Below are 55,388 nucleotides of genomic sequence, written 5' to 3'. Positions count from 1 at the left end.
TCCAGTCGGGCACAGGCGTGCCCGCCTCGCTGCCGGCCTGGCTCGATTCGATGGCCTCGCGCGTGTACCAGGCATGGGTGGTGACGGCGTCGTGCGGCCGCCAGGCGACGTCCACTGTCCAGGTCGGCCGGGTCGCCGCGGTCAGGCCGATCACCGAATTGTCGTAGTCCTCGCGGATATAGTCGGCGCTGGCAGTGAGGTCCAGCCGGTCGGTGGGCATCACCGTGAGCGCTGCGCCGGTCCGGATGCGGTCGCGGTCGGCCAGGTGGTACTTGCGCAGGGCGGGGTTGTCGCCGATCGGGGGCTGGTAGTTGCTGCCGTCGCGCCTGCCGGTCTCGGCATGCAGGTCGAGGTCGACCTTCTCGTGCGGTTCCACCTTCCACTTCGCGAACAGGGTATGTTCCTTGGTGTCGGCGCGCTCGGCGTTCGCATAGTCGCGCGACATATCGTCGTACTGGTAGCCGCCGCGCAGGCTCATCGCGGTATTGATGCGGTAGTTGGCGGACAGGTCAAGCTGGTTGCGCGCGTAGCCAAGCGGACGGTTGGCCAGCGGCGTGCCGGGGTCGGAATCGGCCACGATGTAGTCGTAGGTGTCGATCGGCGAGTTGTTGTCACGCGCATCGTGACGGTAACGGGCATTCAGGCGCAGCCGGCTCGCCGGCCGGCTGCTCAGCGCCAGCTGGGCTGTCGTCACCCAGACCTCGCCGTCGAACGACGTGCGCGGCAGCGGTGCGGTGACGACGGCGGGATTGACGGTGTAAGGCAGGAAGGCGTCGTTCTGGGACATGCGGCCGCGGGAGAGGAAAGCCGTGACCTGGCTCTTGTAGGGCAGGGCGTAACTGCCCGTGAGCGTCAGCTGATGAAACTCGTTGTCAGGTTCCAGCGCCTGACTGCCGAAGCTGCCGGGTGCGAAGGGGTCCTCCCAGGTCAGCGCGCGGTTGCCGTTGTCGAACAGTGACAGGTGATAGCCGAGCTCGAGGCTGCCCTTGCCCCGGGCATAGTTCAGGGTCACATCCACCAGCCGGGTGGTGTAATCGATGGGTTCGGGCAGCAGTGCCGCCGTGGCGTTGCCGAGCAGGCCATTCCCGCCGCCGCCGCCACCGCCGTTGCCACCGCCGCCGTTGCCACCGCCGCCGTTGCCACCACCGCCGTTACCACCACCGGCACCGTTGCTGATGACGCTGCCGATCCGGTCGACGCCGCCCCGGGTTTCGTGGCGATAGGCGACGTCCAGGCTCCAGTGGCGGCGCGGGATGAAGGTGGCGCCGAGCCCGATGCGTTCGCGCGTGGTCTCGATGTCGAAGGGCAGCAGGAGACCGTTCACACCGGCCATGCTGAAGCCGGCGGGCAGCGTCAGGGTGCCGGTGCCGACCCCCAGGAACGGGGTGCGCGCGGTATCGGTCTCGTTGTTGGGCAGCCTGTCATACTCGAGGAAGTAATGCTGCCGGCCGCGCTGGCCGGCTTCCAGCCGCAAGTAGCGCGAATCCAGGCCCAGGTTCGTGCCGCGTGCACGCCAGAAGCCGCCGTCTTCCGTGTAGTGGCGCGCATCGATGTCGCCGAGCAGGAACGGGCCGGCGTCGGTCAGGCCGCTGTAGCGGCCGAAGCGGAAGGCGTCGGCGCTGCTGTAGCCGAGGCCGAATTCCACCGCGCTGTACAGCGGCGGTGCGGATTCCTCCGCGGCGGCCACGTCCTGGGCGTGGCCGGTCAACGGGTGCAGGGTCGTGCACAACAGGCTGATGGTCGCTATGTACGGTTTCATGGCCGGTTACCTGTAATGGGTTTCGTGGTCGGCTCAGCGCAACAGGAACGCCCCGGACGGGTGATTCGAGCCGTGGACCTGAGAGTGGCAGTTGCTGCAGCTCTCGCCGACTATGAAGCGGCCGCGTGCGGGGTCGGGATCGACATAATCCAGCAACCTGCGGTAATGCTGCCGGCCCCCGGCGCCGGTATCGCTCTGGTGGCATTGCTGGCAGAGCTGCGGGCGCTGCCGGTTCAGCAGATTCTCGTGGACGGAACCGTGCGCCTCGTGACACAGGGTGCAGTCCTCGGTGACCGGGAAGTGCTCCCACAGGAAGGGCCCGCGCTTCTCGGCGTGACAGGTGTAGCAGGTCTCGTTGATGCCCGGCTGCTTCAGATCGGCCGCCGCCACGGTGCCGTGCGGGTCGTGGCAGTCGCTGCAGATCACCTTGGCGTCGCGGATCGGATGGGTGGACGGCCGGTAGGTCTGGGCCTGCACATCCTTGTGGCACTTGAAGCACACCTCGGCCTGGGTCGCACGGTCCAGCACGCCACTCGGTGTGTGGATGCCGTGGCAGCTGGTGCAGGCCAGGTCCTCGCTCTCGTGGGTGCTGCCGGGCCAGTGCAGCTTTTGTGCGGCATGGCAGTCCAGGCAGATGTCGTTGCGCATCTCCACGGACTCGCCGAACTTGCCGCGCAGACTGATGATGCAGTTGCCTTCCACGTCGAAATGGATGGTGCCCGGGCCGTGGCAGGTCTCGCAGCCGTGGCTGCCGAACGGGGTGCGCGCATCGGCCGGCTGGCCGTGCGGGTTCGCGCGCATACCCTCGACCTTGTCTTCATGGCATTCGCTGCAGACGTCCACGCCCATGATTTCCCCATCCGCCATGCCTGCGCAGGGGTTCTCGTCGGCGGTTTCCGCCGCGGCGCCAAGTGCGATCGCACACCACGCGAGCAGGCAGATCGGCAACAGTCGTTTCGGGTTCATGGTGTGCGGCTCTCCGGTAGGGGCGTCTAGTCGCAGCCGCCGGCCTTTTTCACCTGCTTCAGCAGGCGGACCTTCGCGGTGTATTCGCGCTGCGGCGCGCTGTGTTCGTCCGGGCGCGCGGCCGCGTGTCGCGCGCCCAGTGCCAGCTTGAAGGGGTGTCGCAGCGTACCGTCCGGACGGGCGAGGCTCGCAATGCCGTGCTCGGCATGTTCCTCGTCGGTCACGCCGTAGATATTGAGCCAGTGGTTGATCCCGCCTTCCAGTATGTAGACATTGGGCTTCGCCAGCGCCATCAGCCGCTTCCAGGCCTCGGTGGCCTGGATTTCGTCGTTGCTGACGATCACCACCACCCCCAGCTCGGAGAGCCCGCGCAGGCGCTGGCGTTGCGCCGGCAGGTCCGCCAATGCGATGCGCTCGGCGTCCACCAGGTGAAAAATGTTCCAGTCGCGCTCGTCGCGGACGTCGTAGATGATAAGCTCGATGTAGTCGTCGTTCATCAGATGCAGCAGCTCGGCCGGATCGATGTAGACCTCGCGGTACTCCAGGCGGTTACCGTATTCGGGCGCCAGGTAGGCCCATTTCTGCGCCAGGTCGGGCTGGCCGTGCAGCGCGAGCGCGAGCGCAGCCGCGAGCAGGCCCGCGGCACCCAGGCTGCGCGGGTTAACCAGGCCACTCATTCCGGATCACCCCGTCCGTACAGCAGCTGCTGGATCCAGCCGAAGCCCAGGAACATGGCGATGGCGAGACAGACCACGAGTACCACTACCACGCCGATATCGAGTCCGAACAGCTCGGGCAGAATGAAACGCCCCAGATAGCTGGAATTCCAGAACGCGTTGATGTACCCGATGGTTTCGCCGAAGGCGAGTATCCCGACGACCAGGCCCAGCAGGAAGAACATCCCGTCCACCTTCAGCGTGGCGACGCTGACCAGCGATGTGCCGGGGCAGTAGCCACCCAGGATGAAACCCACACCCATGATGAAACCGCCGACGATGCCGGGCCAGAGCCAGGTTTCCTTGACCATGATGTCGTCGAAATCCAGCAGCCCCAGCGCCGTGGACCAGAACACCAGCAACATCGCTACCACGATGGCGGTGAACATGACCTTCAGCACGCGCAGTTCGCGGAAATAGAATTGTCCCGCCAGTCGACGCGAGTCGCCGAATCCGCTGGATTCGAGGATGAAGCCGAAGCAGAAACCGATGCCCAGATAGATCAGGTAGGACCCGGTGATCCCGAAGCTGGTCGCGATATCGTACGGTGCCATGACTGCTAGTCTCCCGGTTGCCACAGGCGACGCACGAACCACGCCAGCAGGTAACCGCCGGCGAAGACCGCGAACATGAACGCCCAGCTGCCGACTGACAGTACCGCGCCGCCACTGAGCGCCTGGCCCGAGGTGCAGCCGCGCGCCAGGCGCGCGCCGTAGCCCATCAGGACGCCGCCGGCGAAGGCGAAGGCCCAGCGGGCCTGCGGCGTGATCTGCGGACCGTGGTAGGTCTGCAGACGGACCCGGCCGCGCAGCAGGCCGGAGACGAAGCCGCCGAGCATCACCCCGATCGCTTCGAGCACGATCCAGTGTTTCAGCGGGTCGCCACCGGCGATGTCGGCGAGGTAGGGCGAGGTATCCACGTGTTCCGGTACCACCAGGCTTTCGAGCGCCACAGCCACGCGATTGACGCCGCCCGAGGCACCCAGGCCGTGACCGGTGATGAAGAAGGACAGGAACAGCAGAATGCCGAGCAGCGTTCCGCCCACGTAGGGATTCCAGTATCCGGTCTTCGGTATCCGCCCGCTCATGGTTCACTCCGTATGGTGTTTTCATGCGCCTGCCAGGATGTTGCGGCGCCCTGGGTGGGTGCGAAACGCAGCCCGCCCTGCGGCGTCGTCTCCCAGCTGCCATCGAGAATGATGCGGGTGGTGTCCTGCATCAGCACGGGTTTCACGCCGCCCGGGACATAGGGTGCCAGTTCGAAGCCGGGCAGGGGTGTCTTGCCATCCGGGTGACAGGCGCCGCAATCGCGGCTCACCCGGTCGCCATGGCGGATGTTGTGGTGAATGTGATAGGCCCTCACCTCGCCGCGAATTTGCGGGTTGTTGACGCCCGCGGCACGCAGCCGCTCCTTGATGAACATCAGCTTGGTGTTGTCGTCCAGGCGCAGTTCCTGCCGTTCCAGCTTGCCGTCGCCGTTGGTATCGAAGATTTCCAGCACCTCGGCGGGATAACCGTCGTCCCCGAGCCAGGCCGCGCGCAGGGCGGCCGCGGCGATCGGCTCGTGCCCGTCGCCGTCCGTCCAGTACCAGTGGGTGACCAGATTGTAGGGCATGACGCGGTTCGCGCCCGCTTCGCTCCTGCCGACGCGCAACAGCGGGGTGTAGCCCGTGATGTAGGCGTTGCTGGGAGTGGCGAGCCGGGTATCGTCGATACCGCGATAACTGACCAGCGGGACGCCGTCCGGCAGCATGACCGTGCCGTCGATGCTTTCCCGCGCACCCATTTCCAGCCGGGGAACGTGGCAGGACTCGCAGGTGACGGCATGGTAGTGGCGCGCCGCTTCCGGCAGCCAGGTATGGGTGCCTTCCAGGCTGTGACAGCTTTCGCAGCGCCGTTTCAGCCCTGCGGCCGGTGCGACGCTGGCGGGGGTCGCCGTGCCGGCCAGCCGCGCCGGGCGATCGCTCGAGTAATGGCAGTCGCCGCAGGTCACCAGACGTTCGGCGTGCACGTCCCACACCAGGTCGAGGTCATCCTTGCCGGCATGGTTCATCCCGGACAGCCGTATCGGCTGGGGCGAGAATACCTGGCCCGTGGTCTCCGTCGTCCAGTTCTGGTTCGTGCCGAGATTCACCAGCAGCGGATCTGAACCGTCGTGCACCACGCCGTGGCAGTTGCCGCACTGCGCCTCGGTAACGGGGCGCAGGTCGATGGCGGCCGCGCCGTCCTCGTCGATGTCAGCCGCGTTCCAGCGGTAGCCGTCCGCAGTTGCGCTGATCAAGCCGGTGCCGGCGAGCGTGGCGCTGACCGACCATTCGGGCATGCCGGCATCGAGGGCGGCCTGGCGGGCGGCGAGGTCGGGCTGCTGCAGGTGGCACAGGAAGCAGTTCATCTGGCTGGCGGCGTCGGCGGGGATACGCGGGCCGTCCACCATCAGCTGGCGCCGTTCCGGCGGCAGCTGTTCGTCCTGGATACTGCCGTGATAGGCGTGGCTGGCGACGAACGCCTCATCCTCGAGTTCGTGGCACAGACCGCAGGTTTCCGCCACCGACAGCGGGGCGCCCGATTCGGCCACCGGCACGCCGTCGGCATCGTTCAGGTAGACCGGGTCGTGCGACTGGTGCGGGCGGCCCAGCGGATCACCCGGGTAGCCCAGAGCGACCCAGTCGAGCCGGCTCCGCTCGCCGTGGCAGTCGCGGCACTGCAGGGCCTCGTCCGGACTGGTGACCATGTGCGAGAGCGGAAAGAACATCTCGGTCGGCGCGAAGGCGTAATTGCCGCTGTAGGTCAGGCCGGAGATATGGGAGCCAGTCTGCAGTGCGGTCTTCCAGTCGAAGGCAGTCCAGAAACCCTTGTCGCCGTGTACGTTCGGTACCAGGAAATACTTGTTGACGCTGTCGTAGGGTTGCTTGCCGCGGTGCACCTTGAACGGCCAGATCTTGGCCGTGGGGTCGTCCCGGCTGCCGAGCGGTGCGGTGATGCGGGTGGGTTTGTCGGGATCGATCAGATCCCCTGTGATGTAGCGGGTCGAGGTCTCGTTATACCAGTAATACTCCGGTCGTACCTTCTTCGCCCAGGTGAAGCGCCCCTTGATCTTCAGATAGCGATGCGAGTCGGTGATGTCCAGGTCCTGGCCTGCCTCGGACCAGTCCCAGGACATCTTGGTCCCGGTGTCGGCCGCCATGTGCGGTATATGGCAGGTCTGGCAGGCCAGACGCGCGGTGTGGGCGTTCAACCGCACGTCGCTATGCGGCTGCGACTCGTGACAGTCGGTGCAGGCGACGCGGTTTGCGGCGTCCACGCTGACCGCCATGGCGCGACCGCGGATGCGGTGGTGCTCAGTGCGGTGGCAGTCGATGCATGCCATGTCGTACTTGCCCATGTGCACGTCGATGCGTTCGCTGGGGAACAGCAGCGTCTCGTCCATGTCGCCGTGCTTGACGGCATTGCCGCCGCCGCCCTGGAAGTGACAGCCGCCGCAGTTCTGCCGGCGGGGCATGCCTACGCTGCGCGCGGCGGTCAGCAGGTCCACGGATTCGTCGGGGACGCCGGCGCCCCGGAATTTTTTCACGTAGGTGCCGCTGTTGTCATGGCAGACCAGGCAGTCGACCCGCGAGGCATCCTGGAAATCGAAGTTTTCGTCTTCCCAGCCGTAACCGATGTGGCACATGGTGCACGCCGGCCAGTTCGACTGTACGCCGATGCAGAAGTTGTTGATGACATTGCGTTTGCCGATACGCACCGCACCCTCGTGTCCCGGCACATTGACTTCGTCGCCCTGCCAGTTCCAGTGCGTGGTCTGCATGACCTCGTGGGCCGCCTCGGGATGGCACTGGAGGCAGGCGCGGGTGACGCTGGGCCCGTCCGTGAATGGGGCGGCGAAGAAGAACTTGTGATCGGTATGGGCCGGGTATGCCGGCATGCGCTCGCGCGCACTCGGCGCCGGCGTGCGGGCCTGGTCAGCGGCGGCAACAACCGGTCGCGCTTCCCCGGCGCCGGTCAATATCAGCACAAGCAGCAGCAGTACGCGCATCTATCTATAGTGTCGCAATATCCTGACCCGGGAGGTCAGCTTTGGTGAAGTCGTCATGGTGGCGTCCGCCAATATTCCACGTCGCGCGCGGCGCGGCTTGATTCAGATCATGAAAGCCGTGATTAATCAGCCGGGGCTTTGCGAATTGTCAAATACCGCGCCGGTCCCGTTCCGCCGCCGTGCCCGTGATCATGTCCGGATGCGACTGCAGCAACACGGGGACCGGCGGGGGTGGGCCCGTGTCATGCGGGGTAGCTGCGGGGCACACGGCAGGTGACGTCCGTGCGCGGGCCAGACAGTAGCGTGTACCCGGCGCCCCTGCAAGTCGTACGTGGGCCGCAAGACGCCGGGACGGTGTCGGCGCTGGCTGTCTCCCGGGATGAGCAGCCTTGGCAGCATTCGTGGTGCCGTGTACTGTAGTGGGCGGAGCGGGGCGCAGACGCAGGGACCAGGGGGAGACAGCCCATGACATGCCGAATTCCCAGGCTGTTGCTGCCGGGCCTGTTGCTGGCTGTTGCGAGCTGCGGTGCCGCGGCCGCCGCACTGCCGGCGGCGGTCGACGCGCTGGTCGCGCGGGCGCGGGAGCAGGTCACGCTGATCGATCAGGCCGCTTTCCTGGCGGTGTTGCAGCGTGCCGACGTGCAGGCAGGCGGCATCCTGGTCATCGACGTGCGTGAGCCCGATGAATTTGAGGCCGGACACATCCCCGGCGCGGTCAATATTCCGCGCGGCGTGATCGAGTTCCGCATCTGGTCATTGCTGGGCGACAGCGCAGCCGCCGCGCCGGTAACCGCAGTGTACCTGTACTGCGGCTGGGGCAGCCGCGCCGCCCTGGCGGCGCAGTCGCTGCAGCAGCTGGGACTGGCGCACGTGACGGCGGTGGACGTACAACTGGCGCAATGGCAGGCAGACGGCCTGCCGTTTGCGTTACCCTGAGCCGGCGCCGTCATGCCCGATCCGCGCAGTATCGACGCAGCGTCCGCAACCGCGGTGAGCGGTCGCATGCGTTATGTGATCAGGCATCCGTGGACCTTCGCACTGATCACCTTCGCCGGGTTCCGTGCCAACCAGGGGTTCCTGCTGGCGGGGGCGGTGGCGTACTACACGCTGTTGTCCATCGTACCCATGCTGGCCCTGATTCTCATCTCGCTGTCGCATCTGGTCGAGATGAAACTGCTGCTGGATACCACCCGCGAATACCTGGTACTGGTGGCGCCCGGCCAGGCCGACAAGCTGACCGCGCAGGTCGCGGCATTCCTGCACGATTGGAAGCTGGTCGGCTCGCTCGGGCTGGTCATGCTGGTGCTGTTCAGCTCGTTTGCCTTCACCACGCTGGAAAACGCCATGTCGGTGATCTTCTTCCATCGTGTCGCCATACATCGCCGGCACTTCCTGGTCTCGGCTATCATTCCCTATTGTTACATCCTGTGCCTGGCGCTCGGCATGTTTCTGGTCAGCACGGTCAGCGGCATGCTGCACAGCCTGGACGACCGAACCTTCACGGTGCTGGGGTATACCTGGGCGATACAGGGCCATTACACCGGGATCTTCTACGTGCTGGGCATCATCGGCGAGATCCTGCTGCTGTCTTCGCTCTATCTGGTCATGCCGACCGGCCGGCTGGCCGTGCACCATGCATTGATCGGCGGCATTACCGCGACCGTGCTCTGGGAACTGACGCGGCATTTCATGGTGTGGTATTTTTCCACCCTCTCCATCGTGAACGTGGTGTACGGCACGTTTGCGACGGCCGTCATCCTGCTGCTGAGCCTGGAAGCAGCGGCCGTCATCCTGCTGTTCGGTGCGCAGGTGATCTCGGAATACGAGCGTATCGATACGCCGGCCGCTGCTACCACGGGTATGCACACCTGAGACGGGCTATTGCGAAGGATTTGTCAAGGTCCTGCCGGATCGCGTAACCTGGGTGTCCTGGCATGGCTGCATTGCAGCCGCTCGAAGGGGGAATGATGCTGCGCTACGAACGACATCTGCTGGTGGTTACCGCCATCGCACTACTGATCATTGTGATCGCCGTGCTCGCGATACTGCTGGAAGTGCCGGTGCCGTTCATCGGCAAGGGCTAGCTGCGGCGACGCGTCCGTCGCGGACTGCGCTGTCCGCGCCGACCTGCCGCTGTCGGCGTGACTCAGTCCCGCCCCGGCACCGCGAAGATAGGAAATGCCGGTTGAGGTAGTCGGCCACGTCCGTGATATCCTCGTCGCTCCAGCCCAGGTTAGCATGCCAGCTCCAGGTCGCAACCCACTTGTGCAATTCGTCGAGCGAGGATGCCCGGCGTGCGCGCAGATGCACATGCGATTCATGGCAGGTCTGGCAATGGTTCTCGTAGAGCGCCTGACCGCGGTCGAACGACTCTGCCGGCACGGCAGTGCAGGTCAGCAGTCCGGTGAGCAGCACGCCGGCCGTGGTGTATGACATTCTTCCCTTCATGGTCTGTCCGCCAGGTTTGGCCGGCAGCGCCGCCGGCCGGGCAACGTCAATATTAGCACCGTTGCCCGCCGCAGCGACACCGTTGCCGGGCAGGGCCGTCCGCATGGCTGCCATACCAGCGCACGGCGACTGCTAACCGATGCGCGGACACTGCGGGTCGGACGACCATACCAGCAGGGGTCGGTTGGCGTGGCGCATGACATTCGCGGTAACCGATTCGTCCAGCGCGCGATGCACGCCACCCTTGCCGTGCGACACCATCGCCACGATATCGATATCGAGTGCATCGATACGGCTCAGAATCTCCTGCGCGGGGCGCCGGTGCGTCGAGCAGTCCAGCTGTACCGGGATGCCGGCATTTGCCAGCGTTACACCGTGCTGGTCGAGAAACTCCCGGCGCCTGCCCGCGTCGGCGGCGGCATCGCACTCCGGGTGATCGTGAAACAGTATGACCTCGGTGTTGAAATGCCGTGCGAACTTTTCCACGCAGGGCAGAATGGCTGCAGAGACCTCGCTGCCGTCCAGCGGTACCAGCATGCGCCGGAACAGGTGGTCATGCCTGTCCGCAGTCGTGTCCGGTCGCGTGGAGTGCAGGATGAATACCGGACATGGCGACTGGCGCAGCACCTGTTCGGTGACGCTGCCGGCACGTATCCGTTCGAGCCCTGACCGGCCATGCGTGGACATGACGATCAATGCGGGTCCGGTCTCTACCGCGAAGCGTACGATCTCCGCCACCGGGTCACCGGTGCGCACAACTGCCTGGACCCGCCACTGCCGCGCCTCCAGGGCATCCACATAGTCTTTCAATACGGGATGATCTTCGGCAGCTGCCGCTGGCGCCTGTACGTGCAGCAGCAATACCTCCGGGGCTACGCCTTTGCCCAGCTCCACCACATAGGCGAGCGTTTCCGTGAATTTCTCTGAACCGTCCAGCGGGACGAGTATCCTGTCCATCATGCCACACCTCCTCTGCGTTGCAGTTTGCAATCGGTGGCTGCGGTTGCGTGGTACGCTGCCAGGCTTACCCCCCGGTGCCTGCCGCGCAACAGCGCGCTGTTATTATTTGGACAATTATTTTTTAGCACGGGATAACGGGCCACGGCATTGATACGAGTCAACGCCATCCGGAATCTCCGGATTGGCGGATCGGCAGTGCGCGCATCGATATGACAGTCTGTCAGGCAGCGCGCCCGACAAGCGCGGCACGGGCGCTGACCGGCGCTATACTGACCGCATGTCCTACGATCCCGATCTGTCGCGCTGCCAATGGCCGCTCATACCCCGACCGAACGCCCTCATGGTGCAATATCACGATACCGAATGGGGAGTGCCGGTCCACGATGACCGCAAGCATTTCGAGTTTCTCGTGCTCGATGCCTTCCAGGCCGGTCTGAGCTGGTCGACGGTGTTGAACAAGCGCGAGCATTTCCGCGCCGCCTTCGATGATTTCGATCCCGTCCGTATCGCGCGTTACTCGACACGCAAGGTCGAGACGCTGCTCGGCAATGCCGGCATCATACGCAACCGGCAGAAAATCGAGGCGACCATCGGCAATGCCCGGCAGTTCCTGGCATTGCAGGAGCGTGCGGGTTCATTTGATGACTATGTCTGGCAGTTCGTTGATGGCCGCACCCGGCACAACCGCTGGCGTTCGCATGCCCAGTTGCCTGCCAGTACCGCCCAGTCCGACGCCATGAGCAAGGCACTCCGCGCGCACGGATTCCGCTTCGTCGGTACGACCATCTGCTACGCCTATATGCAGGCAGCCGGGCTGGTCAACGATCACGTCACGAACTGTTTCCGTTACGAGCAGCTACGTCACTTGTCATCGAGCTGACACGGCCGGCTTGCCGCCGCATGCCGGTTGCATCGGAACCGCACCTACCCGGGCGCCAGGATCCACGGCGCCTGCACCAGGCCCGCATCCCGGCCCGGGTGACCGGTGACGACGGTGGTGGCTCGTGTCGCCGTTACTGTGCCTGTTTGACGATGTCTGCAGAGCGGGCGCTCTCCAGTCCATTGCTGTCGTAGCTGGTCATCACCGCGTGATAGGTGCCGACCGTCAGGCCCTGCACGGTCGCCGTCGTGGCACTGCCATCACTGACATCGACGGAATTCGGGTAGTTGCCGGCCGTCGTACCGTAATAGATATGGTAGCCCCCGATTTCCGACAGCGACAGCGCGGTACCATCGGAACGGCCGGTCGGTGCCGTCCAGGACAGGGTGAAACTCCCGACCGTGACCGGCGCAGCCGTCACGTCGATCGCGAAGGCCGGCAGGCTCGCGCTGGCCGTGCCGTCGGTCACCGAGATGACGATATTGCCGAAGTTGCCGGCGTTGGCCGGGGTGCCGCTCAGGCGGCCGGTGCCGGTGTCGAAGCTGGCCCAGGCCGGTTTGCCGCTGATGCGGAAGGTGAGGGTGTCGCCGTCGGCATCGCTGGCGCCGGGCTGGAAGCTGTAGGCGCTGCCGGCCTCGACGCTGCGCGCGGGCGAGCCGCTGATGACGGGCGCGCTGTTCACGGCTGCGGGTGCCGTGGTGGTTGTCGCAGCCGGGGCGGTTGTCGTTGTGGTCGTCGTACCCGGGCTGGTAGTCGTGATGACCGGTGTGCCCGCAGTCGTGTTTCCGGAATCGGTCGTCGTCGGTGTCGCGGTTGAATCGGTGCTCGCTGTCGCGCGTGCCCCGCTCCGTCGCGACCACCAGGACCGGGTTGACGTATTCGAGGCGGTACTGTCCTCGGAGGTCGTGGTCGCGGCATCCTGCGATTCCGGGTCGGTCGTTGACGTGTCGGCCGCGGGTGCAGTCTCCGTGGCAGTTGGCTGACTGCCAGCGCCGCGCTGCATGCTCATGCTGTTGATCGCGGCGAGCTGGCTCGCGTCGGCAGATGCAAGCAGCAACACGGCATTATCCAGTGCCCGGGAGGCGTCCGCCGGCAGCAGCGGCGCGATGTCGGCCGGCAGTGTGCCGGGGGTGATCCCGGCGACGATGGTTTCAAGGCCTTGCAACTCGGCACTGGTATCGAGGGAGCGCGCAGCCGTCAGTGCGGCGCTGGTTTGCTGCAACATGGCGGCGTTGATGCTGACCTGCTGGGTCAACTTGTCGCTGCCGATGCCGGCGCGGGTGGTCACGATCGACTGGTCGATGACCGGTGTGGCGACAATACCGGCTATCTTCAGGGTGTTGGGCAATGCCTCCACCAGCACTTGCGCGGAGAGGATCCGGGCCGCAGCCGAGATCCGTGCATCGGTTCCGCCAGCACCCGAGCCGTCAAGGCTGCCATCGCGCATGTCAGCGGCGAGTGCTGTCAGCACGTCATCGCCGGTGGCCGTGACGCCGGTGTCCGCTATCAGGTCGCGGGTGCGTCGTACCAGCTCACCCATGGCTTCGCTCGACTTGATCAGGCTGGCAATATTGGTGTCGCTGATGGGTGCGGTGAACGGTTCCGCGACCAGGCCCGGTTCGAGTCCGAAGCTCATTTCGTTCATCACGGTTTTGCGGGCGTACTCGGTATTGGCCAGCGTGGCCCCGCCGGGCAGAGCCTGTGCGATCCTGACGATCAGGGTCGTGAAGGGATTGATGTTGACCCGGCGCGTATAGCGGTCAGGCATGATGGACAGCAGCTGAAAGTCGGGCGCGCTGCCGGTGACGAGGTCGATGCCGCCCCTGACCTTGAGTAACAACGGGTAGCTCGAGCGCCGGATCCGCAGCCGCGAACTGAAGCTCGCGGTGTTGTCACTGGTCGTGGTGGCTACGAGTTTGCCCTGGGCGGTCCAGATTTCCACGCTGGCCCCGGTAATGGGACCGTCGCCCACACTGCCGGCCAGCAGGATCTCGTCGGTGACATCGGCACCGGCGCTGCTCGCAGCGGCCGTCGCTGCAGTATCACTGCTGCCGCCGCAGGCGGCCAGTTGCATTACGATGATTGCAAGTAACAGACTTCTGGTGAAGGGCAATACAACGTATCGTTTCAGCATATGGATCGCTACTCTGTCTGTTCTCTCCGGTCGTGACGCAGCCGGAGGTATTGAGGAATTCTGTTTTTGCAGAGTCAGAGCAATCTTCGTGCCAGCGTGCGGACCGTGCCTGGCGCACACTTCCGCGACGTCGTGACCTGTTGCACGTGAATGCAGCAAATGCCTTTATTTACAGTGTTTGCGTGCATTCGCCCGAAGCGGCCCGCAGCGTCGCCGACGTGAGACCGTGCATGCGTCACAGCGCATTTGTCGTCGATTCGCTGCCGTCTGCGCCCGCTGCAGGTGGCGTGACGGCGGTTAACGCAGCTGCGGTTCGCGCGGATGGGGTTATAACCGCATGAATTTGCGGATATTATGAATGCGTGCCGGTACGCAGCGCCGGGAGCGCGTGCACGCACGCTGCGATGTCGTTGAACAGGTACACTGTGCGATGATTGAAATCATGGGCTTACTGGCGCTGCAGGGCTTGCTGTAGGTGATCAGCGACACCACGGGCGGTCTGCAGGATCGCGTTCAGCCATATGCAGGAAACATCGGCAAGGAATGGCATGCGGCTGGATCAAGGGGCGGATGATGCAGCAGGCCGCAACGGTTCAGATCATGCAGCCCAAGTGTGCGCTGGTGCGGTACCGTGACCGCGGGCGCCGGGATAACGCGGCATGATCCTGATCAACGGTTTTCTGCACCGGGAGCGGCTGTACCAGGTGATCCGGCGCTGGTTGCATGATGACCTGCAGGCCGGTGACGTCGATGAGATCCTGCGCCTGGTGCATTTCAATAACGTCTATGTCTCCCGCTATCTGGAGCGCTTCTCGGCCCGCCTGTTACAGGGTCTCCACGGCGCTGCTCTGCACACGGAGACGGTTACGACCAAGGGTGCGCTCCGGGACCGCATCAGCCGTGACCTGCCGCGGGATTGCGCCCGGTGCGTGGCGCTCGGCGCCGCCTATGCACACAATCCCGGACAGTATTATCGCGAGACGCCATTCCACGGCAGGCTCTATTTCCGCAGCCGATCCGGTTCCATGCAATATCTCGGTTCGAGCCGGGTCAAGCGCATCCGGCGACTGGCGGAAAAATGCGCGCGCCGCGTGGTCGACTGGCTGCATGAAGCGGGCGGTGCAGCAGGATTGCCGGGTGCGCCGGCGCTGACGCCTGCCGAACAGCAGCAGGCGGAACAGCTTGTGCTTCTGCGGGTGCACGATTTCCAGCCAGCGCCGGGCGCGCTGGTCGTCAACGATGTTGCCGGGGTCAAGCTCGTCCTAGAGGCGCGGCATTTCACCCAGCTGCTTGACTTGCTGCAGGCGGGTGGTGATCGCGTAATCGAACAGGAGCGTCACGACGGTATTTATCGTGCCACCCATATCGTGGTCGAGCACCATCCCGACCGCGCTGCGATACTGGCCGAACCCCTGCACGACGGAATGTTGCGGGTGTTCGCCGCGCACGGCTATTCATCCGCGCGGGCCGACGCGGCCTTCCGCGAGTTCGTGTGCGCGGGGGAGGCCGGTGTCAATGTGGAAATCATTGTTACCGGCTATCTGGAAATGCTGGAGGGTGAGATCGGCCGCTGCATGCACGAGGATCGTATCATCCGCCAGCGCCACAACCCGCGCTACTATGGACAGCTGGCGCAGAATGTGGGTTTTCTGCTGGAATTCCTGTTCACCTATCCGGCGTTGCCGTACCGGACGCTCGAGCGGCTGCCGCTGCGCATCCGCGACCGTTACCTGCCGGATTATTTCGATGAGGTGCGGCGCAGGCTGTTCAACAACCCGTCAGTGGAACTGCACGAGTTGTGAGCCGGGACTGCTGCTCGCGCGGACTGTGCAGTGCCGCCCGGAACACGGGGGAGCGATGGCTGAGGTCATCCTGCGCTTCTACGAGGAGCTGAACGATTTTCTGGCACCGGCATTGCGCCGGCGGGACATCGTGCACGACTGCCGGCGGCGTACGTCGGTAAAGGACATGATCGAATCCTTCGGTGTGCCGCATACCGAGGTAGACCTCATTCTGGTCAACGGCGTCTCGGTGGACTTCTCCCGCATCGTCCAGGCCGGTGACAGGATCAGCGTCTACCCGGTGTTCGAGGCCGTGGATATCAGTCCGCTCATCCGTCTGCGCCCCGCGCCCCTGCGGACGCCACGCTTCGTGGCGGACGTCAACCTGGGTCGGTTGGCGCGCTATCTGCGTCTGCTGGGCTTCGATTGTCGCTATGCCAATGACCTGACCGACGCCGAGGTCGCACGCATATCGGTGGACGAGTCGCGTATCGTGCTCACACGCGACCGCGCCCTGCTGCAGCAGCGTATCATCACCCATGGTTATTTCGTGCGTGCCGACCAACCGCGCGCGCAGGTGCGCGAGGTGCTGGAACGGCTGGACCTGTACCGCCAGGTGCAGCCCTTTACCCGCTGCACCCGCTGCAACGGTGTCCTGGAGCAGGTTGACAAGCAGGCCGTGGCGGCCGCGCTGCAGCCGAAGACACGGAGGTATTACGATGACTTCAGACGTTGCACCGGCTGCGGGCAGATCTACTGGAAGGGCAGCCATTTCGAGCGTGCCATGCGACTGGTCGCGGCGCTCGGGCGGGAGCCGGCCGGATCGGGTGAGCAGCGCCAAGCGCCGCGGTTGGAGGATCTGTCACCTAACTCCACCTGAGCCGCGTTGCCGACTGAATTCCGGCCCTGCCAGATGTCGTGCCGGCGGTCGTCATCTCGGGTGTGATTGACAACCGTCATGTATCGACGCCTGCCGGGATGATATATCTGCCGGCATGTCCGGGGAAAGCGCCAGTGCAGCCGCTGCCGTGCGTCGGCCCGCGCACTGGGAGCATTTTCCGCATGGCGCGGATATCGGCGTACGCGGATTCGGGGCGACCCGGGAACAGGCCTTCGAACAGGCGGCCATGGCACTGACCGCGGTCATCACCGACCCGGAGCTTGTTCATGCCGGCGGCAGCATCGGGATCGCCTGCGCGGCGCCCGATGTCGAGCTGCTGCTGGTGGACTGGCTCAATGCCCTGGTTTACGAAATGGCCACACGCCGCTGGGTGTTCGGACGCTACTGCGTCAGTATCCGCGGCGGGACGCTGACCGCGCAGGCCTGGGGTGAGCCCCTCGATACCGCGCGTCATCAGCCGGCGGTGGAAGTCAAGGGGGCAACCTATACCGAGTTGCGCGTGTCGCAGGCTGCTGATGGCGTCTGGCTTGCGCAGTGCGTGGTAGATGTATGAAGCGCCGGCAGCGGTATGCGGATTCAGCGAGCCAGCGCCGGGACGGCAGGTGATCCCATGGATCCGGGACTCTTCAGCCGGCATACCGAATACCTCTGGGAGATCGACCCGCACGGCGCCATGCGCGTACCGGCGGTCATCTATGCGGACGAGGCGCTCATCCGCGCCATGGACCACAAGGTCTATGAACAGGTCTGCAACGTGGCGATGCTGCCCGGCATCGTAGCGACCTCCTATGCCATGCCCGATGCGCACTGGGGCTACGGCTTTCCAATTGGCGGTGTCGCGGCATTCGATGCGGCTGCGGGCGGCGTGGTCTCGGCCGGGGGCGTGGGTTTCGATATCTCCTGCGGGGTGCGCTGTCTGACCACCGGCCTGCGGCACGATGCGGTCATGGCGGTGCAGCGACCGCTGGCAGATGCACTCTTCCGCGACATACCCGCCGGCCTCGGCAGCAGCGGCTCGATCAGACTGAATCCTGCGCAGATGGATGCCATGCTGATGGGCGGTGCCCGCTGGGCGGTGGCGCAGGGCTATGGTGTGGCTGCAGACCTGGCCCGCACCGAGGAGCAGGGTTGCATGGCCGGGGCGCAACCGGATTGCGTTTCCGAACATGCCAAGCAGCGCCAGCGCGACGAGATGGGCACGCTGGGCAGTGGCAACCATTATCTGGAAGTACAGCACATCGTGCAGGTCTACGACGAGGATGCGGCCCGGATCATGGGGCTGCGTACGGGCGAGGTGGTGGTGAGTATTCACTGCGGTTCGCGTGGTCTCGGTCACCAGATCGGCACCGAGTTCCTGAAACGCATGGTCATGGCTGCAGCGCAATTCGGCATCACGTTGCCGGACCGGGAACTGGCCTGTGCGCCGATCGATTCGCCCATCGGCCGCGATTATCTCGGTGCCATGCGTGCCGGTATCAACTGCGCGTTGGCCAACCGGCAGATCCTGACCCACCTGGTACGCGGGGTGTTCGCGCGGGTATTGCCAGCCGCGGACCTGGAACTGCTGTACGACGTCTCGCACAATACCTGCAAGCTCGAGGAGCACGTCGTGGACGGGCGCGCACGCAGCCTGCACGTGCACCGCAAGGGTGCCACGCGGGCATTCGGGCCGGGGCACCCCGCAGTGCCAGATGCGCTGCGAGCCGCCGGTCAGCCGGTGTTGATCGGCGGCTCGATGGGGACTGCCTCCTATGTGCTGGCCGGCACCCGCGCCGGCGAGGCACTCTCCTGGAGTTCCGCCTGCCACGGTGCGGGCCGCGCCATGAGCCGGCACCAGGCCTGCAAGACCTGGCGCGGCCGGCAGGTCATCGACGAACTGGCCGCGCGCGGTATCCTGGTCCGCAGCCCGACGGGACGCGGCGTCGCCGAGGAGGCGCCGGGCGCCTACAAGGACGTGACCGCGGTCGTGGCGGCGGCCGCTGCCGCCGGGCTGGCGCGCAAGGTGGCGCGGCTGGAGCCGCTGGTGTGCATCAAGGGCTAGTGGTGCGTGTGTCGCCACTGACCGTGGCGTGACGTGTTGCACCTACGGCGGGCGGTATCAGTAGCAAGCGGAGGGTCCGGTGTCATGCCAGTTCACAATGCCGATATCGCCGCGATGTTCGAGGAAATCGCCGATCTGCTCGAGATCCGCAACGAAAATCCGTTCCGGGTGCGCGCCTACCGCAACGCCGCGCGTCAGCTGCAGGGTATGGGCGTGCCGGTGGCGGAGATGCTGGCGCGGGGCGATGACCTGACCGAACTGCCTGGTATCGGTACCGATCTCGCCGGCCGCATCGCGGATATCGTTGCTACCGGCAAGTGCCGGATGCTGGATACGCTGCATCGGCAGGTACCGCATTCCGTCACCGAGCTGCTGAAGATTCGCGGCCTGGGCCCGAAACGGGTACGCCTGCTGTACCAGGAACTGGAGGTGCGCACACTGGAACAGCTGGCGCGAGCCGCCCGCGACGGCCGCATCCGCGAATTGCCGGGATTCGGCGCCAAGACCGAGCAGGCCATACTCGATGCTGTCTCCAGGCAGGTGCGGGCACAGCCGCGTATCAAGCTGGCCGTGGCCGCGCAGTACGCCGAGCCGCTACGCGCATGGCTCGAACAGATCCCGGGCGTGCAGCAGGCGGTCGTGGCCGGCAGCTATCGCCGTGCCCGCGAGACGGTCGGTGATCTCGACATCCTGGTCGCGGCGGCGGATGGTTCTGTCATGGAGCACGTCGTCGCCTACGATGAAGTCGACAAGGTGCTGGCCAGCGGCACCACGCGCGCCACGCTGCTGCTGCGCTCCGGTTTGCAGGTGGATGTCCGTGTCGTGGAGACGGCCTGTTTCGGCGCCGCCCTGCAGTATTTCACCGGATCACGCGAGCACAATATCGCCTTGCGCCGGCTGGCGCAGGAGCGAGGACTGAAAATCAGCGAGTACGGCGTATTCCGGGGCCGGCGCCGCACGGCAGGCAGCACCGAGGCGTCGGTGTATCGCAGTGTCGGTCTGCCCTGGATCGAGCCGGAGCTGCGCGAGGACCGCGGCGAGCTGGAGGCGGCGCGTGCGGGCAAGCTGCCGAAGCTGGTGACCCGGGCCGATCTGCGGGGCGACCTGCATGCGCACACGCAAGCCACGGATGGGCATAACACCCTGCGCGAGATGGCAGTGGCGGCGCATTCGGCCGGCCTGGAATACCTCGCGATCACGGAACATTCACGCCGTCTTACGGTGGCGCATGGCCTGGATCCCGCGCGCCTGCGCAAGCAGGGACACGAGATCGACCGCCTGAACGATCAGCTGGAGGGCATAACGCTGCTGAAGGGCGTGGAGGTGGATATCCTGGAAGACGGCAGTCTCGACCTGCCGGATACGGTGCTGGGTGAACTGGATCTGGTGATCGGTGCGGTGCACAGCAATTTCCGGCTGTCGCGTGCGCAGCAGACGGAACGCATCCTGCGTGCCATGGACCGTCCCCATTTCACGCTGCTTGCGCATCCCACGGGACGGTTGCTCGATACCCGCGAGCCGTACGATGTCGACATGCCGAGGATCATCCGCAAGGCGCGCGAGCGCGGTTGTTTCCTGGAGCTCAACGCCCATCCGGAACGGCTGGACCTGCTGGATGTGTACTGCCAGATGGCGCGCGAGGAGGGTGTGCTCGTGGCGATCAACTCCGACGCCCACGGCACGGGTGATTTCGCGAATCTCGATTACGGTGTCGGGCAGGCGCGGCGCGGCTGGCTGGAACGACGGGACGTACTCAACAGCCGTACGCTGCGCCAGCTGCGGCCGTTGCTGCGACGTACGATGTCATCCTAGCTAGCAGCGCCCCGGTACGGCCCTGCCGCACCGGACGCAGGCGACATCAGGCCACCGTCGGATTCAATACCGGCAGGAGATTGGTCCTGCGGCGTGTCCGGGTACGGCGGCTACCCAGCAGCCGTGGCCGCAGCTGCTGCTTCAGTTCCTGCTTCCAGGCCGGGAAATCGACCGTCTGATCGCCATACAGGGCGCCGTCCAGCGTCTGCGCCAGCTCGCGTAGCACCGCCGGTTCCGCACGCGGGCTGGTCTGGATCAGCCGCTCGGCAATACTCGTGAGCGTGGCATGGGCCGACATGTCGAGGTGACCGCAAACCCTGCTCTTGAATTCCTGGCACCAGGCCTGCGGATTGTCCTCCGTGGCGAGGCAGCGTGCGCACATCCAGATCCTGACCGACTTCGGCATCAGCAGGGCTAAGGCCATGCGCAACTGCCGCAGGTGCCGGACCGGTGAGACGGCGTAGGCTACACGGCGCGTGCGTGCCGAGACGCCCCGTCCTGTGGCGGCGAACCAGTTGCCGGCGCGCGCGAGCAGTGGGCGGGTGCGATGCCAGGCACCGAGCCAGAAGCCAGCGATCAGTGCCAGTGCCACCACCATGGGTGTCCAGAAATAGATCGGGAAGAAGGTCTGTGCGCCGTCTCCGCCAGCTGCCAGTCCCGCCGGTACCGCGCCGGAGTCGGTCGACGGCAGACCTGCCAGCCGTGCTGTCTGGCTGTCGACGTCCCACCACGCCACGTTGATGTTGGGCAGCCGGATCCAGCCGTCCTGGAGCGGGATGATGGTATAGGTTTCCTTACGGCTGCCGGTCAGATAGCGGCCGTTCGCGGAGATGCCGTTCTGGGTGGCCGTAGTATCACGATACACCCGGTATTGCGTGCTCTCGAGCTGATGCGCTACGGAGGGCAACTGGGTGCCGAGTGCGCCCCGGGCAGTCAGTTCTACCGTCAGGGTCACCGGCTGGCCCGCTTTGGCCGGCCCGTCCAGATTCAGGTTGGTCTGCAGTCGCAGGTCGTGCAGGGGCAGCCAGGGGCGGACGGCTGGATCGGCCGGATCCACGTGCAGGGTCAACGGGCCGGATGATGCGATGCTGAAGCGGTTGTCCCCGCGCTGAGCCTGTCCGCCGGCGGCATGCGTGCCCGTGAAGCGGATCGCCGGTATGACGATCTCGCCGTCGCGCACCGGCATCAGCTTGTAGCGGTAGGTGTTGACGATACGCGGGGCGCGGCTGTAGCCGTTCGGGCGCGTACTGGCCACCGGGCCGTCGATCAGTTCCAGCGCCGCGCCTTCGATCCGTGGTGCCTCGACGTCGAGCGAGGCGAGATTGCCGTCACTGATGACCCGTGCCGTGTAGATGATGTTCTGCTGCTCGTAGAAAACCGAACCGGTGACCTCGACCTCGACCTCGGGCGTTGTGCCGGGGGCGGCGCCTCCGGCGGGCAACTGTGCCTGATACCAGCCGGTACCGGGCGCGGCACCCAGATAGTAGTTGCCGGGCAGAGGCTGCGGGGGCTGGTACTGCGGGGCGGGTTTGCTCGGTTCGATGTTGCCCCAGGGACGGTTGGTGGTGTAGGTATCCTTGCCGTAGTGCTTGGTATGGGACTTGCCCGTGCTCATGGAGAAACCGGCGGCGTGCGCCAGAGAGATCGATAGACTGGCCAGCAGACATATGAAAACGTTGCGCATGGTTGTGACCTTGATCAAGAGATTGCCCCCATATCCTCAATAATGGTATTTCACCCCGTCATTCCGTAACGGGTAGTGTTTCCGGTTTTTTCACCAGGGCCGCGTTTCCATCAGCTGGCGGCCGTGACGCTGCAGTTCCTGCTGCTCCTCGATACGGAACTGGTTGCGCAGCAGGTGAGCAGGATCGCCTTCGATCTGTTCCAGCCACTGATCCATGACGGTCATCGAGATACTGGTGCCGGGAATCCCGTTCTGGTCCGGAATGCCCTCCTGTGGCGTCCCCTGGTCCGCCTCGCGATTACCGCTGCCCATCTGGTCGAAACGGTCCACCGCCTGGCTGGCCGCCGCCTGCTCTTCGGAGATCTGGTCTGGGAGTCCGTCCGGACCGGCAGATGCATCGGAGCGGCTGCCGGCCTGGGGCTCCTTACGATCCTCAGACCCTCCAGCAGTATCGCCGGTTTCGTGGGATTCTGATCCCGTATCACGATTTTCTATGTCTAGATTAACACCTTTTTCCTCACCCTGCTTACCGGAATCACCCGATTGCTGTTGATTTTCCTCGGACCCGGCTGCCGCGCGGTCGCGATCTTCCGCGGTGCTGCCGGCGGCGTCCTGAGGTTCCTGCTCGCCGCCCATGGCGGCGGCCTGGTCCTGCTGTTCCCCGGCGGATTCCGCACTGTCCTGGGTCTGCTCGCCGGCGGATTCCTCGGACGTATCTTCTTGATTGCCCTCTGAATCTGAATCCTTTTGCTGCTCGTCGCCGGCCTGCTGCTTGGCAGCGGTGTCCTCCTTGCCCGTGGTGCCCTGCTGTTGCTGCCGGTCAGTGCCAGAGGATTGGTCACTGTCCTGTTGCTGGTCGCCCGAGGACTGCTCGGATTCCTGCTGCTGGCTGCCCGAGGACTGCTCGGATTCCTGCTGCTGCTCGCCGGAGGACTGCTCGGATTCCTGCTGCTGGCTGCCCGAGGCCTGCTCGGACTCCTGCTGCTGCTCGCCGGAGGACTGCTCGGACTCCTGCTGCTGCTCGCCCGAGGACTGCTCGGACTCCTGCTGCTGCTCGCCGGAGGACTGCTCGGATTCCTGCTGCTGCTCGCCCGAGGATTGCTCGGATTCCTGCTGCTGCTCGCCCGAGGACTGCTCGGACTCCTGCTGCTGCTCGCCCGAGGACTGCTCGGATTCCTGCTGCTGTTCGCCCGAGGACTGCTCGGATTCCTGCTGCTGTTGCTCTTCCTGCTGCTGTTCCTCTTGCTGCTGTTCCTCTTGCTGTTGTTGTTCTTCCTGCTCCTGCTTTTCCGCGGGCTGCTCCTCGTCTTCCTGTTTCAGTTCCTCGTGTGTCGTCTGTTCCAGCATCTGCTTTGCCAGTGCCAGATTATGCAGTGTGTCCTCATCCTGCGGCCGCAGGCTTAGCGACGCCTCATAGGCATCGACCGCACCCAGGAAGTCGCTGCGCTTGTAGCGGGTGTTGCCGAGGTTGTAGAGCGCATCGGGTTTGATATCCTCGCGCTCGACGCTGGCAAATGCTTCACCGGCCTCCGTATAGCGCCCGGCACGGTAGAGTGCAACGCCACGCCGGTAGTTGTCGTCGAATGCCGTTGCCGCCTCGCTGTATTCGCCTCCATGATATTTGTGTGCGGCTTCCTGCTCGGTATTGCGGAACCAGGCGCTCTGCGCTGGTGCTGCTGCCGCGAGCAGGATGGCCAGTACGACAGGTCTGGACGCGATCCGGCTTTTCATGAGCGGCGCACCTGGAAACCGGGCAGGGTACGGCGAAACAGCGGCAGCATCAGCAGCAGCGCCAGCCCCGCGAGCCAGTAGAAGCGTTCGTTCCAAACGCGGGTACGTTCATTCAGATCCCGACCGGGCAATGCCTGCGCCTTCACTTCGGCGAGGATGCTGTCGGTATCGTCCTGGCGGTAATCGGCGCGCAGGTAATCGCCATTCCCGGCCTTGGCCAGCGTCTTGAGCAGCGCTTCGTTGAGCGCCGAGACGACCGGTTGACCGCGGCGATCACTGAGCCACATGCCCTCACGTTCGCCAGGCACCGCATCTCCCTCCGGCGTGCCGATGCCGAGGATGTGGGTGCGCACCCCGCGCTGCGCAAATTCGCGCAGCTGCTGTTCCAGGCCGGGTTCCTCGAAGTCGCCATCGGTGATGATCAGCAGTGAGTTGACGCTGTCCTGCGGTTGTCCGGCCAGCAGTTCCCCGGCGCGTTCGAGCGCATACGTCAAGCGGCTGCCCGGCAGCTGTACCAAGCTGGTGTCCAGCGCCGGCAGCACGCGGCGGATCCCGTTCATATCTTCCGTCACGGGTGATACGACCTGGGCAATCGATGCAAAACCGATGACGCCGATACGTATGCCGCGGTTGTGATCGAGCAGGTCAGCCAGTTCCTGCTGCGCGCGCGCAATGCGCGAGGGCTGTACGTCACGAACATCCATGGAGCGCGACAGGTCGACCAGTACGACCAGGTTGGTGCCCGGGCGGAACAGCTGCACGTCGGTGAAGTCCCAGCGGGGGCCGGCCATGGCCAGTACCAGCAGCGACCATAACAGGGCCCAGTGTGCGTAACGCCGCCACTGTGTCACAACGGATATTTCGGTGCGACCCAGCAGGTGCGGCAGCAGGCTCTTGTCCGCATACAACCTTATCCGTTCATTGGGACGGCTAAGGTGGCGGGTAAGGAATACCCAGGCTGCGACCGGAACGCACAGCAGTAGCGCCCAGAGCCAGGACGGTTCGCTGAAGTGGAAGGCGGACAAGAGTTCAGCCATGGACGCGCCTCGTGAACCAGGCTCGCGGGATGCCGTTTGGGAACAGTCCCAGTAGGAACAGCAGCAGCAGCGCCAGACCCAGCGGCCAGCGGTACAGCGGTTGCGGCAGCATGACGGTGCGGGCTTCCGCCTTGGTTTTTCCAGTGCGTCGATCTGCTCGTAGATCTTTCCAGCGCGCCGCTGTCCGTGGCGCGGAAATAGGCGCCGCCTGTTGTGCCGGCCACTTCTGTCAGCAGATCCTCGTCGATTTCCATCTTGACCTGTGTCATCTGTCCGTTCTCTATGAACGGTACCAGGCCCTTGCTGCCGACCCCGATGGTGTAGATGCGGATGCCTTCGTGCGCGGCAAGCTTGGCAGCGATGTCAGGAGGCATGCTGCCTTCGGTATTCTCGCCATCCGTGACCAGTATCAGCACGCGCGATCCTTCCGGGCGTTCGCGCAGCTTCTTGACGCCGAGCGCGATCGCGTCGCCGATGGCTGTACCGTCGCCGGCCATGCGTGCCACGACGCTGTCCAGCAGCGTCTGCAGTGCCTGCAGGTCCTGGGTCATCGGCGACAGTACGAAAGCCTGGCTGCCGAACACGACAATCCCGATACGATCGCCGTCGCGTGCCTTGATGAAGCGTTCGAGCACGCCCTTGATAACTGCCATGCGCGTGACCTGACGGTTGTCAACCGTGAAGTCCAGGGCCTCCATCGAACGCGAGGTGTCGACCGCCAGCATCAGGTCATAGCCTTCGGTGCGGATTTCGGTGTAGGGCTCCAGCCATTGCGGCTGCATGACGGCCGTGACCAGCGCGATCCACGCCAGCGCCAGGAGGATGATCATGAGACGGCTGCCGGCATGGGTGAGCGAGCGTGCGGCGACGAAGGTGGAAGCCAGCCGGCCCAGCGCAGGGTGCAGCAGCGTGGAACTGTCGGCGTGGGTGTAGGCGTCGGTTGCGCCATGCGGCCGCGGCCAGAACCAGCGCACCAGCAGCGGCAGCGGCAGCAGCAGCGCGGCCCAGGGCCAGTGGAAACTAAACATGATGTCTGCTCCGGCGTCCGAGCCCATAACTGGCAAGCCGCTCGCGCCACGGGATTCCCGGTTTGCGGTCTGCGGGCGTAACTGCATCGACCCAGCGCCTGGCTGCACTGACCAGTCGAGCCACTTCCTTGCGTTCCACTGCGCGTGCCGGGGGCATGTACGGGGCGTGCAGCAGAATGCGCCCGCGCCGGGTCCAGTTGAAGCCGGTGCTGTCGTGTTCCTCGAGCCAGCTGAGCCAGCGGTCGCCGGACAGACCGGCGGCCTGGCGTCTGCCGACACGCGCCATGGCGATACGACGCAGCAGAGTGGACAGGCGGCCAGCGACATCACGTGGTTCTTCCCGGCGCAGGGACTTCTGCAGCGCCCGCAGTTGCCGGCGTGCATCCCCGCGCCAGCCCGGCATAAAACCACTGTAACGCAGCCAGTAGCGCAGGCCGGCTGTTGCCAGTAATAACGCCAGCAGGCCGATCAGAAGCCACCAGCCGGGCGCCAGTGGCCACCATGGGATGGCATCGAGGTCGTGAATGTCGCGCAGTACTGCAGTGCCGGAGTTCAACATAGGCTAGCGCCTGCCCGCATACTGTTGCAGACCGGTAATGAGTGTGCGGTGTACATCGTCCATTGTACTGATCGGTATCAGGCCCAGTCCGAGCCGGTAGGCCAGTTGCTGCAATTCCTCGCGTCGCTGTTCCCAGTCTTCGCTGAAGGCGGCGCGGCCGGCGGCGTTGTCCGTGTCGACTTCCAGCAGTTCGCCCGCGGCATTGGAAAAGATGATCGTACCCATCGCCGGAAGTTCCCGGTCGGCGGGGTCGTCCACCGGCAGCAACACCACGTCGTTACGCTGTTTGAGGCTGCCCAGGATGCGTTCCAGTCCGACAGTGACCTGGTTGATCGGCGCGATGACGAAGATCAGCGAGCCGGTGGCAGCGCCACTGTCGAGGTGCTGCAGGGCGGCGATGAGCTGGGATTCGTCCGTGTCGCCGCGTTCGATGGGCTCGGTCAGTGCGCGCAGCAGGCGCCACAGGCCGCGCCGGCCGGGGGTGGCGCGGAAATACCGCAGGCCGGTTGCCGGATTGCCGAAGAGCACGCCGCCGACCCGGTCATGCTGCTTGCTCGCCGCCCAGCCGATCAATGCTGCGGTCCGTGCCGCCTGGATGGATTTGAATGTGCCGCGCGTACCGAAACTCATGTGCGGACCGGAGTCGATGCAGAGGATGACGCTGCGCTGACGTTCCTCGCGGAAAACCTTCAGGTGCGGCGTGTTGGTACGGGCCGTGACCAGCCAGTCCATGTTGCGGATATCGTCGCCCTCGCGGTATTCGCGCACTTCATCGAAGTCGAGCCCGGTGCCGCGGAAGACCGAAGCATACAGGCCGGTGAAGGTCGAATTGACCAGGTGGTTGGCAGCAACGCCCAGCGCGCGGGCCTGATGGCGGAGTTCCAGCAGGTCGTCCAGTTGCGGGTGAAGGCTCATCGCACTGCTACTTGTGTGTGATACGGGCGCCCTGTCCCGAAGCTCCTGCTGACGGTCACGGTATTGCCACGACCTCCAGCAGACGCTTGATGAACTGGTCGCTGGTCACGCCTTCGGCTTCGCCCTCGAAGGTCAGCAGGATGCGGTGCCGCAGGACGTCCGGCGCCACGGCCTGAATGTGCTGGGGGGCGACGTAATCGTCGCCGTCCAGCCAGGCGCGGGCCCTGGCGCAGCGGGCCAGGGCGATGGTTGCGCGTGGCGAGGCGCCAAACCGGCACCAGCGCCTGAGGCTGTCGTCGTAAGCCTCGGGATGGCGGCTGGCTTGCACGAGGTCGACGATATAGTTGTTCAGCTTGGGATCGAGATAGAGCCTGGCCGCATCCTCGCGCACCTTGAAGAGTTCGGCCTGACTGAGGACTGTCTCGGGTGCTTTCGGCGCGGTCAATTGCTGGTTCATGTCCAGCTCGAGGATGGCCAGTTCCTCTTCCCGGTTCGGATAATCCACCCAGACATGCATCAGGAAACGGTCCAGCTGGGCTTCCGGCAGGTTGTAGGTGCCTTCCTGCTCGATCGGGTTCTGGGTCGCCAGCACCATGAACAGGTCCGGCAGCCGGTAGGTTTTCATACCGACCGTGACCTGGTGCTCACCCATGGCCTCCAGCAGGGCAGACTGAACCTTGGCCGGCGCGCGGTTGACCTCGTCCGCGAGCAGGATGTTGTGAAACAGCGGCCCGGCGCGGAAGACGAATTCGCCCTTTTCGTGACGGTAGATGTCGGTACCGATCAGGTCGGATGGCAGCAGATCCGGCGTGAACTGGATGCGGTGATAATCCCCCTCGATCGCCTCGGCCAGCGCCTTGACCGCAGTCGTCTTGGCCAGGCCCGGCATGCCCTCGACCAGCAGATGGCCTTCGCTGATCAGGCAGATAAGCATGCTGTCGATGAGGCTGTGCTGTCCGATGACGCGGCTGGAGAGGTGCTTGCGGACACAGTCGAGCGCTGAGGAATCCATGTGGCGATACTTATTCGGACTGCCGGAAAATAACACTGTGCACGCTCCTGTGTGGTATGGACTTACCGCTGCCGACCGTCGGTATCGGGGGTGCTGGAGGTTAACCCGGCGCTACGCCCGATTTGTCCGCGTGTGCGGGATGGGGTGGGGATGCGGCCATCTAACTCTATATTATTATTACTTTCCCATAGTGACTCGAAACTATGCCTGATTGCAATATCCCGGGTATTGACATTCATCAACCACGCAGGTTCCGCCGTGGGCAGGCTGCCGGCCGCTGGCGCGCGCGGCGTACGGCGACGGGCCCTGCGCCTGCGTCCAGGTGCGAGTGGCACAGCTCCGGCTCACCGTGCCGGTCCGGCTTGCGGTTGCCGCCAGATCAGGTGGAGGCGGGCAGGGGCGTCAGTCGAAGAAATCAGCGTTGTGCTGGATATCATGGGCCAGGGCATTCAGCTTGCCGACGATGGCATCCATCGTCTCCGCCAGTGCGGTATCAAGACCGGCCTCGATAATCAGTTTCAGTTCGTCGTAATGATTGTCGGGCAGGCTGTCGCCGGACTGTTCAACCAGTTCGCGGAAACGGTCGGTCATGGCCTGGGCATGGTCGGTTTGGTACATGACTAATCCTTTTTGTCCTTTTCGCTCTGTTCCAGCGGGCTGCTTTCCAGATAATGCTCACCCGATTCGTAGATGTGTTTCGCCGAGCCGACAATCAGCCGATCCGGTGCGATGGCGACCTGGGCGTTCTTGTTCGGGTACTCCAGGTTATTGAGCACGTGCCGCATGGCGTTGATACGGGCGCGCTTCTTGCAATCCGACTTGACTACGGTCCAGGGCGCGTCGGCGGTGTCCGTGTAGAAGAACATCGCTTCCTTGGCCTCGGTGTAGTTCTGCCACTTGTCCAGCGAGGCCATGTCGATCGGACTGAGTTTCCACTGTTTCAGCGGGTCGTGACGGCGTGCCTGGAAGCGTCGGAACTGCTCGTTGCGGCTCACCGAAAACCACAGCTTGAACAGCTTGATTCCCGAGCGCACCAGCATGCGTTCCAGTTCCGGCGCCTGGCGCATGAATTCGAGGTATTCGCCGGAAGAACAGAAGCCCATCACACGCTCGACGCCGGCGCGATTGTACCAGGAGCGGTCGAACAGAACGATCTCGCCTGCGGTGGGGAGATGCTTGACGTAGCGCTGGAAGTACCACTCGCCCTTTTCCTCCTCGGTCGGTTTTTCCAGGGCGACCACGCGTGCACCGCGTGGATTCAGGTGTTCCATGAAACGCTTGATGGTGCCGCCCTTGCCGGCCGCGTCACGGCCTTCGCAGAGAATGACGATGCGCTGGCCGGTTTCCTTGACCCAGCCCTGCATCTTGAGCAGCTCGATCTGCAGTTCCTGCTTGGCCGCTTCATATTCGTCCCGGCCCATCTTGGTCGTGTAGGGATAATTGGCGTCGGAGAAGATCTGCTGCTTGCCGAGACTCTTGATCTCCTTTTTTGACGCGAGCGCAGGTGTCTCCCTGCCTGCCGCGAGTTCCGCGAGTGCGCTGGCATGTGTATCGCTCATGGCCTGATCCGTCTTTTTCATTTGCTGAATCTCCCCTTTTATCCCTGATGACCCGCTACCGTGTTGACTCAGGTCAATGATGACCGCTCCATGACGGTATCGGCCTGTTGTCCAGGGGCTGAATCGGGGGTGCTGCGGGACGCATGCGCGCCCGGCACCGATAGTACACGGGCCGGGCGTACGGAGGGAGGGGGAGCGGGCTTTACAGAACCTGCTTGATCACGGGCGAGGAGTAGTTGCTTTCCAGTCCGTTGGCATCGTACGTGCTCATGGTGACGTAATAGGTGCCGACAGGGACGCCGCTCAGGGTCGCGGATTGCAGGCTTCCATCGGTGATATTGATGTGATTCTGGTAATTACCGCGGCTCGTCCCGTAATGGACGCGATAGCCGGCGATCTCGGACAGGGCCAGCGGGGTACCGTCGGTGCGGGCAACCGGGGCGGTCCAGGACAGGGTAAAGTTGCCGGTGGCGGAGCCGGATGCCGTCGTCGTGCTGCCGCCCGTGGAGCCGGTACTTCCGGAATTGGTCGTCGTGCTGCTGATGCCAGAAGTCGCGCCATCGGTGACGCTGCCGCCGCCACCGCAGGCGCTAAGCAGCGCCAGTAAACTGACAATTGCCAGGGTGCGTCCAATTGTGACTGTATGCTTGTAGCCTTGCATATACATATTCCATTGATGTAACAGTTATTAATGCTATCGGCGCCGCGCCAGCGGCTCCTGATGCCGGTCTTGTGATGCTGTGCGCAAATTCGAAAGGCAAGGAGCGTGCCAGCGCATTTCAGGGTGCTGGGAAGGAAACAGCGTCGGATTTCCGTCGCCAGGCCGCGCCTGTTCGGACCGTGCTGCCATGGAAAAGATAATTAGAACATGATGATATAGCTATTCTTCGGCGCCGGATCGCGTACCGGCGGCAACAGCGCGATCGAACATCCGCGGACGTCATCGGGCTGACATGTTGCTAGTGATGTCCACGGGGGAAAAACGTATGCCGCGGCCGTGACGCCGGTGCAATTGCATGATTAAAAATGATAAAACCGTTGAATGCTGTTGGATTGCCGTTGCTTGGAGCCAGTTGGGTCCGTGCCGAGACAGCAATGCTGTCGCCAATCAGGATCAGTTGGCAGCCGTGCCAATACATCGGGTTAGCCGGAATGCGGGCAGAAGACGTCGGGTAATGACGACACGCGGGTGCCGAAAGCTCGCAAAACCCGTTAATACATTAATAATCCAGTGGTTTTGTCCGGTATTGTCGACGGGTCCGGCAACAATCGCGGGCAGGCCACTGCCGACCATGCCGCGGCTGGCCACGGGGTATTGAGCGCGGCGCTAGAATGACGGGCGGTCGCTGAGCCAGTAGAAGCGGTAGGGCGGGATGACCAGCGTATCCTTGTAGAGCGAAGGCGATTCGCCGGAGCAAAGATCCTGCACCTGTCCATAGGCAAAACGCCCGCGATTGCGCAGATCGATCAGGTCGAGCGGCTGTGGGGCGCGGTCGAAGTTCGTCACTACCAGGACGTTCTCGCCGCTGTGGAACGGATCATTGCGCATGACGAAATGCGGCATTGCCGGTATCGAGCAGTTCGCGGTTGCTGCTGAAGTCGGCGAATGCCGGGATCGATTTGGGTGCACGGCGATCATTTTCTGCAAGCCCCTCGGCGTCGTGCCGCCTCCACGCTGCAAAGTTGAACGGTGCAGTCGTTGAGTGCCGATCTCGTCGCCGTAGTAGAGCAGGGGGTGATGCCGCCGTATGACATGATCATGCCGTGCAGCAGCAGACACAGCTGAGCAGCCATATCGATCTCGATCGCCAGGCTCCAGCGCCGTGCCGAGCCCGACCAGCGAGGCGAGCGCAGCCGGATATGCGTGCGTCGCTTCGGGTTGCTCGCGAACGGCTGGCCGCGGGCCGGTGAGCGTCGTATCGCCCGTGAAGTAATCCACCAGGAGGCGGTGCGCCAGCGGATCATAGCCGGCGACGTCGTTGTCGTCGAAACCAGGCCGATGTCGTCATGGCAGCGATGTAGTTCAGCCAGGTGGCGCGCGATCGAGCTGTTCGGTGGTTGCGCACGCCGATATCCTCAACAGGTTCGCGCGAAGGCCACCGTATCCCAGAGCAGTGCCAGCAGCAAGGCGTTGTAGGCGATCTCCACTCCTTGGCGATGACGGCGTCCTCACCAAAGTATTTCGCTATCTCTACCGGTGCGACGATGGCCTCGGCGATGAAGAGCGCCGCGTGCGGTCACCGGCAGCAGTCCTTGAGCAGTTGCAGGATCAGGTGCGCCTCGCGCCTGTTCTGGCAGGTCGTGCCGATTTTCTTCCATGAGGAAGGCGACAGCGTGTCGAGGCCGCACGATGCGCGCGCCCGGCCTGCCCAGAACAGGATGATATCCACCATTTCGATGAATACCGCGGGATTGGGCGTAGTTCAGGTCCCACTGGCATTGTTACCAATGTCAGACCCACTTGCTCATCGCCTCGTCCCAGGTGAAGCTGCCTGGGGCCGTTTCCGGGAATACTCTCGGGCGCTGGTCTCCTTCGGAACATGTCGGGGATGTCGCGGTTGTCGAAGCAGTATTAGTAGTCCTGGTGTTGTTCTCCGGCACGCGGCACGCCGCCCATTCGTGTTCGTCCGAGGTGTGACGACCACTGTCCAAGGTCGCAGCATCCGCGCTTGCGCAAGAGGCGGCGATGAGCGCAGGTCCTCGAGTGCGCCGGCGCGCCTGTCCAGGGCGCGGAAGTTGCTGATTGCACAGCTGCCGTCACCGGCGCTCTTCGGGGCATTTCAGGATCGGCATGATGTGCAGCATGTTGACGCCGAGTTCCTGCAGATACGACAGCCTTGATTCCAGGCCTTGCAGGTTGCCGGCGAAACCGTCGCAGTACAGCGCCATGCCGACCAATTCCTGGCTCAGGAACCAGTTGTGGTTTTCCTCGCGCTGGCGGTCCAGCTCACGCAGTTCGGGGTCCCGCGCCAGATCATGACGCGCCAGTACCTCCACCAGCCGCGTCATCTGCGCCTCGAAATCCTCGCGCCCGCCGTAGAGGTGATGAAACAGGGAATGGATGGCGTAGAAATTCGCGCCCAGCCTGATGTAGAAATGGCGCAGATCCTGGGCGCGGATATCCGCGGGGAGGTTGTCGAGAATCCGGTTCAGCAGTGAGTGGGAAACCTGTTCGTACATGCAGCGGCCGCCGGTTGTCTCAGCTCAGGCCCCAGGCCTGGCACAGTGGTTGATAAAAGCCGCGTTCGGCGACAGTCGCGCCGCGCCGGCCGACGATTTGCGAGGCAAAGACCTGGGCACGTTCCAGTGTCGGCGCCAGCGGCCAGCCGGAAACGATGCCGAGGATCGTGACCGCGGTGAAGGCGTCGCCGGCGCCGACGGTGTCCACGACGCTGACCGCGGCGCCGGGCCTGACCGTGAACTGCGCGCCGTCACGGGTCAGGGCGCGGGCGCCTTCCGCGCCCTGCGTCAGGATCAGTCCCTCCAGATCGTTCTCGGCAAGAAATGCTTCGGCCTGAGCCTCGTCCCGGGCGGTGTCCGGTGCGAGCAGGCCCAGCTCGTCGGTATTGAGTTTGACCCAGTGCGCTGATTTAACCCGGGCCAGGACATCTGCCCGATGCCACCACGGTGGGCGCAGGTTGACGTCGAGAAAGCAGGTGCCGGTACTGGCGGCATGCACGAACGTATCCAGGGTCTGCCGTGATCGCGGCATCCGGATGGCAAGTGAGCCGTGATACACGAAGGCGTCGTCGGGGATCAGGTCCGGTTGCGGTTCGATGGCATCGTAGGCGCAGTCGGCAACGATGTCGTAGGCCGGCTCATCGTCCACGATCTGCACACTAACCCGGCCTGTGGGCCGTTGCTCGTCGATTTGTACCGCCCGCGTGTCCATGCCCCAGTCGCGCATGGCACCGATCACCTCAGCGCCCTCGGCGTCAGCGCCGATCCGGCTGATGAAGCAGGGTTCGAGTCCGAATGCCTGCAGGTGCCAGGCAACGTTGAAGGGCGCGCCGCCCAGCACCCGCGTGCCATCGGGAAAGTGGTCGAACAACACCTCGCCGAAGATGTAGATCCCGCTATGTTTCATGCGTGCGTTCCGCGGTTACGACTCCTGGAGCCAGCCGGTGACGGCCGGATGGTAATGGACAATCCCTTCAAGTATACCGGCACTGTAGTTCCCGTTCATGCCCAGGAAGCCGCCCCGGGCAATATAGAGTTGATCGCCGCATCCCATCTCGTCGGCCAGGCGCCTGGCGAGCTCCTTGACGTCGGGGTTCCCGTTGGCGACCAGCACGGCGGGTATGGGGCTGGCAAGTACCTCGATATCGTTGCCGCTGTCGCCGCAGAAGACGGTATTGCCGCAGTCGAAGCCGTTCAGCCGCATCAACGCCTCGACGGCATGCAGCTTGCTCGCGTGCTCCGGCAGGATATCCAGCAGGCCGATACCCATCGGTTCGTCCGTACTCCAGATCTGGGATGCGTGAATGCCGGCCTCGTGGAAGCGGTGCCGGATGACGGCTGACAAGGCGTCACGGTCGCTCTCCAGCGGCACGTAATAACTCAGCTTGTATACGTTCTGCTTGCTCATTTCCTGCAGCTGCAGTGCGGACAGGTCATGCAGCAGGGTCTTGAGGTCGGCATGCGTCCTGCCGGCCCAGTCGCTCGCGAATTCGTCTTCCCACGTGGTCAGGCGCTGCCAGGCCTGCGCTTCCCCCACCTGGTAGATGGTCGTGCCGACGTCGCCGACCACGAAATCCGGGACCGGTAGGCAGTAATTGAAGATGGCCTGTTCCACCAGTGCCCGGTGCCGTCCGCTGACATAGGCGAGCGTGACCCGCGGGTCTGCCACCAGTCTGGCAAAGTGTTCACGCGCCAAGGGGGATTCCGACTCCGGACCGTTTGGCAGCAGGGTGCGGTCGAGGTCGGTGCATACCAGCAGTCGATCAGGCATCAGTCAGCGGGAATCTCGCAGCTGTTGAAGAAGTCATAATGATCGATTGCCTCGAGTATGCCCATGGCATGCGGTTGTTGGGCGAAATAGATGCTGTCCTGGTCAGTCAGCTGGGAAAGTTCCTCGTGATGCCGGTTGCCGACCACCACGGCAAGTGTGTTGCCGCGCATCATGTCCTCGTCCGCGCCCGAACCGCCGGCAACAAGGATATGTTCCAGCGGGATATCGAGGCGCTGGGCGACATAGCGCAGCGCCTGGCCCTTGGAGGCGCGTGAGGGAATGATGTCGAGGAACTGGCCAAAAGATATGTATACATTGGCGGTCAGATCGTTCTGGCGGATCAGTGTGACGATCTCATCGTAGGACGGTGCGGCCTGGGCGTCGTAATAGTAGGACAGCTTGAAGCGGCTCTGGTCATGCTTGGACTGTGGCTTGATGCCGGGCAGTTCGCCGATCACGCGCCGAACCCGCAGCGGGTTCCAGTGGTGATCGATGTGGTCGGCCCAGTAGTTGTCCTCGGTCAGGGATTGCCCGTAGTGGATACGTGTGCCTAGACTGCTGATCAACACGTCGGGTGTCGGAATGCGGTATTTCTTGATTATCGCCAGCGCGGAGTCGATACGGCGGCCGGTGGCGATACCGAAAGTTACGCACTTGCGGTTACGGCGCATGACCTCGGAAAAACTCTGCAGGGCGGCCGGGTTGCCGACCAGGTTCTGGTCCAGGTCCGTGAACAGCGCGCGGTCGCGGAAATGCATTGCGCGCGGGCGCGGTCGCTCCCAGTCAACCGGACGGCTCTTGCCGTGCAGGCGACCGATCTGCTCCATGTATTTGTCGGCGTGTGCCTCCCAGGAGTAGTGCCGGCGTACACCTTCGATGCCATTGCGTGCGGCGACCTGCCAGGCCTCGCGGTCCCTGAGCAGCTTGAGCAGCGCCTTGCTGATCGCATCCCGGTCGAGTGGATCCACGAGGATGCCGTTCCTGCAGTTAGCGATGATATCCACCGGTCCGCCGTTCTCTGTCGCCACAATCGGCAGACCGGTAGCGGCAGCCTCCAGCAGCGTCAGGCCGAATGGTTCAGTCAGTGCCGGATTGATGAATACCCCCCCGGATGCCGCCACGAGCCGATAGATCTCCGGAACCTCGTTGGCGCGATGGCTTTTGGGCACGGCGACCCTGCCATAGAGATCGTAGCTGTCGATCAGCAGCAGGATGTTGGTCAGGACGGAACGCGCACCGGTATCCATATCGCGGATATCATCGCGGCTACCGGCAACGATCAGGAGATTGGCAGCCTCCTGCAGCGAATGCGATTCACCGTATGCCTCGATCAGACTCAGGATGTTCTTGCGCTCATCGGGGCGTGACAGCGCCAGCACGAGGGGCTTGTCTGGCCGGCTGAGGAAAGGTTCCAGGCGTGCCGCGAAGGCGAAAGATTCGCTCGCGGCCGGTGGGCGGAACTGTACCAGGTCGGTACCCGGCGGGATGACGCGCATGCGCGCCGGGTCGTAGTAATTATAGAGTCCGTACTGCTCCTCGATCTCGTTGTGGGTGCTGGTGACAACCAGATCCGCATTGGCGAGCACTTCCTCTTCGGCATCGATGCGCCGCCGGATGTTGTAGGTGCGTTCGATGCTTTCGCCAGACAGCCCGCGGGCGAGCAGCCGCTTGCGCTTGTCGCGGCCGAGCGAGTGCCCGGTATGCACGAGCGGGACGCCCAGCAGGTTGGCGAGCCGGGTGCCGACGTAGCCGGCGTCGGCGTAGTGACTGTGCACCAGGTCGGGTGTGCGGTGCTGACTGTTCAGCCAGTTGACCAGGTTGTCAACGAAGCTGTCGAGATGATCCCACAGCTGTTCCTTGGGGATGTACTCGTCGGGGCCGGCATCGATGCGGATGATGCTTGCCTTGTCGGACAGCCGTTCTTCGGGGCGGCCGTAGTCGGCGCTGATCGATGGGTCGACAATGCGGCGCGTGACCAGGTCGACCCGGCCGACATCCGCCCTGGCGCCGAGAGCGCGCGTGAGATCCACCACATACTTGGTCTGGCCGCCGGTGTCGGCATCCCGCCCCAGCTCGAGATCGTGTGCGCGTATCAGACCATGGATGCTGAGCAGCAGCAGGTACGGTTTGCGCTCGGTATTGTCCATCGCTCCAGGCGGTTACGGTTGGGCCGGCAGGTATAGTCGCTGCCCGGCTGGTCGCGACAACCATACAGATGTTATCACGCAGGAGGCAAGTGTTGGCGTGAGGCGCGGCTGGCGCTCCGGGTTTGTTCCGGCAGCGCGGGCGCGGCAATACCGCCGGGATTCCCCGTCCGGCAACGCCGGTTTGGCCTGGACTAGACCGCTGAGCGCTGCGCGGCTGCAACTGTCCCTGCCATCGGCGCTGTTCGCGGTTCAAGCAGCGGCATGAGGCCCACCGCGCTGCAGGGTGCTGGCTGCCCGGTATGCAGTATCGCGCGGGTTAGTGAGATGGATCCTAGTAATGTCGCGGCGGGTAGAAACCCGGTATCGCATTCTGGCTTTCGTAATCGAGCTGTACAAGTCTGGCGATCGCCAGCTGGCGCTGGTATTCGTCCAGTTCCTGCTGCCATGCGGCGCAGCCCCGGATCAGCCCGGTAACAAGGATGCCGGTGGCCAGCAGCATGGCCAGGCTCTGGTGATGGGCGAAGCCGTAGTGGTACATGCCGACGCCGGCTGCGATGCAGAGCAGGACGGGCACCTGCATGCCGTCAGCGACGGTGCCCCGAACAATATGTGCGAGCAAAGACAATGTGCCGGGCTTGCTGATCGCGGCAAATCCCGGGCTGACGTCATGCATCCGTGCGACGTGATGCGTCACTGCTGTGCTCCTGGTTTTTGGTATTGTTCGATACTGCAGCTACAGGCTAAATTCCGGAGCGGATCGTGTAAATTGTCCAAAGGTACAACCCGTTCAATGGAACGGGCTGGCCAGTGGTTCGCCGATGAAGACGCCCTGGCCCGGCCATTGCACGCTTTTCCAGTATGCTTCCAGCAGCGTCTCGCCATTGAGATAGCGATTGATGACGATATTCGGTCGCGGGAACTTCTGCACGTAGTTGCAGGGCTCTGTGACACTGCCGTAGCTGCCGGTAGCCCCCGCTTCCAGCCAGCGCAGGCTGCTCATCTGTCTGCTGTCGGTGAGCTGGCCGCCTGCCGATGTCAGGTGATCGGCGATCGCGCCCGGCAGGAAGGTATTCGTGTCGATGTCGGGTACGGTCGCCAAACCGGTGAAATAGAACAGCACGTCCTTTCTATCCTTAAGGCTGTTCTGCTGCAGGAGGTGCAGCCGGAAGCGATCGGACTGCAGCAGCAGGATGCCCTGATAGAAACGGGCGCGGGCATTCCTGGCACGGTCCGAGGTGACCATGAGAAAACCGTCGCCCGCAGGATGCGTACCGTCGGCGGCCACGCCACGGTCGATCAGCGACTTCACCGCGGCGAGGGTGGTGCCGGCCAGCAGGATGCTCGGACGCCAGCCGAAATCATCGAAGGGCCGATGGCTGTCTGAATCAAAATAGGGGCTGGCTGCGGTGGGTTTGCAGCCGATTGCGCAGAATTCCTTGCGGAAACCTGCCGCCATGGCGGTCGTGATCGACATGCAGCCGACCCGGTAGGGCGTGGTCCACGCCAGGGCATAGGCCTGGACCGTCGCCGGGGTCTGGCGCAGCACCTCCGCCCGCAGTGGCAGAAAATCCTGCACTCGCATGACGCTGCCTCCGGGCGGGAACTGCACATGGATGACATTGGCTGCGGGGATCCGGCGTCGGGCGACATAATAGTCTACGATCTCACGGCTCAGCGGGTCGCGGTCGTTGACGATGACGGCTAGGTGTTCCGGTCCGAGGGTGGCAGGCGCCGGCGCTGGCTGGTCGATAGCCGCGTCGCATCCGCCCATGAGGCCGAGTGCGAGCACCAGGAGGACGGTGAGCCGCATGCGCATGTGCGGCCCGGATCAGCCCTTGCCGGCAGCGAAGTCGACCATGCGTTGCGTTGCCCGGAGCGCCTTGCGGCCGACCTCGGGATCGACCTGGATCTCGTTACTGCCGGTTCTCAGGACCTCGGCCAGGTTGCGCAGGTTGTTCATCGCCATCCACGGGCAATGGGCACAGCTCTCGCAGGTCGCGCCTGCGCCGGCCGAGGGCGCCTCCATGAAGATCCTGTCCGGGGCTGCCTGCTTCATCTTGTAGAAGATGCCGTTATCGGTGGCGACGATGAAGCGCTTGTTGGGCAGCCGCCGCGTGGCATTGATCAGCTGGGTGGTCGAGCCGACCACGTCGGCCAGTGCGATGACCGCCTCGGGGGATTCGGGGTGTACCAGGACGGCGGCATCCGGGTACTGGCGCGCCAGGTTTTCCAGCGCCTCCGCCTTGAAACGCTCGTGCACGATGCAGCTGGCCTGCCACAGCAACATGTCGGCGCCGGTGACACGGCGCACGTAGTCGCCGAGATAGCGATCGGGCGCCCAGAGAATCTTCCGGCCCTGTTCCTTCAAATGCCGCGCGACGTCCACCGCGATACTGGAGGTTACCACCCAGTCGGCACGGGCCTTCACCTCGGCACTGGTGTTCGCGTAGACCACCACGGTGCGATCGGGATGGGCGTCGCAGAAAGGGATGAATTTGTCCGCCGGGCAGCCGAGGTCGAGTGAGCATTCCGCTTTCAGTGTCGGCATCAGCACCCGTTTTTCAGGGTTGAGGATCTTGGCCGTCTCGCCCATGAAGCGCACCCCGGCGACCACGAGGGTGGAGGCCGGATGACGGTTGCCGAAGCGCGCCATCTCCAGCGAGTCAGACACCGTGCCGCCGGTCCGGTCGGCAATCATCTGCAGGTCTTCGTCCGTGTAGTAGTGCGCGACCAGCACCGCGTCTTTCACACGCAGGAGCTCACCGATCTCGTCGGTCAGGGCCTCGCGTTCTCCGGGTGCGTATGCAGGCGGGCCCACGCTGCCGGGTAGCGGATAGGCCTGGTCAAGCACGATCGGTGGTATCTCGATGTCTGCTGCGTCACTCACCTGGGCGGCCATCCTGTCTCGAAATAATGTGCGATTAATTAAATAACATGATGTTTGTATGATAGAAGAGTAGCAGGGGCGTGGGTTTCAGGCACGTTTCGGTACTGCCTAGGCGGGGTTGCCTTCCAGGATCCGGAGATACCGGGCGGCTTCCGCGTCTCCCTGATCGGCGGCGCGGCGGAACCACCTGGCTGCCTCGACATGATCACGGGCGACGCCGTGGCCGTGGTAATACATCATGCCGAGATTGGTTTGTGCGTCCGCAAAGCCCTGCTGCGCAGCCTTGCGATACCAGCCGGCGGCCATGGCGAGGTCCTGGGGGCGGCCCGCGCCTTCGTCGTACATGACGCCGATATTGAACTGGGCCTCGACATCGCCGAGTTCTGCCAGCGGCAGCCATTCCTCGTAGGCGGCCTGGTAATCCCCCTTGAGGTAGGACTGGTAGCCGCCGCCGAGGATGGTCCAGGTTGGCATGCCCTGCATCAGCTGCCTGCCAAGCTGTTTGGAATCATCGACATGCCCCGCATTCTAATAACAATGTTCAAGATATGTATAGCCTTGGTGGGGTAGGGTTCATAAAATGGCGGCAGGGGTGGGAATCCGTCATGCAGATGGCCCGGTTATCCGCGCTAGCGCAGGTATTCTCTTATTTTAGTCAGCTAACTGCCTGAATCCGGAAGCGAGTATGTATCGTGTTACGAAGTCAGTATCATTCTGCTATGGCCACCGCCTGCTCAACTATGCCGGCAAGTGCAGGCATCTGCACGGACACAACGCGCGCGCGGTCATCACCCTGGAGAGCACGCAGCTGGATGCGCGTGGCATGGTGGAGGACTTCAGCGAGCTCAAGCGTGCGGTGGGCGGCTGGCTGGATACGGAGATCGATCACACCCTGCTGCTGTGTCGCGACGACCCGCTTGTCCCGTTGCTGCGCAGCGCCGGCGAGCGTTTGCACGTCACGGAGGAAAATCCCACCGCGGAGGTTATCGCCCGCATGATCTACGATTACGTCGCTGCGCGGGGGTTTCCCGTGGTCGAGGTGGCGCTGTGGGAGACCGAAACCAGCCTCGCGAGCTATCGTCCGGGCGGGTAGCGGATGAGGACGCGGTCGGAAAAGATGCATCATGACCGGCTTGGGCGGCCGGCCGCACCGTGGCGCGACGTCCTCCGGGCCGGTCTGGTACTGCTCTGGCTGGTGCTGGTTCCGCCGGCAGCTGCCGTGGAAGATGATGATCACCTGCTGTTCGACGATCAGCCGCTGGAGGAACCGCTGAGCTACCCGGAATGGTTCAAGCTCAGTTTCCTGGATCTGCGCGAAGATCTGCAGGAGGCGCATGGGGCCGGGAAGGCAGGTCTGATCGTTTATTTCGGACAGAAATATTGTGCCTACTGCCGGCAATTCCTGGAAAAAGACCTCGCCAAGGAGGATATACGCAGCTACCTGCAGGCGCATTTCGACATCATAGGCATCGACATCCACGGACAGAATACCGTCACCGATCTGGAGGGTGAATCGCTCGACGAACATCGCTTCGCGGCGCGCGAGCAGACCAACTTCACTCCATCGCTCGTCTTCTATGACGTCGACGGCGAGGAAGCCCTGCGCCTGCGCGGCTATTACCCGCCGTACCGGTTTCGGGCGGCGCTGGAATATGTCGCGGACGGACATTATCGGCACGAGGCCTTTCGTGACTACCTCGCGCGCGCGGATGTGCCGCTGGTGTTCGAGCCCGGGGAGCTGAGCGAGGAATCCTATTTTCTGCCAGGGCCTTACATGCTCGATCGTAGCCGCAGGCACGGTGAGCGTCCGCTGCTCGTCATCTTCGAGCAGGGCAACTGCCATGCCTGCGACGTGCTGCATACCGGGCCGTTGCAGGAACCGGCCATCAAGCAGCGCATGCAGCAGCTGGAGGTGGTCCAGTTATCGTATTGGGACGATACGCCGGTGGTTACACCTGGCGGTGAGCGGACGACGGCACGCAAATGGGCCGAGGCGATGCGGCTGTTCTATACGCCGACATTGATCTTTTTCGATGCCGACGGCAGCGAGATCATCCGCGTCGATTCCGTGGTGCAGTTCTATCGGCTGCAGAACGTGCTGGATTTCATCCTCGAAGGTGGCTATCGGGACTACGCGACCTTCCAGCGCTGGCGTGAAGCGCGCACGCCACAACAGTTCAGGTGATGTCGCTCAGGCCTCGTCCTGCCAGCGTCTGAATATCAGGGTTGCGTTGGTACCGCCAAAGCCAAAACTGTTCGACATGACGATCCTGGTATTTGCATTGTCAATGCGTTCGCGGATGATTGGAAAATCGGCGCCCAGCGGATCCAGTTCGGTAATATTGGCCGAGGCGCAGAGAAAGTCCTTCTGCATCATGAGCAGCGAGTAGATCGCCTCGTGCACGCCGGCGGCACCCAGGGAATGGCCCGACAGCGACTTGGTTGAGTTGATCCTGGGTATGTTCTCGCCGAATACGGTCCGTACGGCTTCCAACTCGCGCATGTCGCCGACCGGCGTGCTGGTGCCGTGCGCGTTGATGTAATCGATCGGTTCGCTGACCGTGGCCAGGGCCTGGCGCATGCAGCGCACCGCGCCTTCGCCGGATGGCTGCACCATGTCATAGCCATCGGAAGTGGCGCCGTATCCGACCAGTTCCGCGTAGATCCGCGCGCCACGCGCGCGCGCGTGTTCGAGTTCCTCAAGCACCAGCATGCCGCCGCCGCCGGCGATCACGAAACCGTCGCGGGTGGCATCGTAGGGTCTGGAAGCGGTCGCGGGTGTTGCGTTGTATTTGGACGAGAGTGCGCCCATGGCATCGAACATCAATGTCAATGTCCAGTGTAATTCCTCACCGCCGCCCGCGAAGACGATATCCTGCTTGCCGAACTGGATCAGTTCGTAGCCGTTGCCGATGCAGTGCGCGCTGGTGGAGCAGGCGGAGCTGATCGAGTAGTTGACGCCACGGATCTGGAATGGCGTGGCCAGGCAGGCTGAGTTCGTGCTCGACATGGTGCGCGGAACCATATACGGCCCGACCCGGCGTATACCCTTCTCGCGCAGCGTATCGATGGCCAGCGCGACGTTCTCGGTCGACGCTCCGCCCGAGCCTGCAATGAGGCCGGTGCGGTCGTTTGATACCATGTCCCCGGGCAGGCCGGCATCCTCGATGGCTTCCTGCATCGCGATGTAGTTGTAGGCGGCACTGTTACCCATGAAGCGGCGCAGCTTGCGGTCGATCAGAGCATCCGGGTCGATCTTGAGCGTGCCTGCGATCTGGCTGCGAAAGCCAAGCTCCTTGTATTCCTCGATGTACTCGATGCCGGAACGACCGTCACGCAGGGAACTGGTGACCTCTGCCTTGTTATTGCCAAGGCTGGAGACGATGCCGATACCGGTGATGACTACGCGACGCATAATGTATGGCCCTAGAAGTTCTCGGTGGAGGTGAACAAGCCAACGCGCAGGTTGCTGGCACTGTAAATTGCGCGCCCGTCCGCTTCCATCACGCCATCAGCAATGCCCATGTTCAACTTGCGCTGGATCACGCGTTTCATGTGGATGCGGTAGGTGATCAGTCTGGTTTTCGGAGTGACCTGGCCGCTGAACTTGACTTCGCCTGCGCCCAGCGCGCGTCCGCGTCCGGGGCTGCCGGCCCAGCCGAGGTAGAAGCCGACCAGCTGCCACATGGCGTCCAGCCCTAGGCAACCTGGCATCACCGGGTCATTCTCGAAATGGCAGGCAAAGAACCAGAGGTCCGGAGTCACATCCAGTTCGGCGACGATCTGGCCCTTGCTGTGCTCGCCGCCGTTGTTGTTGATCTGGGTGATCCTGTCGAACATCAGCATGGGCGGCAATGGTAACTGGGCGTTGCCAGGTCCGAATAAGCGGGCGTGGCCGCATTCCAGCAGTTCCTCTTTGGTGAAACTGCTCTTGCCGACAATGCGGGGCTGTCCTGTTTGTGTCATGGTCGGATTTTCGCCTGGGTTGTGCTGATGAAATTGGGTATTTTAGTCCAAATGGCGGCGCTCTGAACAGGCGGGGATAAGCGTCCGTCGCTCGTTCCGGCCCGGCGCTCAATCCCGGAAGTTGATGAACTGCAGTGGCAACTCGATCCCGGCCTCGCGCAACAACCCGATAGCCGCCTGCAGATCATCGCGCTTCTTGCCGGCAATACGCACCTTGTCGCCCTGGATGCTGCCCTGGACCTTCAGTTTCGAGCCCTTGATCAGCTTGATCAGTTCCCTGGCGGTGTCCTGATCGATGCCCTGGCGCACGGTGATTGTCACGCTGGCCTTGTTGCCGCGGCTGATGATCTCGTCCTGTTCCAGCGCGGCGATATCGACCCCGCGTTTGGCCAGTTTCTGGTGCAGGATGTCTAGGATCTGCCTGACTTGGAACTCGCTGTCGCTGGATACCGTGAGCACGGTATCATTACGTTCGATGCGCGAATCGCTGCCCTTGAAATCGAAGCGGTTGCCGACCTCGCGGTTGGACTGGTCAATGGCGTTGGCGACTTCATGCATGTCGACTTCTGAAACGATATCGAACGATGGCATCTGGACACTTCCCGGCCGTGCTGCATACAGTCTGCTTGGGGTGACATTATATGCAGTGACTGCGGGCCATTGCCATCCCGCAGGGAGTTGTCGCGGCGCCGGCTTGGCAGGTGCAGCCGGCGGCACCGCATGAGGAGGTGTGGATGCGGGGATCCCCGCGGGTCGCAGGGGTTATGCGATAGGTTCTAGTCGCTGCGACGGCCGAACAGGGCGCCCAGCAGACGCCTGATGAGACCCGGGCGGGGTTCCAGGAAATCCAGATCGTCGTCTTCGACCGTTTCGCTTGCAGCCGCTGGACGCTCCGTCTCGGCCGGGGCGGGTGCCGGAGCCGGAGCCGGTGTGCTGGCTACCGCTGTCTCGCTGGCGGTCTCCACGTCTGCTTCGTGCCCGTGCACGCCGCCGGCGAGTTCAACCTCGTCCAGGTCGTAGAGACTGTAGGGGGAAGTGATGACTATGGTCTCTTCTTCTTCCTCCTCAATGGCAGCGTCCGCAACCGTCGTGCCGGCGAAGGTCGCCGCGTCTGTGGCTTCCTCGATCTCGGGTGTCGCTGTTAACGTGATTATCTCGGAATCCATTGCTGCATCGACCTCGATTCCGGGGAGCGCCTCCACGGCCTCGACCTGCAATTCCTCAAGGGTTGCAATGTCGGCTTCCGGTTCCGACGCCTCGAAGCTGGCCTTCTGCTCCATGGGCTCCAGCGTCCACTCGGTATCGCTTGCACCTGCAGGATGCTCGGCGGTGCGCTGTGGCGATGTCGGCGGGACCACGCGGTTGCCGCCTTTGGCCACGGCCTGCTTCAGGCTCTCGCCTGCAGCAGCGAGCAGTTCATCGAATCCGGTATCCGCGCGGATCTCGGGCGCGGCAATACCAATGCTGACGGTGAAGCGTACGCGCTTGCCCGCACTGATGACGGCATGCTTGCCGATATCAGCGGTGATGCGTTCGGAAAGCTTGCCAACGCCGGAGACATTCATGCCCGGCAGCAGCAGGGCGAAACGTGCGGCACCCGTGCGTGCTGCGAGATCTTCCTTGCGGATATTCGCCGCCAATGCCGAGGCGACGGACTTGATTACGAGCTCGCCGGCTTCGGCGTCGTGCGTTTTCACGATGACATCAAAATTGTCGATCTCGAGACTGGCCAGTGCCAGGGTGGAATCATGCCTGATCGCATACGCCAGCAGTGCACAGCCTTGTTCCATGAACGCCGTATCGTTGGCGAGTCCCGTCAGGGGGTCTGCCAGTGCCTGATCCTCGAGCAGGATATTTTCCTCCGTCAGTGCGTTGTTCGTCGCATAGGCCCCGGCGTGTGCCTCGGTCCGTGCGAGCAGGTGGACGGAGTCGAACGGCTTGCCGATGAAATCGGTCGCGCCGGCAGCGCTGGCGCGCTGCATGGTGGCCTCGGAATCATTGGCCCCCGTGATGATGATGACAGGTATGTTGCGGATGTGCGGTTCGTTCGAGCTGCGGATCTTCTCCAGCAAACCGAAACCATCCAGGTTCGGCATGGTGAGATCGGATATGATCAGGGAAAACGGTTCCTGGCTGGTCAGGATATCCCAGGCATTGTTACCATCGACGGCTTCGACGGTTTGGAAGCGGTTCTGCAGGATCTTGCGGGCGGTGACCCGGATGACCTTGGAGTCGTCGACTATCAGGAGTCGCTGCTTATTGCCTGAATTATCGCTCATTTCTTGCGCTCGCGGGGGGGTTGCAACACATCAGGTGGTATCGGCGACGCGCGGTCTTGCTTTAGGCTGGATCGCCAATTGTCTCGATCCGCCGCCGGCCGGTGCCCGGCGCAGCACGGACCTTGCCGCAAGGACGTGTCCTGATATGCCATGGCCGATTGCATGGCGGAATGCGCCGGCATAGCAGGGAGGCGGGCCGCGGGTACAGGGAGATTGATGGGAATGCTGCATTATCTTGCCAGGCTGATTGCGGTGCTCAGGGCGTATGTCTGGGATGACGACCTGCGCAGCCTGGCTGGTGTGCGCCGGGTGCTCGTGTTCGTGCTGCGGGTGGTACATATGCTGCTGCGTGAACTCATGGGCGGGCAACTTAATCTCCGGGCCATGAGCCTGGTCTATACGACACTGCTGTCCATCGTGCCGCTGCTGGCGGTAAGCCTGTCCGTGCTCAAGGGTTTCGGCTATCACCAGCGTCTGGAACATTACCTCTTCGGCATCCTGCTGGAGCCGTTTGGTCCGAGTGGTGCTGAGGTGGCCAGCACGATCATCGGCTTTGTCGATAACATCAAAGTCGGAATGCTCGGGTCGGTCGGATTCGCTTTCCTGATATACACCGTAATTGCCCTGGTCCAGAAGATCGAGTCGGCATTCAACTTCGTCTGGCAGATCGAGCGCCTGCGGCCCATGGCGCAGCGTTTCAGCAACTATCTCAGTGTAATCACCATCGGGCCGGTGCTGATCTTCAGCGCAGTAGGCTTCACTGCTGCAATATTCGGAACGGAAACCGCGCACAAGCTGGCATCGATCGAACCGTTCGGGACACTGTTCCTGCTGTTAAGCCGCACGGTCCCCTACATACTGGTATGTCTTGCATTTACCTTTATCTATATCGTCATGCCCAATACCAGGGTGCAGTTTCGCGCTGCATTGGTCGGCGGAGTGCTCGCAGGGGTGCTGTGGAAAATTACCGGCTGGGGCTTCGCAACGTTCATTGTCTCGTCGGCGAAATACGCTGCGATCTACTCCAGCTTCGCTATCCTCATACTGTTGCTGATCTGGACTTACCTGAGTTGGCTCATCCTGCTGGTGGGTTCTCAGATCGCCTATTTCGTGCAGAATCCCAAGTTCATGACCCTGCACCGCGTGCGTTTCGTGCTCAGCAACCGACTGCGAGAGCAGCTGGCGCTGCAGATCATGTATCTCATCGGCTACCATCATCTGCATGACAGGCCGCCCTGGCAGCTGGAACAGCTGATCGACCGCCTGGGGCTTCCGGACGAACCGGTCAGCCGCCTGCTCGCGATACTCGTAGCCGCCGGTTATCTGGTGGAGATCCAGAACGAGGATGCGACGGTCTATCTGCCGACACATGACCTGGACACCATGCGGCTGACCGACATGCTCGATGCCGTGCGCCGGGCCGGGGAGAGCAGGTTCCTGAGTGTGGATCAGCTGGCGACGTCGGACGCCGTGGCGCAGCTGATGGAGTCGCTCTCGCAGTCGCTGCGTGGCAGTCTGCAGGAGCGTTCGCTGCGCGATCTCGTTGCGCCGCTCAATGCGGAGTTGGAGCCATCAAACCTGCCGGAGCAAATTCGGGATTATTCCAGCAAGCCGAGTTCCGTGTAGGCGGTGTGGGCACGTTCTATCGTGATCCATGCGGGCAGGTTCTCCTGCATAGCCTGGAACAGCCGTGATTCCTCCACGGCCGTACAGCCGTGCAGGCCGGGTTGCTGGCTGATACGGTAGTACCATACCGGTCTGGATACACTCTCGCCCTGGTTGGCGGCGGGAACCGGTCCGGTGACACTGGCGACTTCCCCCGGTATGAGGCGTCCGCCATCGCACAGTTCCTGCCCGGCCTGCTCGCGTGCCCGGCCAAGGGAAATATGCGTCATGGCCCTTGCCACCGTCGCGGTTTCTGCCACATCGCCGGGCACCCGCGCAATATAATGATCCAGGGCCGGGTCGGCCGGCGGAATTGCGCTGGAGGCGATCATGTCCGACACGGGGAATGGCGAGCGGGCGGTGGTGCAGGCCGACAGACAGCCACAAGCCATGACGAGTGCGCAACAGGCGAATGTCATGTGATTCATCGGTGTACCCCCCGTCAGCCCGTATACTGCGGTATCATCTACCGCTCCAGCTGAACTCGCGGATTCCAGCCTAGTACGCCAGCGTGCGGGAATCTGTGATCCAGGTGTTATTTCCGCTATCGTCTTCCAGCATATGTCTGATATTTATAATAAATATAATAAGTTGGATGAAGACGGCGCAGTCGAGCGCTGTGTCGAGCAGCTCTGTCAGCAGGGTTGTGACAAGGTCTACGAGTATATCCAGGCCCTGCGTACAGGCCAGGAACTGGCCGCCACGGCACGGTTGTCCGCCGCCGAGCGACTGTCCGTGCTGGAGGAATTACAGTCGATAATGGCGGTTTACGAGAGTGCATCCCGGTGATTTACCAGGCCATCCTGCAGGTCGCTACCCGTGGCCGGGGCAGCTATCCCGTCACAGAACGGGTCCAGGACGTGGTGCAGAATGCCGGCATCTCGACGGGTCTGTGTCACCTGTTCGTACAACACACCAGCGCGTCGCTGATGATCTGCGAAAACGCGGATCCTGACGTGCGGGCGGATCTGGAACGTTTCATGGCGCGCCTGGTACCGGACGGGGATCCGGTGTTCGTACACACCCTGGAAGGGCCGGATGACATGCCCGCGCATGTACGCAGCATACTGACACACACCGATCTGACAGTCCCGGTCAGTCGGGGCCATTGCGCGCTCGGTACCTGGCAGGGCATCTACCTGTGGGAGCACCGCAGCGTGGGGCACCGGCGCGTGGTCACGGTGACCGTCAGCGGCGAATAGGCCGTGCAGCTCCGTGCCGGCCTGTTGCATGAGTCAGCCAGCTGCGGGATGACCTGCTGCTCGCGTTTTACGAGATAGGTTCTCGGAGACGCTAGTGCTGGAGCGGACGGTTGTCCTGCTCCGCAGCGTCCATGTCCATGTCGGAAATACGCGGCGCCTCGCCGAGCAGTTCGTCGATATCATCGCGGATGCGCGAGAGTTCGGCGTACTCGTCGTAGTCATACTCCGCTTGCTGTTGCGGCTGCGGCGGGTCGGCCGCGGCCAGTGGCGGTGGCGTGTGGCGGTTCAGTCGGTTGAGCTCCGGATCACCGCACAAGTACTGTGCTCCCGAGGCCAGGTGCTCGTAGACAGAGCGATAACTCTGGGTCATTTCCTGCACCAGCTCAGATGTGCGCATGAAATGATGCGTCACCTGGTCGCGGTAGTCGCGGAAGTTCTCCTGTAATTCGTCGAGTTCCAGCTGCAGCTGGTGGGTGCGGCCATGCCGGACAACGAGGGTATAGGTGATGATCCAGCCGAGCACTATGCCGATAAGAAAGCTCAGGATCCCGATTGCCCAGTATGACGATTGACCGTCCAGCGTTATCATCAACACTCCCCCGCTTGGTGCTGTTCCGGATGATTTCCCGGCGCATTGTACTGGATTGTGCCGGATTGATGAACTGTCAGTGTATGGTGTTGCGGGCAGCGCGCAGCCGTTGCCTGCCATTCGCCATTTTCCCTGTGCGGCACGGGATTCAGGCGCCTGCGTCGTGCTTCTCGCGAGCGCCGAAAATGGAGCTGCCGACACGGACCATGGTCGCGCCCTCGGTGATGGCGAGTTCGAAATCCGCACTCATCCCCATGGACAGCTCGCAAAACAGCGGCGCGCCGAAGCGTTCGGCGCAGGCGCGGCCGAGTTCGCGCAGGGCCGCGAATTCGGCCCGGCGCGGCTCGGTGTCGGCATCATGACGCCCGATGGTCATGAGACCGCGCAGCCGGATGCCGGCCAGGTCGGCGGCTAGCAGGCGATCGACGAAGGAAAACAGCTCGCTTGCTGCCAGACCCTGCTTGGCGGGATCGGCGGCCACGTTGACCTGGATCAGCACCTGCACGGTGTGCGCTGCGTCCAGCGCGGCGGCGGACAGGCGTTGCGCCAGTCGCAGGCTGTCCAGCGTGTGCAGCCAGGCAAACCGGCCGGGTATGAACCTTGCCTTGTTCGACTGCAGGTGACCGATGAAATGCCATTCCGTGCGCCGGTCGTCGAGCAGTGCCTGCTTGGTCTGCGCGTCCTGCACGGTGCTCTCACCAAAACAGAACTGGCCGGCAGCCATGGCCATGCGGACATAGTCCGCGGGCATGTACTTGGATACCGCGATGAGTCGGATGCCGTCCGGGTCTCGACCGGCCGCTGTCGCGGCCGCATGCATGCGTGCACGGATATCCTCCAGATTGGCGGCGATGTCGCTGGCGCTGACCGACATGCAGTTCGTGTCCGTCTCAGGCTGTTACCACATTGCTGGGTGCGCCGCCCAGATAGGCACGGATGTTGGCGGCGACTTCCTCGACCAGTTGCTGCCTGGAGCGCAGGCTCGCCCAGGCGACGTGCGGTGTGACGATCAGGTTGGGCAGCCCCGGTTCCAGCAGGGGACTGCCGTTTGCCGGCGGTTCTTCGCTCAGCACATCGACGGCGGCGCCACCGATTCTGCCGCTGCGCAGGGCTGCCGCGAGATCCGCTTCGTTCACGATGCCGCCGCGCGCGGTGTTGATCAGGATGGCATCCCGCTGCATGCAGTCGAGTTCCCTGGCGCTGATGAGGTTCCGAGTCTGCTCGGTCAGCGGGCAATGCAGGCTGAGTATGTCGGCGCTGGCCAGCAGCTCGGGCAGTGTCACCCGTCCCGCCAGCGTGGGCCCGCCCGGGCGCTGCGCCACGATCACCTGCATGCCGAAAGCCGCGGCCATATTCCCGACTGCCCGGCCGAGTTCGCCGTAACCGATGATTCCCAGGGTGCGGCCTGCCAACCCGCGGAACGGAAAATCGAGGAGACTGAAACGATCTGCCCGGCACCAGTCGCCGTGGCTGACCGCAGCCAGATGTGCCTGCAGGCGACGGGTCAGCGCAAGCATTACCATGAAGACGTGCTCGACCACCGAAGCGGTGGCATAGGCCCGCACGTTGCACACGGTGATACCATGGCGGGCCGCGGCGCCGAGGTCGATGTTGTTGGTGCCGGTCGCCGCGACGCAGATCAGCCTGAGCGCGGTGGCTGATGCCAGGACACTGCTGTCGAGCACTGCCTTGTTGGTGACGGCGATATCGACATCATGCAGGGCAGCGGCTACCTCCGCAGGAGCCGTGGTGCCACGGAATTCCCACTCATCCAGGGTCGCACGCAGGGGATCCAGTGCCAGATCGCCATCGCCCAGGGTATGGTCGTCCAGGAAAACACCACGCATGATCCGCGGCCGGGTTAGTCCTGCCTGCCAAGCATGGCTGATTTCAGTGCGGTGCTTACCGGGTGTTCGCCCAGCCAGATCCGCAGCAGGGCACGAAAGAAATCGTTGCCCGCGACCGTGCCGCGCAATTCTTCGTTGATGCGGACTTCCGTGCCCGTGGCGGGATTGTAGTCGATGCGTATGCTGTCGCCCCTGCGCACCGTCGTGAACAATGCGTTGAACTGTGCGATCCGGCCCGCCAGCGCGTCGAGTTCGGTCCGCTCGAGATTACTGGCGAGACCGTCGTTCCAGCCAGCCACGATCTTGTCCCTGCTGACCTCCTTGTACACGAATTTCATCAGCACGCTGGCAGCGCCGGTATCGGCCAGAATCGTCTTGGGGTCGGCTGTGCGTGCCGGCAGGTACAGTGCGCCAACGTAAATGTCCATGAAGAACTTCACGCGCATGCCTGCGCCGTTCAGCAGTAGCTCGTGTCCGCTGCCATCCAGCGGCAGCGCATCGGGTATCGCAATGTCCCCGACTTTCATTGCATGGGTCGGCAGCGGTGCGCACAGCACGGCTGCCAGCAGCAAAACGATGGCTTTGGTGTTCATGGCAGTCTCCATTGATCTTGGTGATTCACCGCGGGCGCGGCGGATGACGCACGATGTTTTCCACATGTACCGGGAAGTGCCTGTTTCTGGTATCGCTGTAGTAACGCTCGAGTGTACGCCGGACAACCGGAAATGCCAGCTGTTCCCAGGGGATTTCATGTTCCTCGAACAACCGGACCTCAAGGCTCTCTACGCCCGGGCTGTAATGCTCGGATTCCAGGCCGGCGCGGAACATCATGTAGACCTGGCTGATGTGCGGGATGCTGAATACTCCGTATAGTTGCAGGTCGATCACCCGTGCGCGGGCTTCCTCGTAGGTCTCGCGCGCGGCAGCCTGCTCGGTCGACTCGCCGTTCTCCATGAAACCCGCCGGCAGCGTCCACAATCCATAACGTGGTTCGATGGCACGCCGGCACAGCAGCAGGCGGCCGTTCCACTCGGGCAGGCAACCTGCGACGATCTTCGGATTCTGGTAGTGGATGATGTTGCATGCCTCGCAGACATGGCGTGTGCGCGAATCGCCGTCAGGAATTTTTTCGACCAGTGGCTGACCGCAGTTGCTGCAGTAGATCATGGAGGTTCCCGCGGGTGTTCCGGTGAGAATTACAGTCTCATGACCTTAACACAAACCCGTGTCGCTGCGGCAGGCTTGTCGGCAGGGGGTAATCACTGTAAACAGGACGCATCAGGGCGCAGTTCTGCACCTGTCGTCCGTGCAATGTGCCGTCAGCGGGGGTATATGTGGCGTGAAACCGTATTACGAGACCAGTTCGCTGCATTTTTCCTGCACCCGCTGCGGCCGCTGCTGTTCCATGCCGGGTGAGTATCACGTCTTTCTCGGTCAACGGGAGGCGGAGCGGATATGCCGTTATCTCGGCCTGTCGCGTGCCTGGTTCCGGCGCAGGTACCTGCGGCGCCTGGAGGATGGTCAGCTGTCACTGGCAGCTGCCGCAGGCGGCAGCTGCATCTTTCTCGATCATACGCAGCGCTGCAGCATCTATGCCGCACGTCCGGCCCAGTGCCGGACCTATCCTTTCTGGCCCGAGATCGCCGGCAACCGGCGTGCCTGGCTGCGGGAGCGGCAGCGTTGCGAGGGAATCGGGCGCGGTAGCGCCGTGCCGCTCGCGCAGATCCTGCGTGCGCTCAAGAACAGCCAGCCGGGCTAGGCCGGCCCGATCACCCCGTTCCGGATTCGAACATGGCGAACAGCTGTCCGGCGCCGGCTGGGGCATGGCCGTCGTGATACAGGCTGCCGAGCTGCATGCCCTGCGCCGGTACCAGCAGTTCGCCGCGCGTCAGCGTGTCGAACACATAACCACCGAGCAGCGTACAGGCGAGCGTGAGGTACAGGCGGTTGACCGTCCTGGCCTGCAGCAGGGTGCCGAATACGGCCGGTCCGGCGATTGCATAGACGCTGCGGTAGCCGGCCGTGGCCAGCTGCTCGACCATCAGGCGACCATCCACACGGCGTCCCGACCCCGCACGCATGACCGTCACATCGTTATCCAGCAACCTGCGGACCTTGCTCTCGTCCGCGCCGTCGCCGGTCACGACGATCAACCGGCGACTCCGGTAGGGCTCCAGCGCTGCCAGCGGGATATCGAGACTGCCGCTCATGATGGCGATGTCGGGTTGTGCCTGCAGCCCCTGTGCGGAGCGCCAGCTGCGGATATCGGCGAATTCCTGCTGGGTGCCGACCGGCAGAACGTCCTGTGCCTCACCCGCGCTGCTCTGGCGGAAGAAGCGTCCGCTCGTGACCAGTATGTCAGCCTGTCCGGCCAGTTCCTGGTACAGGCGCCAGTCGCGGGGGTTTGTGATCGCTTCCGGAACGGTATGTGTGGTGCGTCCGCTCTTGCCGAGTGCGATGCGGCCATCCAGTGAAGTGATGAAGTTGCTGTAGACGTACGGCGTGTCGCGTCCCAGGGTGTGCAGACCGTGCTCCAGATACAGGCCCTGCAGCGACAACCCGGTTTGCGGTTCGGGATACAGGCGCGCGACGGGAGGCGCTGTGGCTTGATCGTTCATCAGGCGGAGTATAACAGTGTGCTCAGCCGACTGCGGCCGGCAGTCGCTGTGCTGCGGGATCCGGCGTGACATCCGGCAAAAAAACGGGACCTGACCGGTCCCGTTTGAGTCTACGGTTGTGCGCAGAACCGCGTGGTGCTAAGCCTGTCCCGATTTTCCCTGGTAATCCTCGATCGCCGCCTTGATGGCGTCCTCCGCCAGTACCGAGCAATGAATCTTGACCGGTGGCAGCGCGAGTTCCGCGGCAATATCGGTATTCTTGATGGCGCGTGCCTCTTCCAGGGATTTGCCCTTGACCCATTCGGTCAGCAGCGAACTGGAAGCAATGGCTGATCCGCAGCCGTAGGTCTTGAAGCGGGCATCCTCAATGATGCCGTCATCGCTTACCTTGATCTGAAGGCGCATCACGTCACCGCAGGCCGGCGCGCCCACCATGCCGGTACCTACCTGCCGGTCACCCTTGTCGAACGAGCCAACATTACGCGGGTTCTCGTAATGGTCCAGTACCTTGTCACTGTATGCCATGTTGGTTTCTCCAATAACAAAAACTGCCGGAAGAATGTATCAGGCTGCACTCTGCTGGAAGCCTGATCCGAACAGCGGTTTCTCCTCCGAGTCCTGGTTGTAGGACTCGATGGCTGCTTCCAGCGTGATGCTGTTGAGGTAGTCGAAAATCCGGTTGCTGAGGTGAAGCCACATCTTCGCGCCCGCTGTGCCGGCGGTTTCCTCGCGTCGGCTGACGTCATCGACAGTCGCGAGAATTTCCGCGATGGTGATCTCCTGCGCGGGGCGTGCCAGGCAATAGCCGCCGCCGGGTCCACGCATACCCGTTACGAGACCGTGCTGACGCAGGCGCGAGAACAGTTGCTCGAGATAGGAAATCGATATCGACTGCTGCGCGGAAATGTCGGCAAGTGTTACGGGACCCTTGTCGTGCTGCAGTGCCAGTTCCATCATGGCCGTGACGGCGTGACGGCCTTTGGTAGATAACTTCATGACTAACCTCAGTGAATACGGTACAGCTTGCTTCATGCTCCGCTGCGCCTGAACCGTATTCCATTCCAGGCAGCGGCGGCGGATCGTAGTGAAAGTATCCGCTCTCGGATGTGGCAATGATAGTAATGACCGACTCTTTTAGTCAAGAATTCATGCGCCCCGTTATATCGGGCTGATTTTATAACTCAATGTATAATATGGATAAATTAATCCCTCTATCCTTAAGGGGATATGAGATGTGCGCCAACGGGAGGGATGGAACACGGGTTGTTCCCGGGCTGGACTC

At 63.4% G+C, this 55,388-nt stretch carries 57 protein-coding genes (1 of these 57 only partly in view); 15 read left to right on the top strand and 42 right to left on the bottom strand.

Annotated features, from left to right (window positions below):
- The 6 genes in view from R3F42_15630 to R3F42_15605 are tightly spaced (at most 33 nt apart) and all read right to left on the bottom strand, a layout consistent with a single transcriptional unit that may run on beyond the window.
- Positions 1–1,759, bottom strand: the 5' portion of a protein-coding gene (locus R3F42_15630; protein MEZ5543448.1) for an MtrB/PioB family decaheme-associated outer membrane protein. It extends 383 nt beyond the left edge of the window; the window shows 1,759 of its 2,142 coding nt (coding positions 1–1,759); its start codon is at positions 1,757–1,759; its stop codon lies beyond the left edge, outside the window.
- 33 nt (positions 1,760–1,792) lie between these two features.
- A complete protein-coding gene (locus R3F42_15625; protein ID MEZ5543447.1) occupies positions 1,793–2,725 on the bottom strand; it encodes a DmsE family decaheme c-type cytochrome in 933 nt (310 codons plus the stop codon).
- Between the two features lie 26 nt (positions 2,726–2,751).
- Positions 2,752–3,402: a rhodanese-like domain-containing protein gene (locus R3F42_15620; GenBank protein MEZ5543446.1), complete on the bottom strand. Its 651-nt coding sequence runs from the start codon at positions 3,400–3,402 to the stop codon at positions 2,752–2,754.
- On the bottom strand, positions 3,399–3,995 hold the full coding sequence (locus R3F42_15615) for a YeeE/YedE thiosulfate transporter family protein (protein MEZ5543445.1): 597 nt from the start codon (positions 3,993–3,995) through the stop codon (positions 3,399–3,401). The genes R3F42_15620 and R3F42_15615 overlap by 4 nt, the downstream gene beginning before the upstream one ends.
- Positions 3,996–4,000: 5 nt before the next feature.
- A complete protein-coding gene (locus R3F42_15610) occupies positions 4,001–4,528 on the bottom strand; it encodes a YeeE/YedE thiosulfate transporter family protein (protein ID MEZ5543444.1) in 528 nt (175 codons plus the stop codon).
- Complete coding sequence (locus R3F42_15605) at positions 4,525–7,473, bottom strand: tetrathionate reductase family octaheme c-type cytochrome (GenBank protein ID MEZ5543443.1); 2,949 nt, start codon at positions 7,471–7,473, stop codon at positions 4,525–4,527. Before R3F42_15605 ends, R3F42_15610 begins: the two co-directional genes overlap by 4 nt.
- A 465-nt stretch (positions 7,474–7,938) precedes the next feature.
- Between R3F42_15605 and R3F42_15600 the strand changes: the two genes are divergently transcribed.
- The 3 genes from R3F42_15600 (at position 7,939) to R3F42_15590 (ending at position 9,557) form a co-directional block, all read left to right on the top strand.
- The gene (locus R3F42_15600; GenBank protein ID MEZ5543442.1) at positions 7,939–8,409 is read left to right on the top strand and encodes a rhodanese-like domain-containing protein; all 471 of its coding nucleotides are present in this window, start codon (positions 7,939–7,941) and stop codon (positions 8,407–8,409) included.
- Between the two features lie 12 nt (positions 8,410–8,421).
- Positions 8,422–9,345 carry a YihY/virulence factor BrkB family protein gene (locus R3F42_15595; protein MEZ5543441.1) on the top strand — a complete coding sequence of 308 codons (924 nt, stop codon included), beginning with the start codon at positions 8,422–8,424 and terminating at the stop codon, positions 9,343–9,345.
- A gap of 62 nt (positions 9,346–9,407) precedes the next feature.
- Complete coding sequence (locus tag R3F42_15590; GenBank protein ID MEZ5543440.1) at positions 9,408–9,557, top strand: hypothetical protein; 150 nt, start codon at positions 9,408–9,410, stop codon at positions 9,555–9,557.
- Here the strand turns inward: R3F42_15590 and R3F42_15585 are convergent.
- Both R3F42_15585 and R3F42_15580 read right to left on the bottom strand, forming a co-directional pair.
- On the bottom strand, positions 9,541–9,909 hold the full coding sequence (locus tag R3F42_15585) for a cytochrome c (GenBank protein ID MEZ5543439.1): 369 nt from the start codon (positions 9,907–9,909) through the stop codon (positions 9,541–9,543). The genes R3F42_15590 and R3F42_15585 overlap by 17 nt on opposite strands.
- Positions 9,910–10,053: 144 nt before the next feature.
- Positions 10,054–10,881, bottom strand: coding sequence for a universal stress protein (locus R3F42_15580; GenBank protein ID MEZ5543438.1), 828 nt, complete (start codon positions 10,879–10,881; stop codon positions 10,054–10,056).
- A gap of 277 nt (positions 10,882–11,158) precedes the next feature.
- Here R3F42_15580 and R3F42_15575 point away from each other — a divergent pair, with 277 nt between their 5' ends.
- Entirely contained in the window at positions 11,159–11,761 is a 603-nt protein-coding gene (locus tag R3F42_15575) for a DNA-3-methyladenine glycosylase I (protein ID MEZ5543437.1), read from the top strand.
- Positions 11,762–11,894: 133 nt separating this feature from the next.
- Here the strand turns inward: R3F42_15575 and R3F42_15570 are convergent, their stop codons facing one another.
- Positions 11,895–13,835 (bottom strand): putative Ig domain-containing protein, encoded by a 1,941-nt coding sequence (locus R3F42_15570; GenBank protein ID MEZ5543436.1) that lies wholly within the window; start codon positions 13,833–13,835, stop codon positions 11,895–11,897.
- Between the two features lie 719 nt (positions 13,836–14,554).
- Between R3F42_15570 and R3F42_15565 the strand changes: the two genes are divergently transcribed.
- From R3F42_15565 to polX, 5 genes are all read left to right on the top strand, one after another.
- Entirely contained in the window at positions 14,555–15,697 is a 1,143-nt protein-coding gene (locus tag R3F42_15565) for a hypothetical protein (GenBank protein MEZ5543435.1), read from the top strand.
- Positions 15,698–15,752: 55 nt separating this feature from the next.
- On the top strand, positions 15,753–16,556 hold the full coding sequence (locus R3F42_15560; GenBank protein MEZ5543434.1) for a Mut7-C RNAse domain-containing protein: 804 nt from the start codon (positions 15,753–15,755) through the stop codon (positions 16,554–16,556).
- Between the two features lie 115 nt (positions 16,557–16,671).
- Positions 16,672–17,130, top strand: coding sequence for an archease (locus tag R3F42_15555; protein MEZ5543433.1), 459 nt, complete (start codon positions 16,672–16,674; stop codon positions 17,128–17,130).
- Positions 17,131–17,187: 57 nt separating this feature from the next.
- On the top strand, positions 17,188–18,618 hold the full coding sequence (locus R3F42_15550; protein MEZ5543432.1) for an RtcB family protein: 1,431 nt from the start codon (positions 17,188–17,190) through the stop codon (positions 18,616–18,618).
- An 84-nt stretch (positions 18,619–18,702) separates the two neighbouring features.
- Positions 18,703–20,430: a DNA polymerase/3'-5' exonuclease PolX gene (polX, locus tag R3F42_15545; protein ID MEZ5543431.1), complete on the top strand. Its 1,728-nt coding sequence runs from the start codon at positions 18,703–18,705 to the stop codon at positions 20,428–20,430.
- A gap of 46 nt (positions 20,431–20,476) precedes the next feature.
- On the opposite strand, the gene R3F42_15540 is transcribed toward polX, so the two are convergent.
- The 20 genes from R3F42_15540 to R3F42_15445 all read right to left on the bottom strand — a co-directional run bounded on the left by R3F42_15540 (position 20,477) and on the right by R3F42_15445 (position 40,414).
- Positions 20,477–22,114 carry a hypothetical protein gene (locus R3F42_15540; GenBank protein ID MEZ5543430.1) on the bottom strand — a complete coding sequence of 546 codons (1,638 nt, stop codon included), beginning with the start codon at positions 22,112–22,114 and terminating at the stop codon, positions 20,477–20,479.
- Between the two features lie 90 nt (positions 22,115–22,204).
- Positions 22,205–23,845 (bottom strand): hypothetical protein, encoded by a 1,641-nt coding sequence (locus R3F42_15535; protein MEZ5543429.1) that lies wholly within the window; start codon positions 23,843–23,845, stop codon positions 22,205–22,207.
- The gene (locus tag R3F42_15530) at positions 23,842–24,753 is read right to left on the bottom strand and encodes a VWA domain-containing protein (protein ID MEZ5543428.1); all 912 of its coding nucleotides are present in this window, start codon (positions 24,751–24,753) and stop codon (positions 23,842–23,844) included. The genes R3F42_15535 and R3F42_15530 overlap by 4 nt, the downstream gene beginning before the upstream one ends.
- A 2-nt stretch (positions 24,754–24,755) precedes the next feature.
- Positions 24,756–25,910: a VWA domain-containing protein gene (locus R3F42_15525; GenBank protein ID MEZ5543427.1), complete on the bottom strand. Its 1,155-nt coding sequence runs from the start codon at positions 25,908–25,910 to the stop codon at positions 24,756–24,758.
- On the bottom strand, positions 25,903–26,469 hold the full coding sequence (locus R3F42_15520) for a DUF4381 domain-containing protein (protein MEZ5543426.1): 567 nt from the start codon (positions 26,467–26,469) through the stop codon (positions 25,903–25,905). Before R3F42_15520 ends, R3F42_15525 begins: the two co-directional genes overlap by 8 nt.
- A 3-nt stretch (positions 26,470–26,472) precedes the next feature.
- Positions 26,473–27,384 (bottom strand): DUF58 domain-containing protein, encoded by a 912-nt coding sequence (locus R3F42_15515; protein MEZ5543425.1) that lies wholly within the window; start codon positions 27,382–27,384, stop codon positions 26,473–26,475.
- A 55-nt stretch (positions 27,385–27,439) separates the two neighbouring features.
- On the bottom strand, positions 27,440–28,396 hold the full coding sequence (locus R3F42_15510; GenBank protein ID MEZ5543424.1) for a MoxR family ATPase: 957 nt from the start codon (positions 28,394–28,396) through the stop codon (positions 27,440–27,442).
- A gap of 402 nt (positions 28,397–28,798) precedes the next feature.
- Positions 28,799–29,014, bottom strand: a complete 216-nt coding sequence (locus R3F42_15505) for a phosphatase (protein ID MEZ5543423.1) — start codon at positions 29,012–29,014, stop codon at positions 28,799–28,801.
- Between the two features lie 2 nt (positions 29,015–29,016).
- A complete protein-coding gene (gene ppk2 / locus R3F42_15500) occupies positions 29,017–29,955 on the bottom strand; it encodes a polyphosphate kinase 2 (protein MEZ5543422.1) in 939 nt (312 codons plus the stop codon).
- A 202-nt stretch (positions 29,956–30,157) separates the two neighbouring features.
- On the bottom strand, positions 30,158–30,616 hold the full coding sequence (locus R3F42_15495; protein ID MEZ5543421.1) for a fibronectin type III domain-containing protein: 459 nt from the start codon (positions 30,614–30,616) through the stop codon (positions 30,158–30,160).
- Between the two features lie 666 nt (positions 30,617–31,282).
- Positions 31,283–31,894: a hypothetical protein gene (locus R3F42_15490; GenBank protein ID MEZ5543420.1), complete on the bottom strand. Its 612-nt coding sequence runs from the start codon at positions 31,892–31,894 to the stop codon at positions 31,283–31,285.
- Between the two features lie 298 nt (positions 31,895–32,192).
- Complete coding sequence (locus R3F42_15485; protein MEZ5543419.1) at positions 32,193–32,348, bottom strand: hypothetical protein; 156 nt, start codon at positions 32,346–32,348, stop codon at positions 32,193–32,195.
- A 364-nt stretch (positions 32,349–32,712) separates the two neighbouring features.
- Entirely contained in the window at positions 32,713–33,135 is a 423-nt protein-coding gene (locus R3F42_15480) for a hypothetical protein (protein MEZ5543418.1), read from the bottom strand.
- Between the two features lie 19 nt (positions 33,136–33,154).
- Positions 33,155–34,042: a carbohydrate kinase gene (locus R3F42_15475; protein MEZ5543417.1), complete on the bottom strand. Its 888-nt coding sequence runs from the start codon at positions 34,040–34,042 to the stop codon at positions 33,155–33,157.
- Between the two features lie 15 nt (positions 34,043–34,057).
- A complete protein-coding gene (locus R3F42_15470) occupies positions 34,058–34,906 on the bottom strand; it encodes an HAD-IIB family hydrolase (protein ID MEZ5543416.1) in 849 nt (282 codons plus the stop codon).
- On the bottom strand, positions 34,906–37,053 hold the full coding sequence (locus R3F42_15465) for an HAD-IIB family hydrolase (GenBank protein MEZ5543415.1): 2,148 nt from the start codon (positions 37,051–37,053) through the stop codon (positions 34,906–34,908). Before R3F42_15465 ends, R3F42_15470 begins: the two co-directional genes overlap by 1 nt.
- A 331-nt stretch (positions 37,054–37,384) precedes the next feature.
- Positions 37,385–37,747, bottom strand: coding sequence for a hypothetical protein (locus tag R3F42_15460; protein ID MEZ5543414.1), 363 nt, complete (start codon positions 37,745–37,747; stop codon positions 37,385–37,387).
- A gap of 93 nt (positions 37,748–37,840) precedes the next feature.
- Entirely contained in the window at positions 37,841–38,863 is a 1,023-nt protein-coding gene (locus R3F42_15455) for a TIGR03790 family protein (GenBank protein MEZ5543413.1), read from the bottom strand.
- 18 nt (positions 38,864–38,881) lie between these two features.
- Positions 38,882–39,871 (bottom strand): quinolinate synthase NadA, encoded by a 990-nt coding sequence (nadA, locus tag R3F42_15450; GenBank protein MEZ5543412.1) that lies wholly within the window; start codon positions 39,869–39,871, stop codon positions 38,882–38,884.
- A 177-nt stretch (positions 39,872–40,048) separates the two neighbouring features.
- Positions 40,049–40,414, bottom strand: coding sequence for a tetratricopeptide repeat protein (locus R3F42_15445; GenBank protein MEZ5543411.1), 366 nt, complete (start codon positions 40,412–40,414; stop codon positions 40,049–40,051).
- Between the two features lie 211 nt (positions 40,415–40,625).
- Here R3F42_15445 and R3F42_15440 point away from each other — a divergent pair, with 211 nt between their 5' ends.
- Together R3F42_15440 and R3F42_15435 are read left to right on the top strand one after the other, a co-directional pair.
- Positions 40,626–41,033, top strand: coding sequence for a 6-carboxytetrahydropterin synthase (locus R3F42_15440; GenBank protein MEZ5543410.1), 408 nt, complete (start codon positions 40,626–40,628; stop codon positions 41,031–41,033).
- A gap of 3 nt (positions 41,034–41,036) precedes the next feature.
- Entirely contained in the window at positions 41,037–42,125 is a 1,089-nt protein-coding gene (locus tag R3F42_15435; protein ID MEZ5543409.1) for a thioredoxin fold domain-containing protein, read from the top strand.
- Between the two features lie 6 nt (positions 42,126–42,131).
- On the opposite strand, the gene fabB is transcribed toward R3F42_15435, so the two are convergent.
- The 4 genes from fabB to R3F42_15415 form a co-directional block, all read right to left on the bottom strand.
- Complete coding sequence (gene fabB / locus R3F42_15430; GenBank protein ID MEZ5543408.1) at positions 42,132–43,355, bottom strand: beta-ketoacyl-ACP synthase I; 1,224 nt, start codon at positions 43,353–43,355, stop codon at positions 42,132–42,134.
- Positions 43,356–43,366: 11 nt separating this feature from the next.
- Positions 43,367–43,906, bottom strand: coding sequence for a 3-hydroxyacyl-[acyl-carrier-protein] dehydratase FabA (gene fabA / locus R3F42_15425; GenBank protein ID MEZ5543407.1), 540 nt, complete (start codon positions 43,904–43,906; stop codon positions 43,367–43,369).
- 108 nt (positions 43,907–44,014) lie between these two features.
- Complete coding sequence (locus R3F42_15420) at positions 44,015–44,497, bottom strand: YajQ family cyclic di-GMP-binding protein (GenBank protein ID MEZ5543406.1); 483 nt, start codon at positions 44,495–44,497, stop codon at positions 44,015–44,017.
- 185 nt (positions 44,498–44,682) lie between these two features.
- On the bottom strand, positions 44,683–46,185 hold the full coding sequence (locus R3F42_15415) for a diguanylate cyclase (protein MEZ5543405.1): 1,503 nt from the start codon (positions 46,183–46,185) through the stop codon (positions 44,683–44,685).
- A 216-nt stretch (positions 46,186–46,401) separates the two neighbouring features.
- Here R3F42_15415 and R3F42_15410 point away from each other — a divergent pair, with 216 nt between their 5' ends.
- Complete coding sequence (locus R3F42_15410) at positions 46,402–47,811, top strand: YihY/virulence factor BrkB family protein (protein ID MEZ5543404.1); 1,410 nt, start codon at positions 46,402–46,404, stop codon at positions 47,809–47,811.
- Here R3F42_15410 and R3F42_15405 read toward each other — a convergent pair.
- Positions 47,784–48,080, bottom strand: a complete 297-nt coding sequence (locus R3F42_15405) for a hypothetical protein (protein MEZ5543403.1) — start codon at positions 48,078–48,080, stop codon at positions 47,784–47,786. The genes R3F42_15410 and R3F42_15405 overlap by 28 nt on opposite strands.
- Positions 48,081–48,441: 361 nt before the next feature.
- Between R3F42_15405 and R3F42_15400 the strand changes: the two genes are divergently transcribed.
- Complete coding sequence (locus R3F42_15400; protein ID MEZ5543402.1) at positions 48,442–48,639, top strand: hypothetical protein; 198 nt, start codon at positions 48,442–48,444, stop codon at positions 48,637–48,639.
- The gene (locus R3F42_15395) at positions 48,636–49,052 is read left to right on the top strand and encodes a secondary thiamine-phosphate synthase enzyme YjbQ (GenBank protein MEZ5543401.1); all 417 of its coding nucleotides are present in this window, start codon (positions 48,636–48,638) and stop codon (positions 49,050–49,052) included. Before R3F42_15400 ends, R3F42_15395 begins: the two co-directional genes overlap by 4 nt.
- Positions 49,053–49,143: 91 nt before the next feature.
- Here R3F42_15395 and R3F42_15390 read toward each other — a convergent pair whose 3' ends face one another.
- The 5 genes from R3F42_15390 to R3F42_15370 all read right to left on the bottom strand — a co-directional run bounded on the left by R3F42_15390 (position 49,144) and on the right by R3F42_15370 (position 52,655).
- Complete coding sequence (locus R3F42_15390; protein ID MEZ5543400.1) at positions 49,144–49,641, bottom strand: DUF1043 family protein; 498 nt, start codon at positions 49,639–49,641, stop codon at positions 49,144–49,146.
- 148 nt (positions 49,642–49,789) lie between these two features.
- On the bottom strand, positions 49,790–50,515 hold the full coding sequence (locus tag R3F42_15385) for a YggS family pyridoxal phosphate-dependent enzyme (GenBank protein MEZ5543399.1): 726 nt from the start codon (positions 50,513–50,515) through the stop codon (positions 49,790–49,792).
- Between the two features lie 16 nt (positions 50,516–50,531).
- Positions 50,532–51,488, bottom strand: a complete 957-nt coding sequence (locus R3F42_15380; GenBank protein ID MEZ5543398.1) for a D-2-hydroxyacid dehydrogenase — start codon at positions 51,486–51,488, stop codon at positions 50,532–50,534.
- A gap of 14 nt (positions 51,489–51,502) precedes the next feature.
- Positions 51,503–52,081, bottom strand: coding sequence for a chalcone isomerase family protein (locus R3F42_15375; protein MEZ5543397.1), 579 nt, complete (start codon positions 52,079–52,081; stop codon positions 51,503–51,505).
- A 25-nt stretch (positions 52,082–52,106) separates the two neighbouring features.
- Complete coding sequence (locus R3F42_15370; GenBank protein MEZ5543396.1) at positions 52,107–52,655, bottom strand: NUDIX hydrolase; 549 nt, start codon at positions 52,653–52,655, stop codon at positions 52,107–52,109.
- A gap of 172 nt (positions 52,656–52,827) precedes the next feature.
- On the opposite strand from R3F42_15370, the gene R3F42_15365 reads away from it, so the two are divergent.
- A complete protein-coding gene (locus R3F42_15365) occupies positions 52,828–53,247 on the top strand; it encodes a YkgJ family cysteine cluster protein (GenBank protein MEZ5543395.1) in 420 nt (139 codons plus the stop codon).
- Between the two features lie 10 nt (positions 53,248–53,257).
- Here the strand turns inward: R3F42_15365 and R3F42_15360 are convergent, their stop codons facing one another.
- The 3 genes from R3F42_15360 to R3F42_15350 all read right to left on the bottom strand — a co-directional run bounded on the left by R3F42_15360 (position 53,258) and on the right by R3F42_15350 (position 55,102).
- Complete coding sequence (locus tag R3F42_15360; protein ID MEZ5543394.1) at positions 53,258–54,106, bottom strand: dihydrofolate reductase family protein; 849 nt, start codon at positions 54,104–54,106, stop codon at positions 53,258–53,260.
- Positions 54,107–54,244: 138 nt separating this feature from the next.
- Positions 54,245–54,631, bottom strand: coding sequence for a Fe-S cluster assembly scaffold IscU (gene iscU / locus R3F42_15355; GenBank protein ID MEZ5543393.1), 387 nt, complete (start codon positions 54,629–54,631; stop codon positions 54,245–54,247).
- A 39-nt stretch (positions 54,632–54,670) separates the two neighbouring features.
- A complete protein-coding gene (locus R3F42_15350) occupies positions 54,671–55,102 on the bottom strand; it encodes an Rrf2 family transcriptional regulator (GenBank protein ID MEZ5543392.1) in 432 nt (143 codons plus the stop codon).
- Between the last annotated feature and the right edge of the window lie 286 nt (positions 55,103–55,388).

The organism is Pseudomonadota bacterium, from assembly GCA_041395565.1.
Classification (GTDB): Bacteria; Pseudomonadota; Gammaproteobacteria; order UBA9214; family UBA9214; genus UBA9214.
Note: the sequence above shows the minus strand (reverse complement) of the source record. Positions and strands in the feature narration are given on the sequence as shown.

What these genes read in the sequence shown, in the direction of transcription:
- R3F42_15370 (MEZ5543396.1), bottom strand. Translation starts at nt 52,655, where the DNA reads ATGATCTACTGCAGCAACTGCGGTCAGCCACTGGTCGAAAAAATTCCT.
- R3F42_15470 (MEZ5543416.1), bottom strand. Translation starts at nt 34,906, where the DNA reads ATGCCTGATCGACTGCTGGTATGCACCGACCTCGACCGCACCCTGCTG.
- R3F42_15620 (MEZ5543446.1), bottom strand. Translation starts at nt 3,402, where the DNA reads ATGAGTGGCCTGGTTAACCCGCGCAGCCTGGGTGCCGCGGGCCTGCTC.
- R3F42_15540 (MEZ5543430.1), bottom strand. Translation starts at nt 22,114, where the DNA reads ATGCGCAACGTTTTCATATGTCTGCTGGCCAGTCTATCGATCTCTCTG.
- R3F42_15440 (MEZ5543410.1), top strand. Translation starts at nt 40,626, where the DNA reads ATGTATCGTGTTACGAAGTCAGTATCATTCTGCTATGGCCACCGCCTG.
- R3F42_15510 (MEZ5543424.1), bottom strand. Translation starts at nt 28,396, where the DNA reads ATGGATTCCTCAGCGCTCGACTGTGTCCGCAAGCACCTCTCCAGCCGC.
- R3F42_15615 (MEZ5543445.1), bottom strand. Translation starts at nt 3,995, where the DNA reads ATGGCACCGTACGATATCGCGACCAGCTTCGGGATCACCGGGTCCTAC.
- R3F42_15505 (MEZ5543423.1), bottom strand. Translation starts at nt 29,014, where the DNA reads ATGTACCAAACCGACCATGCCCAGGCCATGACCGACCGTTTCCGCGAA.
- R3F42_15575 (MEZ5543437.1), top strand. Translation starts at nt 11,159, where the DNA reads ATGTCCTACGATCCCGATCTGTCGCGCTGCCAATGGCCGCTCATACCC.
- R3F42_15610 (MEZ5543444.1), bottom strand. Translation starts at nt 4,528, where the DNA reads ATGAGCGGGCGGATACCGAAGACCGGATACTGGAATCCCTACGTGGGC.
- polX (MEZ5543431.1), top strand. Translation starts at nt 18,703, where the DNA reads ATGCCAGTTCACAATGCCGATATCGCCGCGATGTTCGAGGAAATCGCC.
- fabA (MEZ5543407.1), bottom strand. Translation starts at nt 43,906, where the DNA reads ATGACACAAACAGGACAGCCCCGCATTGTCGGCAAGAGCAGTTTCACC.
- R3F42_15390 (MEZ5543400.1), bottom strand. Translation starts at nt 49,641, where the DNA reads ATGATAACGCTGGACGGTCAATCGTCATACTGGGCAATCGGGATCCTG.
- R3F42_15410 (MEZ5543404.1), top strand. Translation starts at nt 46,402, where the DNA reads ATGGGAATGCTGCATTATCTTGCCAGGCTGATTGCGGTGCTCAGGGCG.
- R3F42_15590 (MEZ5543440.1), top strand. Translation starts at nt 9,408, where the DNA reads ATGGCTGCATTGCAGCCGCTCGAAGGGGGAATGATGCTGCGCTACGAA.
- R3F42_15495 (MEZ5543421.1), bottom strand. Translation starts at nt 30,616, where the DNA reads ATGCAAGGCTACAAGCATACAGTCACAATTGGACGCACCCTGGCAATT.
- R3F42_15535 (MEZ5543429.1), bottom strand. Translation starts at nt 23,845, where the DNA reads ATGAAAAGCCGGATCGCGTCCAGACCTGTCGTACTGGCCATCCTGCTC.
- R3F42_15385 (MEZ5543399.1), bottom strand. Translation starts at nt 50,515, where the DNA reads ATGTCGGTCAGCGCCAGCGACATCGCCGCCAATCTGGAGGATATCCGT.
- R3F42_15435 (MEZ5543409.1), top strand. Translation starts at nt 41,037, where the DNA reads ATGAGGACGCGGTCGGAAAAGATGCATCATGACCGGCTTGGGCGGCCG.
- R3F42_15475 (MEZ5543417.1), bottom strand. Translation starts at nt 34,042, where the DNA reads ATGAAACATAGCGGGATCTACATCTTCGGCGAGGTGTTGTTCGACCAC.
- R3F42_15625 (MEZ5543447.1), bottom strand. Translation starts at nt 2,725, where the DNA reads ATGAACCCGAAACGACTGTTGCCGATCTGCCTGCTCGCGTGGTGTGCG.
- iscU (MEZ5543393.1), bottom strand. Translation starts at nt 54,631, where the DNA reads ATGGCATACAGTGACAAGGTACTGGACCATTACGAGAACCCGCGTAAT.
- R3F42_15525 (MEZ5543427.1), bottom strand. Translation starts at nt 25,910, where the DNA reads ATGTTTAGTTTCCACTGGCCCTGGGCCGCGCTGCTGCTGCCGCTGCCG.
- R3F42_15605 (MEZ5543443.1), bottom strand. Translation starts at nt 7,473, where the DNA reads ATGCGCGTACTGCTGCTGCTTGTGCTGATATTGACCGGCGCCGGGGAA.
- R3F42_15465 (MEZ5543415.1), bottom strand. Translation starts at nt 37,053, where the DNA reads ATGGACAATACCGAGCGCAAACCGTACCTGCTGCTGCTCAGCATCCAT.
- R3F42_15375 (MEZ5543397.1), bottom strand. Translation starts at nt 52,081, where the DNA reads ATGAACACCAAAGCCATCGTTTTGCTGCTGGCAGCCGTGCTGTGCGCA.
- R3F42_15415 (MEZ5543405.1), bottom strand. Translation starts at nt 46,185, where the DNA reads ATGAGCGATAATTCAGGCAATAAGCAGCGACTCCTGATAGTCGACGAC.
- R3F42_15580 (MEZ5543438.1), bottom strand. Translation starts at nt 10,881, where the DNA reads ATGATGGACAGGATACTCGTCCCGCTGGACGGTTCAGAGAAATTCACG.
- R3F42_15595 (MEZ5543441.1), top strand. Translation starts at nt 8,422, where the DNA reads ATGCCCGATCCGCGCAGTATCGACGCAGCGTCCGCAACCGCGGTGAGC.
- R3F42_15600 (MEZ5543442.1), top strand. Translation starts at nt 7,939, where the DNA reads ATGACATGCCGAATTCCCAGGCTGTTGCTGCCGGGCCTGTTGCTGGCT.
- R3F42_15405 (MEZ5543403.1), bottom strand. Translation starts at nt 48,080, where the DNA reads ATGACGCATATTTCCCTTGGCCGGGCACGCGAGCAGGCCGGGCAGGAA.
- R3F42_15485 (MEZ5543419.1), bottom strand. Translation starts at nt 32,348, where the DNA reads ATGGTGGATATCATCCTGTTCTGGGCAGGCCGGGCGCGCGCATCGTGC.
- R3F42_15570 (MEZ5543436.1), bottom strand. Translation starts at nt 13,835, where the DNA reads ATGCAACTGGCCGCCTGCGGCGGCAGCAGTGATACTGCAGCGACGGCC.
- R3F42_15480 (MEZ5543418.1), bottom strand. Translation starts at nt 33,135, where the DNA reads ATGTACGAACAGGTTTCCCACTCACTGCTGAACCGGATTCTCGACAAC.
- R3F42_15350 (MEZ5543392.1), bottom strand. Translation starts at nt 55,102, where the DNA reads ATGAAGTTATCTACCAAAGGCCGTCACGCCGTCACGGCCATGATGGAA.
- R3F42_15455 (MEZ5543413.1), bottom strand. Translation starts at nt 38,863, where the DNA reads ATGCGGCTCACCGTCCTCCTGGTGCTCGCACTCGGCCTCATGGGCGGA.
- R3F42_15380 (MEZ5543398.1), bottom strand. Translation starts at nt 51,488, where the DNA reads ATGCGTGGTGTTTTCCTGGACGACCATACCCTGGGCGATGGCGATCTG.
- R3F42_15550 (MEZ5543432.1), top strand. Translation starts at nt 17,188, where the DNA reads ATGGATCCGGGACTCTTCAGCCGGCATACCGAATACCTCTGGGAGATC.
- R3F42_15360 (MEZ5543394.1), bottom strand. Translation starts at nt 54,106, where the DNA reads ATGAACGATCAAGCCACAGCGCCTCCCGTCGCGCGCCTGTATCCCGAA.
- R3F42_15560 (MEZ5543434.1), top strand. Translation starts at nt 15,753, where the DNA reads ATGGCTGAGGTCATCCTGCGCTTCTACGAGGAGCTGAACGATTTTCTG.
- ppk2 (MEZ5543422.1), bottom strand. Translation starts at nt 29,955, where the DNA reads ATGAGCGATACACATGCCAGCGCACTCGCGGAACTCGCGGCAGGCAGG.
- R3F42_15555 (MEZ5543433.1), top strand. Translation starts at nt 16,672, where the DNA reads ATGTCCGGGGAAAGCGCCAGTGCAGCCGCTGCCGTGCGTCGGCCCGCG.
- fabB (MEZ5543408.1), bottom strand. Translation starts at nt 43,355, where the DNA reads ATGCGTCGCGTAGTCATCACCGGTATCGGCATCGTCTCCAGCCTTGGC.
- R3F42_15585 (MEZ5543439.1), bottom strand. Translation starts at nt 9,909, where the DNA reads ATGTCATACACCACGGCCGGCGTGCTGCTCACCGGACTGCTGACCTGC.
- R3F42_15565 (MEZ5543435.1), top strand. Translation starts at nt 14,555, where the DNA reads ATGATCCTGATCAACGGTTTTCTGCACCGGGAGCGGCTGTACCAGGTG.
- R3F42_15420 (MEZ5543406.1), bottom strand. Translation starts at nt 44,497, where the DNA reads ATGCCATCGTTCGATATCGTTTCAGAAGTCGACATGCATGAAGTCGCC.
- R3F42_15515 (MEZ5543425.1), bottom strand. Translation starts at nt 27,384, where the DNA reads ATGAGCCTTCACCCGCAACTGGACGACCTGCTGGAACTCCGCCATCAG.
- R3F42_15445 (MEZ5543411.1), bottom strand. Translation starts at nt 40,414, where the DNA reads ATGCCAACCTGGACCATCCTCGGCGGCGGCTACCAGTCCTACCTCAAG.
- R3F42_15520 (MEZ5543426.1), bottom strand. Translation starts at nt 26,469, where the DNA reads ATGTTGAACTCCGGCACTGCAGTACTGCGCGACATTCACGACCTCGAT.